General features: G+C 62.6%; 53 protein-coding genes and 1 pseudogene (2 of these 54 only partly in view). 20 read left to right on the top strand and 34 right to left on the bottom strand.

Features of this window, described 5'->3' with window-relative positions; genetic code table 11:
• From NKI66_RS26135 to NKI66_RS26120, 4 genes are all read left to right on the top strand, one after another.
• On the top strand, positions 1 to 1,857 hold the 3' portion of the coding sequence (locus NKI66_RS26135) for an ABCB family ABC transporter ATP-binding protein/permease (protein WP_023813732.1). 24 nt of this gene lie to the left of the window's left edge; 1,857 of the gene's 1,881 nt are visible here — the last part of the coding sequence; the start codon falls outside the window, past its left edge; it ends in the stop codon at positions 1,855 to 1,857.
• Between the two features lie 121 nt (positions 1,858 to 1,978).
• Positions 1,979 to 2,326 carry an antibiotic biosynthesis monooxygenase family protein gene (locus NKI66_RS26130; RefSeq protein WP_023813733.1) on the top strand — a complete coding sequence of 116 codons (348 nt, stop codon included), beginning with the start codon at positions 1,979 to 1,981 and terminating at the stop codon, positions 2,324 to 2,326.
• Positions 2,327 to 2,609: 283 nt separating this feature from the next.
• On the top strand, positions 2,610 to 3,308 hold the full coding sequence (locus NKI66_RS26125; RefSeq protein WP_352442157.1) for a phosphatidylserine decarboxylase: 699 nt from the start codon (positions 2,610 to 2,612) through the stop codon (positions 3,306 to 3,308).
• A 3-nt stretch (positions 3,309 to 3,311) separates the two neighbouring features.
• Positions 3,312 to 4,130 (top strand): CDP-alcohol phosphatidyltransferase family protein, encoded by an 819-nt coding sequence (locus NKI66_RS26120; RefSeq protein ID WP_013532542.1) that lies wholly within the window; start codon positions 3,312 to 3,314, stop codon positions 4,128 to 4,130.
• Positions 4,131 to 4,157: 27 nt separating this feature from the next.
• Here the strand turns inward: NKI66_RS26120 and NKI66_RS26115 are convergent, their stop codons facing one another.
• Complete coding sequence (locus NKI66_RS26115; RefSeq protein ID WP_352753447.1) at positions 4,158 to 6,380, bottom strand: AMP-binding protein; 2,223 nt, start codon at positions 6,378 to 6,380, stop codon at positions 4,158 to 4,160.
• Between the two features lie 124 nt (positions 6,381 to 6,504).
• Entirely contained in the window at positions 6,505 to 6,912 is a 408-nt protein-coding gene (locus NKI66_RS26110; RefSeq protein ID WP_352550567.1) for a tautomerase family protein, read from the bottom strand.
• A gap of 113 nt (positions 6,913 to 7,025) precedes the next feature.
• On the opposite strand from NKI66_RS26110, the gene NKI66_RS26105 reads away from it, so the two are divergent.
• Positions 7,026 to 7,883, top strand: a complete 858-nt coding sequence (locus tag NKI66_RS26105) for a LysR substrate-binding domain-containing protein (protein WP_352442160.1) — start codon at positions 7,026 to 7,028, stop codon at positions 7,881 to 7,883.
• Positions 7,884 to 8,012: 129 nt separating this feature from the next.
• Here the strand turns inward: NKI66_RS26105 and NKI66_RS26100 are convergent, their stop codons facing one another.
• From NKI66_RS26100 to NKI66_RS26090, 3 genes are all read right to left on the bottom strand, one after another.
• Positions 8,013 to 8,939, bottom strand: a complete 927-nt coding sequence (locus tag NKI66_RS26100; RefSeq protein WP_352753444.1) for a DMT family transporter — start codon at positions 8,937 to 8,939, stop codon at positions 8,013 to 8,015.
• A 60-nt stretch (positions 8,940 to 8,999) separates the two neighbouring features.
• Positions 9,000 to 9,887 carry a DMT family transporter gene (locus NKI66_RS26095; RefSeq protein WP_128303058.1) on the bottom strand — a complete coding sequence of 296 codons (888 nt, stop codon included), beginning with the start codon at positions 9,885 to 9,887 and terminating at the stop codon, positions 9,000 to 9,002.
• A gap of 179 nt (positions 9,888 to 10,066) precedes the next feature.
• Positions 10,067 to 11,584, bottom strand: a complete 1,518-nt coding sequence (locus tag NKI66_RS26090; RefSeq protein ID WP_352753443.1) for a S10 family peptidase — start codon at positions 11,582 to 11,584, stop codon at positions 10,067 to 10,069.
• Positions 11,585 to 11,737: 153 nt separating this feature from the next.
• Between NKI66_RS26090 and NKI66_RS26085 the strand changes: the two genes are divergently transcribed.
• On the top strand, positions 11,738 to 12,439 hold the full coding sequence (locus NKI66_RS26085; protein WP_352753442.1) for a helix-turn-helix transcriptional regulator: 702 nt from the start codon (positions 11,738 to 11,740) through the stop codon (positions 12,437 to 12,439).
• 21 nt (positions 12,440 to 12,460) lie between these two features.
• Here NKI66_RS26085 and NKI66_RS26080 read toward each other — a convergent pair whose 3' ends face one another.
• Positions 12,461 to 13,555: a polyamine ABC transporter substrate-binding protein gene (locus NKI66_RS26080; protein WP_352550560.1), complete on the bottom strand. Its 1,095-nt coding sequence runs from the start codon at positions 13,553 to 13,555 to the stop codon at positions 12,461 to 12,463.
• Between the two features lie 44 nt (positions 13,556 to 13,599).
• Entirely contained in the window at positions 13,600 to 14,706 is a 1,107-nt protein-coding gene (gene aguA, locus NKI66_RS26075) for an agmatine deiminase (RefSeq protein WP_352753440.1), read from the bottom strand.
• Positions 14,707 to 14,908: 202 nt separating this feature from the next.
• Here aguA and NKI66_RS26070 point away from each other — a divergent pair, with 202 nt between their 5' ends.
• Positions 14,909 to 15,415 (top strand): OsmC family protein, encoded by a 507-nt coding sequence (locus NKI66_RS26070; RefSeq protein ID WP_352753438.1) that lies wholly within the window; start codon positions 14,909 to 14,911, stop codon positions 15,413 to 15,415.
• Between the two features lie 3 nt (positions 15,416 to 15,418).
• Here NKI66_RS26070 and NKI66_RS26065 read toward each other — a convergent pair whose 3' ends face one another.
• The 16 genes and pseudogenes from NKI66_RS26065 to rpsF all read right to left on the bottom strand — a co-directional run bounded on the left by NKI66_RS26065 (position 15,419) and on the right by rpsF (position 30,017).
• Entirely contained in the window at positions 15,419 to 15,640 is a 222-nt protein-coding gene (locus NKI66_RS26065; protein ID WP_013532531.1) for a hypothetical protein, read from the bottom strand.
• Positions 15,641 to 15,807: 167 nt separating this feature from the next.
• A complete protein-coding gene (locus NKI66_RS26060; RefSeq protein WP_128303064.1) occupies positions 15,808 to 16,437 on the bottom strand; it encodes a hypothetical protein in 630 nt (209 codons plus the stop codon).
• Positions 16,438 to 16,572: 135 nt separating this feature from the next.
• Positions 16,573 to 17,313 (bottom strand): SDR family NAD(P)-dependent oxidoreductase, encoded by a 741-nt coding sequence (locus NKI66_RS26055; RefSeq protein WP_352442166.1) that lies wholly within the window; start codon positions 17,311 to 17,313, stop codon positions 16,573 to 16,575.
• 44 nt (positions 17,314 to 17,357) lie between these two features.
• Positions 17,358 to 18,827 (bottom strand): amidophosphoribosyltransferase, encoded by a 1,470-nt coding sequence (purF, locus tag NKI66_RS26050; protein ID WP_013532528.1) that lies wholly within the window; start codon positions 18,825 to 18,827, stop codon positions 17,358 to 17,360.
• A gap of 104 nt (positions 18,828 to 18,931) precedes the next feature.
• The gene (locus tag NKI66_RS26045) at positions 18,932 to 19,591 is read right to left on the bottom strand and encodes a CvpA family protein (RefSeq protein WP_352442167.1); all 660 of its coding nucleotides are present in this window, start codon (positions 19,589 to 19,591) and stop codon (positions 18,932 to 18,934) included.
• Positions 19,592 to 19,654: 63 nt separating this feature from the next.
• The gene (gene radA, locus NKI66_RS26040; RefSeq protein ID WP_023813748.1) at positions 19,655 to 21,058 is read right to left on the bottom strand and encodes a DNA repair protein RadA; all 1,404 of its coding nucleotides are present in this window, start codon (positions 21,056 to 21,058) and stop codon (positions 19,655 to 19,657) included.
• Positions 21,059 to 21,289: 231 nt separating this feature from the next.
• Positions 21,290 to 22,780 (bottom strand): replicative DNA helicase, encoded by a 1,491-nt coding sequence (locus NKI66_RS26035; protein ID WP_127261333.1) that lies wholly within the window; start codon positions 22,778 to 22,780, stop codon positions 21,290 to 21,292.
• 226 nt (positions 22,781 to 23,006) lie between these two features.
• Positions 23,007 to 24,236, bottom strand: a pseudogene (locus tag NKI66_RS26030) (RNA polymerase sigma factor).
• Positions 24,233 to 24,598 (bottom strand): YciI family protein, encoded by a 366-nt coding sequence (locus NKI66_RS26025; protein ID WP_128303068.1) that lies wholly within the window; start codon positions 24,596 to 24,598, stop codon positions 24,233 to 24,235. The pseudogene NKI66_RS26030 and the gene NKI66_RS26025 overlap by 4 nt, the downstream one beginning before the upstream one ends.
• Before the next feature lie 40 nt (positions 24,599 to 24,638).
• Positions 24,639 to 25,352, bottom strand: a complete 714-nt coding sequence (locus NKI66_RS26020; protein WP_352722765.1) for a DUF1428 domain-containing protein — start codon at positions 25,350 to 25,352, stop codon at positions 24,639 to 24,641.
• 140 nt (positions 25,353 to 25,492) lie between these two features.
• A complete protein-coding gene (locus tag NKI66_RS26015; protein ID WP_023813754.1) occupies positions 25,493 to 26,464 on the bottom strand; it encodes a small ribosomal subunit Rsm22 family protein in 972 nt (323 codons plus the stop codon).
• A gap of 1 nt (position 26,465) precedes the next feature.
• Complete coding sequence (locus NKI66_RS26010) at positions 26,466 to 26,789, bottom strand: YnfA family protein (RefSeq protein WP_023813755.1); 324 nt, start codon at positions 26,787 to 26,789, stop codon at positions 26,466 to 26,468.
• A 67-nt stretch (positions 26,790 to 26,856) separates the two neighbouring features.
• Positions 26,857 to 28,161: a cyclopropane fatty acid synthase gene (locus NKI66_RS26005; protein ID WP_023813756.1), complete on the bottom strand. Its 1,305-nt coding sequence runs from the start codon at positions 28,159 to 28,161 to the stop codon at positions 26,857 to 26,859.
• Positions 28,162 to 28,462: 301 nt separating this feature from the next.
• Positions 28,463 to 29,047, bottom strand: coding sequence for a 50S ribosomal protein L9 (gene rplI, locus NKI66_RS26000; RefSeq protein WP_127289263.1), 585 nt, complete (start codon positions 29,045 to 29,047; stop codon positions 28,463 to 28,465).
• A gap of 221 nt (positions 29,048 to 29,268) precedes the next feature.
• Positions 29,269 to 29,517 carry a 30S ribosomal protein S18 gene (rpsR, locus tag NKI66_RS25995; RefSeq protein WP_006203718.1) on the bottom strand — a complete coding sequence of 83 codons (249 nt, stop codon included), beginning with the start codon at positions 29,515 to 29,517 and terminating at the stop codon, positions 29,269 to 29,271.
• Complete coding sequence (rpsF, locus tag NKI66_RS25990; RefSeq protein WP_013532520.1) at positions 29,517 to 30,017, bottom strand: 30S ribosomal protein S6; 501 nt, start codon at positions 30,015 to 30,017, stop codon at positions 29,517 to 29,519. The genes rpsR and rpsF overlap by 1 nt, the downstream gene beginning before the upstream one ends.
• Positions 30,018 to 30,470: 453 nt before the next feature.
• Here rpsF and NKI66_RS25985 point away from each other — a divergent pair, with 453 nt between their 5' ends.
• Positions 30,471 to 32,129: a pilus assembly protein TadG-related protein gene (locus tag NKI66_RS25985; protein WP_352442173.1), complete on the top strand. Its 1,659-nt coding sequence runs from the start codon at positions 30,471 to 30,473 to the stop codon at positions 32,127 to 32,129.
• An 8-nt stretch (positions 32,130 to 32,137) separates the two neighbouring features.
• Here NKI66_RS25985 and NKI66_RS25980 read toward each other — a convergent pair whose 3' ends face one another.
• Entirely contained in the window at positions 32,138 to 34,069 is a 1,932-nt protein-coding gene (locus tag NKI66_RS25980) for an LTA synthase family protein (protein WP_352442174.1), read from the bottom strand.
• A 276-nt stretch (positions 34,070 to 34,345) separates the two neighbouring features.
• Between NKI66_RS25980 and fabD the strand changes: the two genes are divergently transcribed.
• The 5 genes from fabD to fabF all read left to right on the top strand — a co-directional run bounded on the left by fabD (position 34,346) and on the right by fabF (position 38,094).
• Positions 34,346 to 35,287 carry an ACP S-malonyltransferase gene (gene fabD, locus NKI66_RS25975; protein ID WP_352631896.1) on the top strand — a complete coding sequence of 314 codons (942 nt, stop codon included), beginning with the start codon at positions 34,346 to 34,348 and terminating at the stop codon, positions 35,285 to 35,287.
• Between the two features lie 60 nt (positions 35,288 to 35,347).
• A complete protein-coding gene (gene relB / locus NKI66_RS25970) occupies positions 35,348 to 35,572 on the top strand; it encodes a type II toxin-antitoxin system RelB family antitoxin (protein WP_352631894.1) in 225 nt (74 codons plus the stop codon).
• A 40-nt stretch (positions 35,573 to 35,612) separates the two neighbouring features.
• Complete coding sequence (gene fabG, locus NKI66_RS25965) at positions 35,613 to 36,350, top strand: 3-oxoacyl-[acyl-carrier-protein] reductase (RefSeq protein WP_023813762.1); 738 nt, start codon at positions 35,613 to 35,615, stop codon at positions 36,348 to 36,350.
• Positions 36,351 to 36,560: 210 nt separating this feature from the next.
• Complete coding sequence (locus tag NKI66_RS25960; RefSeq protein ID WP_006203723.1) at positions 36,561 to 36,797, top strand: acyl carrier protein; 237 nt, start codon at positions 36,561 to 36,563, stop codon at positions 36,795 to 36,797.
• A gap of 34 nt (positions 36,798 to 36,831) precedes the next feature.
• The gene (fabF, locus tag NKI66_RS25955; RefSeq protein WP_352609745.1) at positions 36,832 to 38,094 is read left to right on the top strand and encodes a beta-ketoacyl-ACP synthase II; all 1,263 of its coding nucleotides are present in this window, start codon (positions 36,832 to 36,834) and stop codon (positions 38,092 to 38,094) included.
• On the opposite strand, the gene NKI66_RS25950 is transcribed toward fabF, so the two are convergent.
• Positions 38,082 to 38,354, bottom strand: coding sequence for a hypothetical protein (locus NKI66_RS25950; RefSeq protein WP_352442176.1), 273 nt, complete (start codon positions 38,352 to 38,354; stop codon positions 38,082 to 38,084). The genes fabF and NKI66_RS25950 overlap by 13 nt on opposite strands.
• Here NKI66_RS25950 and mltG point away from each other — a divergent pair.
• From mltG to gmk, 3 genes are all read left to right on the top strand, one after another.
• Positions 38,353 to 39,405, top strand: a complete 1,053-nt coding sequence (gene mltG / locus NKI66_RS25945) for an endolytic transglycosylase MltG (RefSeq protein WP_352442177.1) — start codon at positions 38,353 to 38,355, stop codon at positions 39,403 to 39,405. The genes NKI66_RS25950 and mltG overlap by 2 nt on opposite strands.
• Before the next feature lie 157 nt (positions 39,406 to 39,562).
• Positions 39,563 to 40,453, top strand: a complete 891-nt coding sequence (locus NKI66_RS25940) for a YicC/YloC family endoribonuclease (protein WP_352442178.1) — start codon at positions 39,563 to 39,565, stop codon at positions 40,451 to 40,453.
• A gap of 3 nt (positions 40,454 to 40,456) precedes the next feature.
• Positions 40,457 to 41,113, top strand: coding sequence for a guanylate kinase (gene gmk, locus NKI66_RS25935; RefSeq protein ID WP_013532512.1), 657 nt, complete (start codon positions 40,457 to 40,459; stop codon positions 41,111 to 41,113).
• 50 nt (positions 41,114 to 41,163) lie between these two features.
• Here gmk and rsmA read toward each other — a convergent pair whose 3' ends face one another.
• The 7 genes from rsmA to NKI66_RS25900 all read right to left on the bottom strand — a co-directional run bounded on the left by rsmA (position 41,164) and on the right by NKI66_RS25900 (position 49,095).
• Positions 41,164 to 42,003, bottom strand: coding sequence for a 16S rRNA (adenine(1518)-N(6)/adenine(1519)-N(6))-dimethyltransferase RsmA (gene rsmA / locus NKI66_RS25930; RefSeq protein WP_352609739.1), 840 nt, complete (start codon positions 42,001 to 42,003; stop codon positions 41,164 to 41,166).
• A gap of 10 nt (positions 42,004 to 42,013) precedes the next feature.
• Positions 42,014 to 43,030, bottom strand: coding sequence for a 4-hydroxythreonine-4-phosphate dehydrogenase PdxA (gene pdxA, locus NKI66_RS25925; RefSeq protein WP_502895161.1), 1,017 nt, complete (start codon positions 43,028 to 43,030; stop codon positions 42,014 to 42,016).
• Positions 43,031 to 43,043: 13 nt separating this feature from the next.
• Positions 43,044 to 43,973, bottom strand: coding sequence for a peptidylprolyl isomerase (locus NKI66_RS25920; protein WP_023813768.1), 930 nt, complete (start codon positions 43,971 to 43,973; stop codon positions 43,044 to 43,046).
• Between the two features lie 99 nt (positions 43,974 to 44,072).
• Positions 44,073 to 46,511: an LPS-assembly protein LptD gene (locus NKI66_RS25915; protein ID WP_023813769.1), complete on the bottom strand. Its 2,439-nt coding sequence runs from the start codon at positions 46,509 to 46,511 to the stop codon at positions 44,073 to 44,075.
• Positions 46,511 to 47,596 carry an LPS export ABC transporter permease LptG gene (lptG, locus tag NKI66_RS25910; protein WP_031213741.1) on the bottom strand — a complete coding sequence of 362 codons (1,086 nt, stop codon included), beginning with the start codon at positions 47,594 to 47,596 and terminating at the stop codon, positions 46,511 to 46,513. Before lptG ends, NKI66_RS25915 begins: the two co-directional genes overlap by 1 nt.
• Positions 47,593 to 48,795 carry an LPS export ABC transporter permease LptF gene (gene lptF / locus NKI66_RS25905; RefSeq protein WP_023813771.1) on the bottom strand — a complete coding sequence of 401 codons (1,203 nt, stop codon included), beginning with the start codon at positions 48,793 to 48,795 and terminating at the stop codon, positions 47,593 to 47,595. The genes lptG and lptF overlap by 4 nt, the downstream gene beginning before the upstream one ends.
• A 111-nt stretch (positions 48,796 to 48,906) precedes the next feature.
• Positions 48,907 to 49,095, bottom strand: a complete 189-nt coding sequence (locus tag NKI66_RS25900; RefSeq protein WP_127289235.1) for a hypothetical protein — start codon at positions 49,093 to 49,095, stop codon at positions 48,907 to 48,909.
• 51 nt (positions 49,096 to 49,146) lie between these two features.
• On the opposite strand from NKI66_RS25900, the gene NKI66_RS25895 reads away from it, so the two are divergent.
• Both NKI66_RS25895 and NKI66_RS25890 read left to right on the top strand, forming a co-directional pair.
• Positions 49,147 to 50,658 carry a leucyl aminopeptidase gene (locus NKI66_RS25895; RefSeq protein ID WP_127289425.1) on the top strand — a complete coding sequence of 504 codons (1,512 nt, stop codon included), beginning with the start codon at positions 49,147 to 49,149 and terminating at the stop codon, positions 50,656 to 50,658.
• A 28-nt stretch (positions 50,659 to 50,686) separates the two neighbouring features.
• On the top strand, positions 50,687 to 51,136 hold the full coding sequence (locus tag NKI66_RS25890) for a DNA polymerase III subunit chi (protein ID WP_352631889.1): 450 nt from the start codon (positions 50,687 to 50,689) through the stop codon (positions 51,134 to 51,136).
• A 91-nt stretch (positions 51,137 to 51,227) separates the two neighbouring features.
• Here NKI66_RS25890 and NKI66_RS25885 read toward each other — a convergent pair whose 3' ends face one another.
• Both NKI66_RS25885 and NKI66_RS25880 read right to left on the bottom strand, forming a co-directional pair.
• Entirely contained in the window at positions 51,228 to 51,746 is a 519-nt protein-coding gene (locus tag NKI66_RS25885; RefSeq protein ID WP_031213743.1) for a DUF995 domain-containing protein, read from the bottom strand.
• A 174-nt stretch (positions 51,747 to 51,920) separates the two neighbouring features.
• Positions 51,921 to 52,844 carry a glycoside hydrolase family 26 protein gene (locus NKI66_RS25880; protein ID WP_128305696.1) on the bottom strand — a complete coding sequence of 308 codons (924 nt, stop codon included), beginning with the start codon at positions 52,842 to 52,844 and terminating at the stop codon, positions 51,921 to 51,923.
• 625 nt (positions 52,845 to 53,469) lie between these two features.
• Here NKI66_RS25880 and NKI66_RS25875 point away from each other — a divergent pair.
• Both NKI66_RS25875 and NKI66_RS25870 read left to right on the top strand, forming a co-directional pair.
• On the top strand, positions 53,470 to 55,356 hold the full coding sequence (locus NKI66_RS25875) for a glycosyltransferase family 2 protein (RefSeq protein ID WP_352722763.1): 1,887 nt from the start codon (positions 53,470 to 53,472) through the stop codon (positions 55,354 to 55,356).
• 227 nt (positions 55,357 to 55,583) lie between these two features.
• On the top strand, positions 55,584 to 56,503 hold the beginning of the coding sequence (locus NKI66_RS25870) for a sulfatase-like hydrolase/transferase (protein ID WP_352722762.1). 1,522 nt of this gene lie beyond the right edge of the window; only the first 920 of its 2,442 coding nucleotides appear in the window; its start codon is at positions 55,584 to 55,586; the stop codon falls past the right edge of the window.

Here is a 56,503-nt window from a genome sequence, read left to right as displayed (position 1 = left end):
TCCTCGACCTTCAAGACGCTGCTCAATTTGTGGCCCTATATGTGGCCGGCGGATCGCGCCGATCTGAGAGCCCGGGTCACATGGGCGACGCTTCTGTTGGTCGTCGCCAAGCTGACGCTGGTCGCCGGTCCCTATTTTTTCAAATGGGCGACCGACGCGCTGGCCGGCGACGCCAAATCGGTGCCGCCGCTGCCGAGTTTTCTGCTGGCGCCGGTCATGCTGGTCGTTGCCTACAATGTCGTGCGCCTGGTGCAACTTGGCTTCAATCAATTGCGCGACGCCTTGTTTGCCCGTGTCGGCCAATACGCGGTGCGCCAGCTCGCCTTCCGCACCTTCGTCCACATGCACCAACTGTCGCTGCGCTTCCATCTCGAGCGCCGCACCGGCGGCCTGTCGCGCATCATCGAGCGCGGCACCAAGGGTATCGAGACGATCGTGCGCTTCATCATGCTCAACACGGCGCCGACCATCCTCGAATTCGCGCTGACCACCGGCATCTTCGCCTACACCTATGGCTGGAAATACGTAGTCGTCGTCGCGGTCACCGTCTGGGTCTATGTCTGGTTCACGGTCCGCGCCAGCGACTGGCGCATCTCGATCCGCCGCGACATGAACGACAGCGACACCGATGCCAACACCAAGGCAATCGACTCGTTGCTCAATTACGAGACGGTGAAATATTTCAACAATGAGGGCATGGAAGCCGAGCGCTTCGACCGCTCGATGGCACGCTACGAGGTCGCAGCGACCCGGATCTGGACCTCGCTCGGCTGGCTGAACTTCGGCCAAGGCATCATCTTTGGCCTCGGCACCGTCATCGTCATGTGCATGTCGGCGCTGGAAGTGCAGGCCGGCACGCAGACGGTCGGCGACTTCGTCTTCATCAATGCCATGCTGATGCAGCTGTCGGTGCCGCTCAATTTCATCGGCTTCATCTACCGCGAAATCCGCCAGGGGCTGACCGACATCGAGCAGATGTTCGACCTTCTGGATGTGCCGCAGGAGATCGTCGACAAGCCGGACGCGAAGCCACTTACTGTCAGCGCCGGCAAGGTCGAGTTCCGCGACGTGCATTTTTCCTATGACCCCAACCGCAAGATCCTGAAGGGCATCAGCTTCGAGGTGCCGGCCGGCAAGACCGTGGCCATTGTCGGGCCCTCGGGCGCCGGCAAGTCGACCATCTCGCGGCTTCTGTTCCGCTTCTACGACGTCCAGTCCGGCCAGGTGCTGATCGACGGCCAGGATATCAGGGACGTGACGCAGGAGAGCCTGCGCGGAGCGATCGGCATGGTGCCGCAGGACACCGTACTGTTCAACGACACCATCGCCTACAACATCCGCTATGGCCGCATCGGCGCCAGCGAGGAGGATATGCAGAAGGCCGCCGAACTCGCCCAGATCGGCCCGTTCATCGAGCGATTGCCTGACGGTTACAAGTCGATGGTCGGCGAACGCGGGCTAAAACTTTCGGGCGGCGAGAAGCAGCGCGTGGCGATCGCCCGCACCATCCTGAAGGCGCCGCCGATCCTGATGCTCGACGAAGCGACCTCGGCGCTCGACAGCCACACCGAACAGGAAATCCAGGCCGCGCTCGATCTGGTCAGCCGTGGCCGCACCACCATCGTCATCGCCCACCGCCTGTCGACGGTGATTACCGCTGATGAGATCATCGTGCTGCAGGACGGCCAGATCGCCGAGCGCGGCACCCATGCCGAGCTGATGCGCAAGCATGGCCTCTACGCCTCGATGTGGGACCGCCAGCGCGAGGCGACCGAGGCCGAGGAGCGCCTACGCATCGCCCGCGAGGGCGACGAGCTTGGCGTTGTCGTTCGTCGACGAACGTCGGAGGTGAATTGACACCGTTTCCTTCTCCAACGAGGGGAAAAGAGAAAATTTCCGCTTGACCTCAACTTAAGTTGAGATCGTAGGCCGTTCTTGGAGCCCGCCAACTAGCGTGTTTAAAAAACGGAGCAATCGAATGAGCGAGACAAATCAGACTGTTGACGGGGGCAGCGTGTTCAGGGTGGACAAATTCGTCGTCCCGGCCGCCGCTCGCAAGGAGATACTCGCCAAGGTCCGGACGACGCATGAATTGCTGCGCCTGCAACAAGGCTTTGTGCAGGATTTCCTGCTCGAGCAATTCTCAGGCCCAGGCGAATTCAACCTCGTCACCATCGTCGAATGGGAGAGCCAGGCGGCCGTCGACAACGTCGTGCCGATCGTCAAAGCCGCGCACGAGCGCATCGCCTTCAACCCGCAGGAGACGATCGCCCGGCTCGGCGTTCGCGCCGACATCGCCAACTATCAGAGGGTTCCCGGGCTGTAGCAAGGCTGCTACCGCCAGCCGATGCCAGGTGCCGGCGCTTCGACGCTGAGCACCTGGCCGGTGCGGGCTTCAGAAGCCTTCGGATTTGGGATCATGGACGGGCAACCTTTTCCGGCGCCTTGAACCGTCGGTGTCCCGAATTCTGCCGACAACGACACCGACCTAGCAAGCGGATCGCGACCCCTGCCGGCGCACCCAATACGGCCTTCCCTATTGTTGCGTTGCGGCGAGGGGGGCTTTCGGCTATTGAGGCCGGACTTGAAACGGAGCCTGTTTATTACCGATGAGCCTTGTCGATACGGTCAAGAACGCGTTCGTACCGATCCATCGCGAGGGCTATCCCTTCATCGCAGCCTTTGGCGCGGCGACGCTTTTCCTCGGTTATTTCTCCTCGATCCTGTTCTGGATCGGTCTGATACTGACGGCCTGGTGCGTCTATTTCTTTCGCGATCCCGAGCGCGTCACGCCGGTAGATGACCGCCTGGTGGTCAGCCCCGCCGACGGCATCATCTCGGCGGTCGGACCCGCCGTGCCGCCGCGCGAACTCGGCCTCGGCAATGTCGAGATGACCCGCATCTCGGTGTTCATGAACGTCTTCTCCTGCCACGTGAACCGCGCCCCGGTGCGCGGCCGTATTGCGAAAATCGAACATCGGCCGGGCAAATTCCTCAATGCCGAACTGGACAAGGCCAGCACCGAGAACGAGCGCAACGGCCTGGTCATCGAGAGCCCCAATGGCACGGTCGCGGCCGTCCAGATCGCCGGCCTGGTGGCGCGCCGCATCGTCTGCTGGGCCGAGGCCGGCGGCTCGATCGGCACTGGCGAGCGTTTTGGCCTGATCCGCTTCGGCTCGCGTGTCGATGTGTTCCTGCCCCTGACCGCGACGCCGCGCGTTGCAGTCGGCCAGACGGCGGTTGGCGGCGAAACCGTGCTGGCCGAATTCGGCGGTGTTGCCGGCACGCCTCTTGTTCGGGTTTCCTGACCGGTGGGCACGCAATACAAAAAGTTCGAGGCCCATGCCAGCGGCGGTCCGCGCATCCGCGAAATCCCGATGCGCATGGTGCTGCCCAATCTGGTCACCGTGCTCGCCATTTGCGCCGGCCTGTCCGGCATCCGCTTCGGCTTCGAAGGCCGCTTCGAGCCGGCGGTGGTGATGGTGCTGCTTGCAGCCTTCCTCGACGGCATTGACGGCCGCTTGGCGCGGATGCTGAAGGCGACATCCAAATTCGGCGCTCAGATGGATTCGCTGGCCGACATCGTCAATTTCGGCGTGGCGCCGGCTCTGGTGCTCTATGCCTTCCTGCTCGACCGCGCCGGTTCGCCGGGCTGGATCGCGGCACTGCTGTTCGCCATCGCCTGCGGGCTGCGCCTCGCCCGTTTCAACGTGCTCGATGACGAGAAGGCCGATCGCCCCATATGGCAGTCCGAATATTTCGTCGGCGTGCCGGCGCCGGCTGGCGCCGTGCTGGTGATGCTGCCGCTTTATCTCTATTTCCTGCGCACAGGTCTGGAGCCCAGTCGTCCAGCAGCCTTCGTCGCCACCGGCTTCACCATCCTGGTCGCTTTCCTGCTGGTCAGCCGGCTGCCTGTCTATTCCGGCAAGAGCCTGAAAATCCCGGGCGACAGGGTGTTGCCGATCATCCTGGGTGTCGTGCTCTACGTACTCCTGCTGATGACCTACCCCTGGTACACGCTGACCGCTTCGGTTGCCGGCTACCTGATCTTCCTACCGTTCAGCGTGCGCGCCTATTCGAAGCGCGCCAAGCTGGAGGGCGAGAAGGTGCCGCCTTCGGATATAGGTTAGAAGGTCGGCGGAAGTGCTTGATCTGACTCAGGCCGCGACGCCGAGCCCCAGCCTGTCGATCGCCAGTTTCCTCGTCGACACATAATCAGTCTTGCCGGAACCCAGCACCGGGATTTCCTCCACCTTGACGATGTCGTTGGGCACCATCAGTTCGGCGGCACCGGCCTGTTTGCCGAACCTGCGCAAGTCGTCGGGGTTGGCGTCGTCGGCGGTGGTGACCAGCACGATGCGCTCGCCGCGCCTCTTGTCAGGCACGGCCACAGCCGCGTGGTGCTCTTCCGGCCACAGCGACTGCACCAGCATCTCCACCGCACCCAGCGACACCATCTCGCCGGCGATCTTGGCGAAGCGCTTGGCGCGTCCGCGAATGGTGATGAAGCCTTCGCGGTCGACGGCAACGATGTCGCCGGTGTCGTGCCAGCCGGTCAGCGGCTGCAGCTCGCCGGGGCGGTCCGACGTCATGTAGCCCATCATCAGATTCGGTCCGTCGAGCCACAATTGGCCGGCGTCGGAGATGCCCTCGACCGGCTCCAGCTTCATGCGCATGCCCGGCAGCAGCCGGCCGACCGTGCCATCGCGGCCATGGATTGCCGTGTTGACGGCAACCACCGGTGCCGCCTCGGTCAGCCCGAACCCTTCGATGATCTCGGCCTGGAAGCGCTCGCGATAGACGCGGCGGGTTTCCGGCTTCACCGCCTCGGCGCCGGCGACGACGAAGCGCAGGCTGGAAAAATCGCCGTCCTTGGCGGTGCGCGCATAGTTGGCGAGGAATGTGTCGGTGCCGAACATGATGGTCGGTTTTACCTTGCGCGCAACCTCGGGGATGATCTTGTAGTGCAGCGGCGAGGGGTAGAGGAACAGCTTTACCCCGGTGACCAGCGGTAGGATGGTGCCGCCCGTTAGGCCGAAGGAGTGGAACACCGGCAGCACGTTGAGCAGGATGTCGGCAGGCGAGATGGTGATCCGCGCCTCGGCCTGCATGGCGTTGGCGTAAAGGTTCTTGTGCGACAGCACGACCGCCTTCGGCGTGCCTTCCGAGCCCGAGGTAAACAGGATCACGGCCGGCTTGGCCGCATCCTGCCGCTGCAGTGGCCAGCGCCACAGCAAGGCGGCGGCAAGCTTGTCCAGCGCGGTGACGCTGGCCCGCACATCCTCGAGCCAGAGAAGCCTGGCGCCGCCCTTTTCGATCGCCGCGACGATATCGGCAAGGTCGGCCTTCTCGACGAACGCGCGGGACGAAATCACGGTCCTTATCACCGCCGTGCGCACGGCCGCGGTGACGCTCGCCGGCCCGGCCGTATAGTTGATCATCGCCGCCACCCGGCCGGCCGACAGAAGGCCGGTGAGCGACAGCACGACGCCATTGGCGTTGGGCAGCATCACACCGACCGCTTCGCCCGGCGCCGTGACGGCCTCGAAGCGCCTGCCCAGGACGCGGGCGCCGATGAACATCTTGCGGTAGCTCAACGCACCCGAGATGACGTCTTCTATGATCGTGTGCGAAGCGCCGACGCGGTCGGCGGCATCGCGCATGGCCAGGAAAAGGCCACGATCGAGGTTGGTGCCGAAGAGCCGCGCCTCGGCGACACGGTCGAACAGCGCGTTGGTGTTCGAGGCCTGCTCGGGGTTGCGCGCCACCAGTTCGGCGATGGTCATCGGCTCCAGCACGCTGATCGACAGCTGCGGAAACCAGTGTCGTGGCGCCTTGTCCGCGGGCGTCAGCGACACCGGCAGGCTGCGCGCGCCGCCGACGAAGATCGGCACGATTTTGGCATCGGCCTGCATGGCGATGCGGGTGACGGCACGAAACAACCGAAACGTCTTGACGTCGGGCTCGACCGCATCCGGCAGATAGACGGCGAGCCGGCCCTTGCCTTTGAGCACGCGCACCAGCCGGCGGCTGACGAAGACATGTTCGGCGTTGAAGGCGATGGTACGGCCAAGCTCGCGCCAAGGTTCGAGCCACGGCGAGCGCGCCGAGACCTCATCGAGAATATGCAGCGTGTCTTCCGGCAGCAGCGACAGCATCAGCGCCGGCTCGAAGCGCGATTGATGCGAGATGACGTAGATGACTGGAGCCTGCGCCTTGCGGGCGACCCGGATGCGGCTGTCTCCGATCCGGTAGGCGAGCTTGAACGGCACATAGAGCAGCGCCTGGGTGAAGCGCAGGCCGAGGCGGAATTTTTCCGCCACGCCGATCAGCAGCCAGGCCAGAACAAGACCCGCAAGCAGCGCCAGTGTCAGGATCATGCCGCGTCTCTCCCAACGTTTTTTAGCATCTCGGCTCTTTGCGGCCGTGTCGGCCAGAACCTAGACGATGTGGGAGCAAGGTCAATGCGGAGCTTTTGCTTCCCTTGGTGCGGGAAGCTGCTTCTCACGCCGCCTGCAGCCGTCCACTGATGAAACGAAATTCCTGCGTCTTGCCGCCATAGCCATAAGCGGCTGCCGGCACTTCATGCACGAAGGCGTAGCTCTCCTCATGCACGCCGCCCAGCAGACGGCCGAAGGCTGCGAAGATCGCCTTCAGATAGGCCTCCAGTTCAAGCTTGGTATTGGTGCCGTCGACCACCTTGATATCAAGCCAGAACGTGTTGGTGCCGTGCTCGGCCAGCGACTTGCCGCTGGCGAACCAGTGCTGCGGATCGACGTAGGACACGGCAACTGCCGTGATCGTCGGGTCCTTGCGCAGCTGCGTCGCGGTGATTTCGGTGGCCTCCTTTGCGATGCGAGCGGAAAGAGCCGCGTCAGGTTTGCCGGTGACGCTGATGTTGATGATGGGCATTTTTCTTCTCCTTGGCTTGAGCGGCGTCCGATCGCCGTTGAAACAACCATGCCACCATCTTTCGATCAAAAAAATCGAATTGTTTTTAACTGAAGATTCGATAAGATCGAAGTATGGAAACGCTGGATCCCGATCTGCTCCGAACCTTCCTAGCTTTCGTCGACAGCGGCTCACTGGCCAAGGCGGCTGCAAGCGTCGCACGTTCGCCCTCGGCGGTGACCGCCCAGATGCAGCGGCTGGAGGAAATCGTCGGCGAGCCGCTGCTGGCGCCGCAAGGGCGAGGGCGCGGCTTGACCCCTGCAGGCGAAGACCTCGTCGGCCATGCTAGGCGGATCCTTGCCGCCCATCGCGAGGCATGGCTGGCGCTTAAGGGCGCCCGCGCTGCCGGACGCGTCGCCATCGGCACGACACAGGATTTCGCCGACAGCGGCCTGCCGGATCTGCTGCGTGCCTTCGCCGGCAGCCATCGGCGCGTCAGGATCGAACTGCGGGTCGGCCGCTCCGCCGAACTGGCGCAGGCGCTGCAGTCTGGCGGCCTCGATCTGGCGATCGTCATGCGCCAGGCGGCAGCGCCGGACGAAGTCGGTGTGCTGCGCGAGCCGATGATATGGCTATGCTCACAAAAGGGGCTGGCCACGCGGCAGGAGGAACTGCCGCTGGCGCTGCTCGACCCATATTGCGGTTTTCGCGAAGCAGCACTTGCCGCACTCGATGCTGCCGGCCGCCGCTATCATATTGCTGCCGGCAGCGCCAGCCTGGCCGGCCTGCGCACGGCGGTGAACGCCGGTGTCGCGCTGACGCTGCGAACGGCCCGCTTTGCCCATTCCGGCATTGTCGAGGCACCGCGCGAGCTTGGCCTGCCACAGGTTCCAATGGCTGAGTTCGCCATCCGGCTGCGCGCTGGCGCCGATGGTCCGGCGGGCGATCTGGCGGCCCTGCTCGGCGGTAACCTTGCCCTGTCGGGCGGTTGAATGAAGAAAAAGCCGACCTTACGGTCGGCTTGGAGTAGGACGGGCCGAGGGGTTTGGGGGGACTTGGGGATGGCCCGTCGCAGCAATAATGCCTGACCCGGATGATGGTTCCGTGACCGCGTCACTTTTTTAAGAAATATTTGATGCCACGCGTTGCGGGCTGGCCAAGCGTTGCGAGCGGGCCATCAGCCAATCCCGCCCCGCATGGGCAAACACCGCACACAACACGATGACGCCGCCGATCATGCTGGCGGCTGGGGCAATCTCGCCCAGGAACAGGAAGGCAAACAGGATCGCGAACGGCACTTCGGCCGAGCCGAGCAGCCCGGATTCGGCCGGCGGGATGAGCCGCGCGCCCTCCGTCCACAGGATCGAGGAGAGTGCGAAGGACGCGCCGAAAGTGGCGAGCAGAACGGCGTCCCTTGGCGAAACCGCCAGCGGATCGGCGACGAACCAGCCGAGCACGAACAACAGGAAAGCCGAAACCGCACCGGCCCACACCACGGGCGTGTCGCGGAAGGCGCGCACCATGATCATGTAGAGGCCGCTGCCGATGGTCATCAGCAGTGCCAGTCCGTCGCCGAACAGATTGCCGGTGCCGAAGCCGGACCAGACCATGATCGCCACGCCGCACAGTGACACGGCGGCGGCGACCATCGTCTGCAACCGGAAGGGTTCGCGCGTCAGAACCCAGGCCAGCAGCGCGGTGACGAAAGGTGCTGTGGCATAGATGACGGCGACATTGGCAACGAAGGTGAACTTGAATGCCGATATGAAAGCGATGCTGGCGAGAGCCCCTTCCACCGCCAGCAGCCAGCCGCGCCAGCCAAGCCGCAGGCTATCACGCCCGCCGGAGCGGTGGCGCCGCCACAGCACATAGAGGCTGACCAGGATCGAGCCGACGAAGCCGCGCCAGCAGATGATGGTCAGCGGGTCGGCATGGATCGACTTGGTCAGAACGCCGGTCAGGCCAAACACAGCCGCCGAGGACGACACCAGGATGATGCCGAGCGTACGCTCCGCGGCGGTGTCGATGGTAGCTGCAATCTCAGTCATGCGGCCAGCCTACGCCGCTTGGTCCTGACATCGTAATGTCAGCAATGATGGTGATCCACATCATAGGCGTTTGCGAAAATGCTCGGTGCCGACGATCAGCAGGCCGGCGGCGACGATCAGGGCGGCACCCAGGAAGACTTCGCGGCGCGGCACGTCGCCCCAGATCGCAAAGCCGAGCGCGAACGCCCACAACAGCGAGGTGTATTCCAGCGGTGCCAGCACCGAGGCCGGTGTGCGCTTCATGCCCTCGAAGAGAAGATACTGCGCCAGGCCGCCGAGTGCGCCGACGCTGGCAAGGAGCAGCAACTGGGCCCCGTCCGGTGTCCGCCACCACAACAACGCCGGTACCGCCGAAAACAGCAGGAAATAGAAATTGTTGAGCAGGAGTTGGATCATCGAGCGCTCGGCAAGGGCGGTTTTGCGCAAGAGTACGATGGCGATGCCCCACAAGAAGGCGGCCGCCAGCACCAGCAGCACCGGCACGGACAGGCCGAGATGAGTCGGATCGCAAGCGATGAACACGCCGGCAAAGCCGATCAGCACCGCCAGCCAGCGGAGCATCGGCACTTTTTCGCCGAGCAGGAACACCGAAAGCACGGTGACAATGATTGGGGCCGCGTAATAGACGGTGGTCAGTTCGGCGAGCTGCAGGCTGCGCGCCGCGTTGTAGTAGCAGAGCCACGCAGCAAGCGTGAAGGCACTGCGCACCAGCATCGGCCGCACGATCGGCGAGCGCATCGTGTCAGCAAACAACTGTCGTCCGCCGATCGCCGCGCACGCACCCAGAATGGTGATGCTGCGGAAGAACATGATCTGCCAGACGCTCATGCCGACGACCAACAGCTTGATCGAAGCATCCTGTGTCGAAAACAGCAGATAGGCCGCACCGGTCAGCAGGATGCCTGCAAGAACCCGCTCGCGTGTTTCGAGAATGGCGATATCGGCCATAAGGCGCGTGGGACCAAAAATTGCCGGAGCGGCAGAAATGCTGTGAGGAGCGACACAAGGGAACTGTGAATTCAGCTCCCTTGGCAGCAAGCTATACGGGCGAAAACCGCTGCGGCGCTACGCCAGCCCGGTGCTTATGTTGGGGCAGGGGTCCATGGCGAGTTGCACTGTCGCCAAGCCTATTGCGTCGCCTGGTAAAGCTCCGAAGCGGCCTCTTTCAGGGCGCGCCGACCATCGGATCGGAAATACATCATGTGCCCGCCCTCGACGACATCGAGACGGATAGGCTTGGCATTGGCGAGCGACGGGATCTGGTTCACCAGGTAGCGCGAGGCGAGGTAAGGCGTGACCAGGTCGGTGTAGCCGTTGACGATCACGACGCCGAGCGAGGGGTTCAGCGAGCGTGCTCGCTGCAGATCGTCCATTACCCCGGCATAGCCTTGCCGTGACGCGCTGGTCCCGTAGTCCCAATTATGGCTGATTTCGCCATTGAGCAGCCGATAGCTGACATCGGTGCGGAAATGCAGTTCGTCGCTGATATAGCCGACGAACGCCGACGTCAGCGCCGGCACGCTGCGGTCGAGCACCGGATCCGGGCCGGCGATGCGAGCGCTCTCGGGCGCGATGTCGGCCGTGCCGATCGTGGCGTCATAGGGGCTGAGCACCTTGCCGCTGGCGCGGGCGAACTCCCTTGCGAACAGGCCGGTGGGAATGCGGGCGGAGTTCCGCTGCACCAGGTCGAGCGGCAGGCCGGTGATGTCAGCCACGCGTTGACTGGCCAGCCGCCTGCCTTGCTCCAGTCCGCTGGTGAGCGCCGTAAGGTAATCGCCCATCGCATAATGTTCGACTTCGGCCAGCTTCTCCCGCAATGCATCGCCGCTGACGCCTTCGGTGCGTAGCCGCACCGCCGCCAGTGAAGGCAGTTCGAGCGCCCAATGCAGCGGCTCGAATTCATCCGGCTGCACCAGCGTGAACTCCAGCGCCGGCGAGATCAGCACGATGCCGTTCGGACTGATGCCGATATCTTCCTGCAATGTCCTGGCGAGCAGCGCCGCGCGGAACCCGCCATAGCTTTCGCCGGCAAGGAACAGAGGCGACCCGGTGCGGCCGTTCTGCGAGAGATAGAGCCGGATGAAGGCGCCAATCGAGCTGGCATCCTGGTTGACACCCCAGAAATCGCGCGTGTCCTGCCCCGGTGCCTCGCGGCTATAGCCGGTTCCCACCGGATCGACGAAGACGAGATCGGTCATGTCGAGCCAGCTGTCCGGATTGTCGATCAGTCTTTGCGGTGACGACAGGAATTCCCCGTCTGCTCCCGTCGCGATTATCCGTGGACCGAGAGCGCCGATATGCAGATAGGCGGACGCTGCTCCAGGGCCGCCGTTGAACACGAAGGTGATCGGCCGCTGCGGGTCTTTGGCCCCGCTTGCCGGCGGCTCCAGCGTGTAGGCGACATAGAAGATCTCCGCCGTGACGTCGCCCTTGCCGGAAAGCAGCGACAGTGTCGCCGCCTTTGCCTGGTAATCCAGCTTGCTTCCGGCCAGCATGATCGAATGGTTGGTTGTCTGTGGCGGCGGCAGCAGGGACAGAACGCCGCCCGAGGGCGCCGGCCGCTCCGCCGTTTCAGCCAGGACGGGCTGCGCCAGGACGGCAAGCATCGGCAGGATAAGGCAGATCAGTTTCAGCTTGACCGGCATGATGGCTCCGCGACAACGACTCCCGCATAGGTATGGCCGAGAGGTTCGAAGTCAAAGGAAATGGCTGTTTTGAACTTGTAACGGCTTGCGCTACTGTGAGCCGGAATGCAGTCGAACGTTTCCCTCGATCAGTTTGGACGCTGGAGCGGCGGTGTGGCCGCTGCGGCCGTTGCCGCGACTCCCGAAGAATTGTCGGCTCGCTTCACGGCAGCGGCGAGCGAGTTGCTTGGCTCCGACCGCGCCTATGTCGGCTTTTACCGTCGCGATATCACGTCCCTGACCATCGACGATGCCGGCCCCGATCGCTGGAACCGCGACTACGATGCACGACTGTATCGCCAGGATCCCTTCTTCCAGAGGTTCGCCAGCACAAGGCAGGATTTCCTGTTGCCGCTGTCGGCACTCCGCAATGGCGACTTCCAGCGCACCCCCTACTATCGCGAATTCTTCGGCCCTTCCGACAGTTTCGACGAGATCACCGGCGTGTTCAATCTCGACGGGCTGACCGCTGGCTATGTCACTTTTCTCAGGCGAAACGGGGCAGAACCGTTTGGCGAGCAGGATCTGGCAACGGCTTGCGCGGCAAGCAGCGCGACAAGGCTCATTTTGGGAAGATTGCTTCATCTGTGCCGCTTCCGGCACAAGGGCGCCGCAATCGGTGACGCTCGCTCGCGGCTGAGCAGGCGCGAGGCCGAGATTGCGCGGCACCTGGTCGATGGTGGCAACGCCAAGACCATCTCGCGAAGTCTCGCCGTCTCGCCCGGCACCGTCCGCAACCACATCAAGCAGATCTACCGCAAGCTCGGCGTGCACTCCCAGGTCGAGCTGCTGGCGACCCTCCGCGACGTCGCTTGAGCCTGACGGCTCCCGCCGGCTCTATTGCCCCGTCACGATGCGCGTCCACATGCGGTTTTGCGATCGCAGCCACTTTGGGTCGTTGTTGTCGACCACGAACAGCTTGGCCTTTACGGCATCAGCCGGAAAGACGCCGGGATCGCTGGCTATGGCCTTGTCCATCAGCGGCAGGGACTCCGGTATCGCATTGGCGTAGGAGACATAGCTGGAATTGGCCGCGGCGATATCGGGCCGCAGATTGAAGTCGATCCAGGCCTGGGCGTTGTCGGGATGCGGCGCATCTTTCGGCACCGCCATCGTATCGAAGTTGATGAGCGTGCCTTCCCTGGGAATGGAATAGGCGATCTCCAGCTTCTTCACGGATTCCGCCGCACGAGTCCTTGCCTGGAGGATGTCCCCCGACCAGCCCAACACCACGCAGATGTCGCCGTTGGCGAGGTCGTTGATGTATTTGGACGAATGGAAATAGCGGATGTAGGGCCGCACCTTGCCCATCAGGTCCTCGACCCTGGCGAGGTCGTCGGGACTGGTCGATTTGGGGTCGATGTGAAGATAGTTCATCGCCATCGGGATGACTTCCGCCGGCGCATCGATCATGGCCACGCCGCAATCGGACAGCTTCTTGACCATTTCGAGGTCGAAGACCATGGCGAAGGAATCCGTCGGCGCGTCCGGCAGCCGCTGCTTCACCGCGGCGACGTTGTAGCCAATGCCGTCGGTGACCGCCATATAGGGCACGGCATGCAGGTTCCGCGGGTCGGCGCCAGCGATCAGCGCCAGGGCCTGCGGATCGATCTTCGAATGGTTGGCAAGCTTCGATTTGTCGAGTTCCAGGAACGCCCCCGCCTTCACCTGGTTCTTCAGGAACGGATAGGCTGAGGGGTAGACCACGTCATATCCCGAGCCGCCGGTGAGCAGCTTGGTTTCAAGCACCTCGTTGCCGTCATAGACATCGTAGCGAACCTTGATGCCCGTCTCCTTCTCGAATTTCTCGGCCGTGTCCTGCGCGATGTAGTCGGACCAGTTGTAGACGTTGACGATCTTTTCCTCGTCAGCCGAAGCCGCATTTGCGCAGATGCCGCAGGCAAGCAGGGTTGAGAAGATCAGAGCGCGCATAAATGTCCTCCGTTTTCGCTATCTGTTTTGGGCATGCCCTTCCCTCAACGCCGTTGCGGGGCATAGACTGGCAAGGTGATGCAGGCGACATTGCCGCCACCCAGCAGGATCTCGCGTGAGTTTTCGATGCCGACTATCTTGTGGTCGGGAAACAGCTCGGCCAGCGTCTGCTTGGCCCTCACATCGAGATCGCAGCCGAACTGCGGTACCACCACGACGCTGTTGCCCGGATAGTAGTTGATGTAGCTCGCCGCGATCCGGTTTCCGGCCGGTCGCGCCCAGGTCGAATCCAGCCGGTCCACGCTGTCGCTTTCTTCCGGCGTCATCTCGATCGGCAAGGGGTGGGGCAGCCGATGAACTTTCAGCGCGCGGCCACGCGCATCGCGGGCCGAACGCAGCACCTCTTCGGCTTCTCGCACAATCTCGTATTGTGGGTCCTCCCGGTTGTCGGTCCAGCTCAGCACGACCACGCCGGGGCGCACGAAGCAGCAGACGTCGTCGACATGGCCGTCGGTCTCGTCGAAAGCGAGGCCGCGTGGCAGCCAGATGACGGTATCGACACCGAGATAGTCGCCGAGCTGGCGTTCCACTTCGGCCTTGCCGAGATGGGCGTTGCGATTTCGGTTGAGGAGGCATTGCTCCGTCGTGATGAGGGTGCCCTGGCCGTCGCACTGCAATCCGCCGCCCTCGGCGATCAGCGGCGCCCGGTAGCGATCCATGTTCTCGATTTCGAGCACTTTCTGCGCCGCCAGGTCGTCCAGGTCCCATGGCGAATAGAGGCCGCCGTCGAAACCGCCATAGGCGTTGAAGATCCAATCGACGCCACGCACGTCGCCTTGATCGTTGACGACGAAATTGGGGCCGCTGTCGCGCAGCCAGGAATCGTTGGTGGACATCTCCACGATGCGCACATGGCCTGGCAATCGCGCTCGGGCATTCTGCCACTGGCGAGCAGAGGCCGCCACCGTCACCGGCTCGCTTTGCGCGATCGCCGCGGCGACATCCGCGAACAGCTTTTGCGCGGGCTTGGCGCCGAGGCGCCAGGTGTCCGGTCGCTCCGGCCAGATCATCCAGCAGCCTGATTTGGGTTCGAATTCGCCGGGCGCGCGAAACCCATCCTGTTTCGGCCTTGTCGAGAGGGTACGGGGCATCTTGGGACCGCCGGGAAATGGAGTGATGACTTGCCCGGATCAGACGTTTTGGGACCTTGTCCGTCAATGTCCCATTTGGGATATCGGTGTCGGCGGCTGTCTCCTGTTGCGGAACGGCATTGCCTTCCCACGGTGATCGGCGCAAATCTCGACCGGACGGCGTATGCCGGTGACGCAAGCAGTCGACGAAAGGGGAAAGCGGATGGATGCGATCGAACTGAAGGCCATGCAGGCGCCGCTGAAGCAGGCCTATCGTGACGATGCTTCGCAGGCCCTGATCACGCTTCGCGCCAAGGGCTCGATCGACGACCAGTCGGTTGCCTGCAAGGTGGAGACGGGCAGGGCGCTCGCCATCGCCGGACTGCATCCGGCAACAGGCGGCTCAGGGCTTGAGCTCTGCTCGGGCGACATGCTGCTGGAGGCCTTGGTGGCTTGCGCCGGGGTGACGCTGAAGGCGGTGGCGACGGCGCTCGAGTTCAAGCTCGGCGCCGCCACGGTGGAAGCCGAAGGCGATCTCGATTTTCGCGGCACGCTCGGTGTCGCCAAGGATGCGCCGGTCGGCTTTCGCGCCATCCGGCTCAATTTCAACCTCGACACCGATGAGCCGCAGGAGCGGATAGACTCGCTGCTGAAGCTGACCGAGCGTTATTGCGTGGTATTCCAGACCATCAGCCAGAAGCCGGAGCTGACGGTGAGCGCGCGCCGCTGACGCTTACTGCGCTGACGGTTCTTCGGCGTCGCCCTCGTCAGTGAAGGGCGAGGCGCTCGGCACGCATTGCACCGACCAGCCGGCCGGTGTCGGCTGCTTCTGATATTCGGTGATGGCGGCGGTGCACTGTTCGCGTTTGTCGAAGGTGCTGGGCAGCACGACCATGCCGCCTTGCGGGCCGGCGATTACCAGATACCAGACCAACGCTGCTGCGGTCGTAGCCATGGGGATTTCCTCATTCTGCCAGTGGGCGCTTGTTGTGGGAGTCGCTGTGATCCTTACCAACTCCACGGAAATGACGAAAGCATGACGGCGGCGCAGCCTTCCATCGTCACATCACAGCCGCGTGATGTGACGGGGGTTTCGCAGCCCGATTTCGAAGCGAAATCGGCTCAGTTGGTGGCAAAACAATAGAACAAGCCGTCGCCCCCGGTGCCCTTGAGCGCCTCCTGGCTGCAGCCGCCGCGCGAAGCGTGCGAGGAATTCCAGGATTTGGCCGCTGCCGAATCGTCGAGGCCGGCGCGGTCATGATGGCCCATCATAGCGGCGCCTTCCGCCCCGCTCATCGTCCAGTCGCCGCAGGTCTGGTCGGCGATCTTGGTGCCGTCGGGCTTGGAGCCGGTCAGCACGTCGTGGCGGTTGGGCGTGTCGCCGCGGCCGTTGACCGCTTCGCCTTTCTCGTTGAGCGCTGTCTGCTTGGTGATGCCGTTGGCATCGCTGTGCAACGAGGCGACATCGTCGGCGATCTTGATGCCCTTTGCGTTTACCCATGGCCCCTTGCCGATGCGGTCGCGGGCGTCGGTGTCGCTGGTCGACAGATAGGCGGCCCAACTTTTGCCGGTGACGCCAGCGGCTTCCGCCAGCGACGCGCAATGCGCGTCGGCGCCTTTGAGGCCGCCGAGGTCGGCACCCTTGCCGGAACCGACACTGGTAACGAAGAAGCTCATCTTGGCATCTTGCGAGTAAGCGGCGCCCGCGGCTGCGATCAGGGTGGCGGCGGTGGCGAGAAGCAGTCTACGCATGTCGGTCCTCCGGTTGGTCTTCGACGGGTTACATCAGAAGAAACGTTGCCGGAGGCCTGTTTAATCCCTACGCATGTCGCCTAAAAGTGTGCAGCGGTTTTTGGGAAACCGACATGCGTCAAAAAGGCTCTAGTTTTATTCCGGCTGGCGATAGGCGACGAAGCGATTGTGCTTGGCTTGGAAGATCAATCCGGTCTCTTTCAGCTCCGGGCTGGCCAGCGGCACGATGCGTTTGGCGATCTCGGCGGGGTGCGGCAACGTCTCGGGATCCTCGCCCGGCACTGCCTGGGCACGCATGGCGGTGCGGGTGGCGCCGGGGTCGGCGGCGTTGACCCGGAGCGGCAGGCTCTGCGTCTCATGCGCCCAGGAGCGCATCATCGTCTCCACCGCGGCCTTGGACGCCGCGTAGGGCGCCCAGAAGGCACGCGCCGAGTGCGCTGCGTTGGAAGATAGGATGATCGCTCGTCCAGCATCGGAGAGCCGCAGCAGAGGGTCGACCGAGCGGATCAGCCGCCAGGTCGAGGTGACGTTGATGGTCATCACCTTCTCGAAGGTTTTTGCTTCGACATGACCGATCGGCGAAATGACGCCGAGAACGCCGGCATTGGCGACGAGAATGTCGAGCTTGCCCCAGCGTTCGTGGATGGCGCCGCCCAGGCGGTCGATGCCGGCCATGTCGGCGAGGTCGAGCGGCACCAGTGTCGCCTGGCCGCCGGCCGTCTTGATCTGGTCGTCGAGCTCTTCCAGTCCGCCGACAGTGCGCGCCACCGCAATGACATGCGCGCCGGCGGCAGCCAATTCCTTGGCCATGAAATAGCCGATACCGCGCGAGGCGCCGGTGACGACCGCAACGCGGCCGGTAAGGTCGAGGGTCATGCGATGGATTCCGGGAATTTGACTAACGCTGATGACGGTCCGGCCTACGTCCCGCTCGTCGCCAGCAGCGACAGCGTGCGCACATTGTCGTGGCCTTCGAAGTCGAGCAGGCGGGTTGGATACTGGCCGGTGAAGCAGGCATCGCAGAATTGCGGCTGGTCGTTGTCGCGGCTGGCTTCGCCGACGGCGCGGTAGAGCCCGTCAATGGTGAGGAAGCCGAGCGAATCGACGCGAATGAACTCGGCCATCTCCTCGATTGACATGCGCGATGCCAGGAGCTTCGATTTCTCCGGCGTGTCGACACCGTAGAAGCAGGAGGCGCGTGTCGGCGGTGAGGCGATGCGCATATGCACCTCCTTGGCGCCGGCGTCGCGCACCATCTGCACGATCTTCTGGCTGGTGGTGCCGCGCACGATACTGTCGTCGACCAGCACCACGCGCTTGCCCTCGATCATGCGGCGGTTGGCATTGTGCTTCAGCTTGACGCCCATGTGGCGGATCGAATCGCCCGGCTGGATAAAGGTGCGGCCGACATAATGATTGCGGATGATGCCGAGCTCGAAGGGAATGCCTGCGGCCTGGCTGAAGCCGATCGCCGCCGGCGTGCCCGAATCCGGCACCGGCACGACGATGTCCGCCTCGACCGGGCTTTCAACCGCCAGCTCGGCGCCGATGCGCTTGCGCACCTCATAGACGTTACGGCCTTCGACCGAGGAATCCGGCCGCGCGAAATAGACATATTCGAAGATGCAGAAGCGGGTCTTCTGCGGTTCGAAGGGGAACAGGCTTTCAATACCCTTGGACGTGACGACGACCATCTCGCCGGGCTTCAGGTCGCGAACGAAACGAGCGCCGATGATGTCGAGCGCGCAGGTTTCGGAGGCCAGGATCCAGGCGCCGTCGAGATCGCCGAGCACCAGCGGCCGGATGCCGAGCGGATCGCGGCAGCCGATCATCTTCTTGGCCGTCATCGCCACCAGCGAGAAGGCGCCCTCGACCTGCCGCACCGCATCGATGAAACGCGAGTTCAAATCGCGCTCCTTGCTGGTGGCGACAAGGTGCAAAAGCGTCTCGGTATCGGAGGTGGAGGAGAAGATCGCGCCTTGCTTCTGCAGCGCGCGCTGCACGGTCATGGCGTTGGTCAGATTGCCGTTGTGGGCGACGGCGAAGCCGCCATCGGCCAATTCTGCGAAAAAGGGCTGGATGTTGCGCATGCCGGCGCCGCCAGTCGTGGCGTAGCGGGTATGGCCAATGGCGCGGTTGCCTTGCAGGCTGTCGATGACGCGCTGCTTGGTGAAGGTGTCGCCGATCAGGCCGACATGGCGTTCGACATGGAACTGGCTGCCGTCATAAGAAACGATGCCTGCCGCTTCCTGGCCACGATGCTGCAGCGCATGCAGGCCCAGTGTGACGATGGCTGCCGCGTCCTGCCGGCCGAAAATGCCGAACACACCGCATTCGTCGTGGAAATGGTCGTCGGCCTCGGCGGAAAGCACGTCGTCTGCGTCTGCCATCTTAAGCTCCGCTAAAATCGCCATATAATGCGGGTTCGCGCCGAAAGCAACGCGGGCCGTGCGGTCGTTCACACCATCGTCAGATCCTGACGTCGTTTTCGGCGTCAGTTTGCCGGTGCCGTCGGTGCCGGAGCGTTGTTGGCCGGTGGTGTTGCGTCATTGTCGTCAGGCGCCGGCGTGTTGGCATCGTCGCCGCCCGCCGGAGCATCCGCCGCCGGTGCGTCCGGAGCAGCTGGTGTCTCGGCGGCCGGCTGATTCGGATTGAGCTTCTTGAGGATCGCGTTTTCCGGATCCTCGGGCAGCAGGCTTTCGAGCTTGGCGCCGATCTGTTCGAGCAGCGGCCGCGACTTGGCCTCCGTGACCCAGGCTGGTGCCTTGGCACCGGCCAGCCAGTTGAAGAACAGCAGGGCGACGGCAACGACCAGGATGCCGCGCGCGGCGCCGTAAAGGAAACCGAGCGTACGATCGAGTGCGCCGATCCTGGAATCGATGATCCAGTCGGCTAGCTTCATGGTGATGACCGAGACGACGATCAACGCGATGATGAAAACCACGCCGGCGGCCGCCGCCATGGCGACCTTTTCATTCTCGATGTAGGGCGCGAGGTAAGGCACAACCGGCTTGTAGAAGAAGAACGCCGCCGCTGCCGCCGCTGCCCAGGAGACGACGGACAGGACTTCGCGCGAGAAGCCGCGAACCATGGCGAGCATCGCCGAGACCAGAGTGAAGCCGACGAGAATTCCGTCAAGCAGCGTAATCGGCATGTCTTTCGCCCCACTCCATGAGCCGCATTATAGCGCGGAGCATCGGGTTCTGGGTCCGATGCTCTAATCTTCTTCGTCCACGCGGCTTCGGCGTGAGCCGGCTATGCGTGCCACGAGGTCGGCAAGCTCGGTCGGCTGGAAAGAACCGGCCCCGATCCCCCCGGCCAGTTCCCCGCTGCCCGAGGGCAGAACCGCGCTTCCAAAACCCAGCTTTTCGGCTTCCTTGAGGCGCTGTTGCGCATGCGCAACCGGCCTCACGGCGCCCGAAAGGCTGATTTCGCCGAAATAGACGCAATCGGCGGGAAGGGCAAGACCGGTGAGCGAGGAAACCAGGGCGGCCGCCACTGCCAGATCGGCCGCGGGCTCCGAAATCCGGTAGCCTCCGGCGACATTGAGATAGACATCGTGAGTGCCGAAGCGCACGCCGCAATGGGCTTCGAGAACCGCCAGGATCATCGACAGCCGGGCGCCGTCCCAGCCGACGACGGCGCGGCGCGGCGTGCCGAGCGAGGAGGGTGCGACCAGTGCCTGGATCTCGACCAGCACCGGCCTTGTCCCCTCCATGCCGGCGAAAACCGCCGCCCCCGGCGATTTGGCATGGCGTTCGCCAAGGAAAAGCTCGGACGGATTGGCGACCTCGCGCAGGCCCTTGTCCGACATTTCGAAGACGCCGATCTCGTCGGTCGGTCCAAAACGGTTCTTCACCGTGCGCAGGATGCGATAGTGATGGCCGCCTTCGCCTTCGAAGTAGAGCACGGCGTCGACCATGTGCTCGACGACGCGCGGCCCGGCGATCTGGCCTTCCTTGGTGACATGGCCGACCAGCACGATCGCCGCCCCTGTGGATTTCGCATAACGGATCATCGCCTGGGCGGCGGCGCGCACCTGTGTGACGGTCCCAGGCGCCGAATCGGCAAGGTCGGTCCACAGCGTCTGGATCGAATCCAGGATGACGAGATCAGGCCGCTTGCCGTCGGCGATCGTCGCCAGGATGTCCTCGACATTGGTCTCGGCGGCAAGTTCCACCGGAGAAGAGGCGACGCCAAGCCGCTGCGCCCGCAGCCTGATCTGCGCGACCGCCTCTTCGCCGGAAACATAGACGATGCGATGGCCTTTTGATGCCAGCGCCGCGGCCGCCTGGGTGAGCAGCGTCGACTTGCCGATGCCGGGGTCGCCGCCGACCAGCAACGCCGAGCCGCGCACGAAACCGCCGCCGGTGGCGCGGTCGAGTTCGCCAATGCCCGAGATGATGCGCGGCGCGTCCTCGATATCGCCGGACAGCGTGGTCAGCACCACCGCGCGGCCCTTGCGGGCATTGCGCGTGTTGGCTGGTCCCGAGCCGATGCCGCCGGACGTGCCTTCCTCGACCAGCGTGTTCCACTCGCCACAGGCATCGCATTTGCCGGCCCAGCGCTGATGCACCGATCCGCAACTCTGGCAGATGAATTGGACGCGTGACTTTGCCATTACGTCGCCGCAGGCTGAAAATTGGGAAAGCGGGGCGTTCCTTCACACCCCCCTCTGTCCTGCCGGACATCTCCCCCGCAAGGGGGGAGATTGGCAGTTTTGACTACAGCACCATCTCTGCCACGTCGGCGATTGGCGAAATCGGTAACGACATCCAATCTCCCCCCTTGCGGGGGAGATGTCCGGCAGGACAGAGGGGGGTGTGACAGAGCGCGACGGTAGGTCAAAAAGCTACTCGAACCTTTCCGGCAGATGATGCTCCTCGGCGAGGTCGGAGAAGCGGGTGAACTCGCCCTGGAAGGCAAGGCTGACGGTGCCGGTCGGGCCATGGCGCTGCTTGGCGATGATCACTTCGGCCTTGCCCTGGACCTCGATCATCTTCGTTTCCCAGGCGAGGTGCTCGGGCGTGCCTTTCTCCGGTTCCTTGTTCTTGATGTAATATTCCTCGCGGTACACGAACAGCACGACGTCGGCGTCCTGCTCGATCGAGCCCGATTCGCGCAGATCGGACAGCTGCGGATGCTTGTCGTCGCGGCTTTCGACCTGACGCGAGAGCTGTGAGAGGGCGATGATCGGCACGCCCAACTCTTTGCCGAGTGCCTTCAGTCCGGTGGTGATCTCGGTGATTTCCTGGACGCGGTTCTGCGACGCCTTGGCGGACGAACCCTGCATCAGCTGGATATAGTCGATGACCATCAGGTCCAGCCCGCGCTGCCGCTTGAGGCGGCGGGCGCGCGCCGCGAGCTGGGCGATCGAGATACCACCCGTCTGGTCGATGTAGAGCGGGCGCTTGTGGTTCTCCTGCGTGTAGGCGACAAGCTTGCCGAAATCGGCTTCCGTCAAATCGCCGCGCCGGATTTTCGAAGATGGTATCTCGGTCTGCTCGGAGATGATGCGGGTGGCCAGCTGCTCCGACGACATTTCGAGCGAGAAGAAGCCGACGACGCCGCCATTGGCCGCCTTGACCGAACCGTCGGCCTGCTGGGCAGGCTCATAGGCGGCCGCGATGTTGTAGGCGATGTTGGTGGCCAGCGACGTCTTGCCCATGCCTGGGCGGCCGGCGATGATGATCAAATCGGATGGCTGCAGGCCGCCCATGCGGTGGTCGAGATCGCGCAGGCCGGTGGCAATGCCGGATAGGTGACCGTCGCGCATGTAAGCCGCACTGGCCATGTCGACGGCGTTCTTCAACGCATCGGAAAAACTCTCGAAGCCGCCATCGTAGCGGCCGTTTTCGGCCAGCTCGAACAGGCGGCGTTCGGCGTCCTCGATCTGTTCGCCGGGCGCCATGTCGACCGGCGCGTCATAGGCGATGTTGACCATGTCCTCGCCGACGGTGATCAGCGCGCGGCGCGTCGCAAGGTCATAGATGGCGCGGCCATAGTCGGTGGCGTTGACGACGGTAACGGCCTCCACCGCCAGCCGCACGACATATTGCGCCATCGTCATGTCGCCGACTTTCTCGTCGGCCGGCAGGAAGGTTTTTAGCGTTATCGGCGTCGCGACCTTGCCCATGCGGATGAACTCGGACGCCACCTCAAAGATCTTGCGGTGCAGCGGCTCGTAGAAATGGCTGGCCTTGAGGAAGTCCGAGACGCGGTAGAAGGCATCGTTGTTGACCAGGATCGCGCCGAGCAGCGCCTGCTCGGCCTCGATGTTGTTTGGCGCTTCACGATAAAGCGGTGTTTCCGCGACGCCGAATTTTCGCGCTGCTTCTGCCATGATGTCCCCGATTTCGATCCCGGCTTCTCGATATCAGAACGTGACAAGTCCATGCTGACTTATCTGCACCAGTGCCTGTCCAATCAGCTTTGATACCCGCGATTCACAGCCGAGTTTTTTCGGTGGAAAGAATCACAATTGACTCGAATCGAAAGAACGATTGTAGCGCATCTACAGGGAGAACAAAACGGGAAAACAAGAATGGTGCCCTGTGCAGCCATCCCGCTCAAAGCTGACCGAGTCGCCCCTCGATGAACCGGCGTTCCGCCGGTTGCCGGGTCAACTCGATCGCCCGCCGGTAGGAGGTCCTTGCCGCTTCGGTCAAGCCAAGCCTGCGCTGCATTTCTGCTCGCGCCGCGTGCGCCAGATGGTAGCCGTCCAGCCCGCCTTATCCCATGGCCGCCTCGATTGCCGCCAGTCTGGCCTGCGGGCCGTCGCGCATGCCTATGGCCGCGGCGCGGTTGAGTGCCACGACCGGCGAGGGGTCGACGCGGCCGAGCACATCGTAAAGCGCGACGATTTGTACCCAGTCGGTCTCCGCCGTGCCTGCCGCCTCGGCGTGGACGGAAGCAATGGCCGCCTGCAGGATGTAAGGTCCGATGCGGCGCGAGGCGATCGCCCGACCGATCAGGCCGTCGGCCTCGGCGATCAGCGAACGGTCCCACAGCGTGCGGTCCTGATCCTCTAGCAGGACAAGGTCGCCGCTGGCGTCGACCCGCGTCGCGCGCCGCGCCTCGTGCAGCAGCATCAGGGCCAGCAGCCCTTGCGCCTCCGGCTGGTCGAGCAGTTCGACCATCAGCCGGCCGAGCCGGATCGCCTCGGCGCACAGATCGGCCCGCGTCAGGTTCGGCCCCTCGGTTGCCGCGTAACCCTCATTGAAGATCAGGTAGATCACCTGCAGCGCACTCTCGAGACGCGCCGGCAGGTCGTCGCGGTCCGGCACTTCGTAAGGGATGGCCTCGTCGAGGATCTTCGCCTTGGCCCGCACGATGCGTTGCGCAATGGTCGGTGCCGGCGTCAGATAGGCGCGGGCGGTCTCTTCGGTGGTCAAACCACCCACTTCGCGCAGGGTCAGGGCGATGCGTGCATCCGGCGCCAGCGCCGGATGGCAGCAGACGAAGATGAGCCGCAATTCATCGTCCTGGATGTCTTCCGGCATGGCCGGCTCCGGTGTCGGCTCGGCCAGAGCCGTGAGCTCGGGCAGAGCCCCGGCCAGCCGCGCTTCCCGGCGCCAGCGGTCGATGGTCCTGAAGCGGCCGGCCGAGACCAGCCAGGAATAGGGATTGGCCGGCACACCCTGGCGCGGCCATTGTTCGGCGGCAGCAGTGAAGGCCTCATGCAAGGCCTCCTCCGCCGCGTCGAAACCGCCGAGCAGGCGGATCAAGGTCGCCAGCACGCGCCGCGCCTCGGTGCGGTAGGCCGCCTCCAGGGCGTCGCGCGGGCCGGCGGTGCTCACAGGACCGGCGGCGGCTGGCTGAAGTCGACGACCGGACGGACTTCGATAAAGCCGATCGTTGCCAGCGGATGGCCGCTCGCCACCCGCACCGCTTCATTGAGATCACGGGCTTCGATGACGATGATGCCGCCCAGGATTTCCTTGGTCTCCATGAACGGGCCGTCGACCGAAGACATCTTGCCGTCGCGGACCTGCACGGTCATCGCCTCTTCCGGCAACACCAGGGCCTCGGCGGTTACGAAGTGGCCGCTGGCCCTGAGCACCTCGTCATATCCGGCGCATTCGGCCAGCACGGCGTTGGCTTGCGGGCTGCCGCCGAACAGCGTCTTGGGGTGGTAGTAGATGAGACAGGCATAACGCATGGTGGGTTTCCTTTTCCAGGATTGTCTAGGGTTCTTGGGATCAGGCGTCGAGGATCGGTGCGAAGCCGCCGTGGACCCGGCGCTGGTTGTCGTAGGGCATGGTGTCGGCATACATGCGCGGATCGGCAATCACCTTCTTCCAGGCGTCGTCACGCACCTGCTTCGACGGCCATTCGACCCAGGCATAGACGACAACCTCATCGCCCGTCGCTTTCACGGCGCTGCGGTAATCGGTGATCTCGCCGTCGGGAACATCGTCGCCCCACGCCTCGACGACGCGGGTTGCGCCATGTTCCTTGATCACCGCGGCCTGCTTCGCCGCCACGGCAAGGTAGGCTTGCTTGTTGGCGGCCGGCACCGGCACCAGCGAGCCATCGATATAGCCGGTCTTGCCGGTCGTGTTCAGGTCGATGAACGGCGTGAAACCGCCGATGATCATGCGCTTGCCGTCAAAGGGCATGGACGCGCCGATCTCCGCCATGCGCGGGTCGCTCATCATCGTCTGATAGGCAGCGTCCGCCGCCGCCTTGTCCGCGTATTCGTGCCACGAAAAGGTGATGACCTCATCCGGCTTTGCCTTCACGGCTCCCTTGAAGTCGGTGATCTTGCCGCCGGGCACGTCGTCGCCCCATCCCTCGACCATCCGGGTGGTGCCGAACTCCTTCAGCACCGATGCCGCCTTGGCGACATGCTTGCGATAGGCTTCCTTGTTGGCGGCGGGCACCGCGGCGACAAATCCTGCGATATAGCTCATTGCGTCTCTCCTGTTGGCTGATGCCGTTTGACACTCTTGGCGTCTCGAAAGATCCGAGAACGCCAATGGTCGAACGGCACGGCCTGGATTCGACATCGCTCCGAATTTTTCTTCGGAGCGGTTCGAAACGCCACTGCCGCCTATTCGGAACCCAGCCTGTCGCCCCAGTCCAGCCGCCGGGCGAGCTTGAAGTCGGCGCCGTCGCGCTTGGTGAACAAGCGCTCGGCGGCGGTACCGTCGTCCTGGCAAAGCTTGAGCAGAACCTTGCCGGAGCCGGATTTCGGCGGCGCAAGAACCCGCGCCTGGTGCGAAGTGGGCCGTTCTCGGGAAGCCGCGACATAGATGAACTTCTCGTCTTCCCACGGCACGTCGGCATCCTTGGCCAGCCGATGCAGGCGCGAGCGGGCGACGCGGCGGGAAAAATGGCACCAGTCGGGCTGGATCAGCGGGCAGGGCGCCTGATGCGCGCAAGGCGCTAGCACATGCGCGCCCGCCTCGATCAACTGCCGGCGCACGGCAAGGATGCGCTGCCAGCCGGCAGGGGTGCCCGGCTCGACCACAAGCAGCGTGTCGGCGGTGAGTTGCCAGAGGCGGTCGATGAGCTTCGGCAGTGATGCGGGAGCGATTTCATCGAGCACATAGGCGCAAGTGACCAGATCGGCCGACTTGAGGTCGGCAAGGTCGATGGTGGCATCACCCGCCAGCCACCTCGTCTGGGCGGCAATCGCACCGGCGGCAAGTGTCTCGCCGACCTTGCGTACCGCCGCACTGGCTTCGAACAACACAGCCTGTTCGAGATCGGGCCACAGCTCAGTCGTGGCCCAAAGCGCAGTACCAGGACCTGCGCCGACATCGAGCAGGCTCTTGGGTTGGAAGGCGGGCTTGGCATCGCTCAGCGCATCGAGACTGGTGCGGATCGCGGCATAGGTCGCCGGCAGCCGCGTCGCCAGATAGGCTTTCACCGCCAGATCCTCGGCCATGTGCAGACGGCCGTCGCGCAATTCGGCACGATAACGGTCGGACAGCGTTTTTGCCGCTTGTTTGAGTACAGCCAGCGGAACGTTTTCGAGCAAGCGCTCGACACCTTGGCGAAGGGATGCCGGCAACTCCATCTCACGCGCCCCGCGGGACGAGAAGGATCACGGAAGCGCCGGCAATGCAGAGCGCCGCGCCGGCAAAATCCCAGCGGTCGGGGCGCACGTCCTCCACCAGCCACAGCCAGCCAAGCGATGCCGCAATGTAGATGCCGCCATAGGCGGCGTAGGCGCGACCGGCGGCTGACGTGTCGACCAGCGCCAGCAGGAGGCCGAACAGGGCAAGCGAGCCGAGGCCGGGAAGAAGCCAAAGCGGCGACTTATCCAGCCGCCACCAGGCCCAGAACGAAAAGCAGCCGGCGATCTCGGCCAGAGCGGCGGCGGCATAGAGGACGTAGGTCATGAAAAAGGTCCCGCGACGGTCACGGGACCTTTTTCAGTGCAGGCGCCGGCAATGGCAAGCGGCAATGCTATTCCTGGTCCGCAACCTTGCGGCGACGAGCCGGCTTGGCGGTCGGACTCTTTTTGACGGGAGCCGTTTCACGATGCCCCATATCGCGCATCTCGAGCGCCTTTTCGCATTTGGCCATGTAGTCGCGCGACATCGGCAGCGTATCGTTCTTCTTGGTGATCTGGATCTGGAAGATGACCAGGTCCTGCCAGCGGAAGGCGGCTTCCGAGGCCGCCAGATAGAATTCCCACATGCGGCAGAAGCGCTCGTCATAGATCGCCTTGGCCTTGTCGCGGTTGGCAGCGAAGCGCTCGCCCCAGTGCTTCAGCGTATCGGCATAGTGGAGCCGCAGGATCTCGACGTCGGTGACGACCAGGCCCGACTTTTCGATCGCCGGCATGACTTCCGAGAGCGAAGGGATATAGCCGCCCGGGAAGATGTATTTGCGGATGAATGCGCTGGTCGCCCACGGCACGCCGGAACGACCGATCGTGTGCAACAGCATCACGCCATCGGGCTTGAGCAGCGTCGCGCTCTTGTCGAAGAACGTACGGTAGTGGTTGACGCCGACATGCTCGAACATGCCGACCGAGACGATGCGATCGAAACGCTCGTTGAGTTCGCGGTAGTCCTTGAGCTCGAAATGCACGCGGCTTTCCAGCCCTTGCGCGTGCGCCCGGTCGGTGGCGACGCCATGCTGCTCGGTCGACAGCGTCACGCCCTGCACGTCGACGTCGAACGCTTTGGCGAGGTAGAGGCCAAGCCCGCCCCAGCCGGAGCCGATGTCGAGCACCGTCTGGCCGGCTTTCAGCCGGAGCTTGGCGGCGATGTGGCGCTTCTTGGCGGCCTGCGCTTCGTCCAGCGTCATGTCCGGCTGCTCGAAATAGGCGCAGGAATACTGCATGTCCTGGTCAAGGAAGAGCCGGTAGAGGTCGCCCGACAAATCGTAGTGGCGCTGCACGTTGCGGCGCGAGCGCGAGGCGGTGTTGATCTGCTGCAGGCGGCGGAAGGCGTGGCGCAGCCCTTCGATGGCCTTCGACCAGGTGGCGTCGATGCCGCCGCTGCCCATATTCTGGAAGGCGATGCGCATCACGCCCAGCACGCCGCCTTCGAGGATGTCGAGTTCGCCGTCCATGTAGGACTCTGGCACTGCCAGCATCGGATCGAAGGTGATGGCGCGCTCGGCATGCGCCGTCTTGATATGCATGTGCACCGGTTCGCCGCTGCCGTCGCCGAAAATCACAGCCGAGCCCTTGGGGCCGGTCACCTTGAGATTGCCGGTGCGCACCAGGCGGTCGAGAACGCGCTTCAACAGAATATTCATGACCAAATGTCCCCTCTCGGCCAGACAGGCTGCCTTGGCGCGTGACCGCGAAAATCGGTATCGATTTCGCCGGGGGTCTTGCGCCGAACCAAAGTTGCACAGCGTGCTTTGCGCGGCCAAAGGACGCGCTACGCCATAGTCTGCAACAATATATAGGGGTTCGAAAAGTTCCATTTGGCACAAAAATGCCCGGGCGAGAGACCCGGGCATTGGTCCAGCATGGCTGGATGACGGCAAAGTGATCGGAGCTTGGCTTTAAGTCGTGATCAGCCCATGGCTCCAATCGTCTTGCGAAGTGTGATCAGGCGTTGTCTTCGCCGCCCTCGAACTCGGTGTTCGGATCGAAGAAGTTCTCCGGCCGGGCGTTGTCGTTGATGTCGTCGCCATAGATGGCTTCGGCAGTGGTCAGTGTCTCGCCCTTGGCCTGGCGCTCGGCTTCGTCGGCCGTGCGGGCGATGTTGAGCGTGACGGTGACCTCGACTTCCGGATGCAGCGCGATCGCCACATTGGTGACACCGATGGTCTTGATCGGCTGGTTGAGCAGGATCTGGTTGCGGTTGATCGAGAAACCTTCCGCCGTCAGCAGATCGGCGATGTCGCGGGTCGAAACGGAACCGTAAAGCTGCCCGGTTTCGCCGGCGGAGCGGACGGCGATGAAGCTCTTGCCGTCGAGCTTTTCGGCGATCTGGGCCGCTTCCGACTTGCGCTCGAGGTTACGGGCTTCGAGTTGGGCGCGCTGGCCTTCGAACTTCTTCTTGTTGGCTTCGTTGGCGCGCAGCGCCTTGCCCTGCGGCAGCAGGAAGTTACGGGCAAAGCCGTCCTTGACCTTGACGGTGTCGCCCATCTGGCCGAGGCGGGAAACGCGTTCGAGAAGAATGACGTCCATGGTTTTGTTCCTTCGGTTGGGCGCCAATCAATCGATGAGATCGACGCCGAATGTCTCTGGAACAGGTCAGGAAGCTTGAGCGCCCGGGGGCGCTGGTGTCGCTGTCCTGCCTGTCGCGGCAGTTAGAGGTTTTTGACCTCAACCCGGGATTTGATGTCCAACCCTGCGGCGCCCGTCGCCGTGGGAGAGGAGCGGGCGGCGAGCCGCCCGCATTGACGCTATTAGCGAACCACGTAGGGCAGCAGGCCGAGGAAGCGGGCGCGCTTGATTGCCTTGGCGAGTTCGCGCTGCTTCTTCTGGCTGACGGCGGTGATGCGCGACGGCACGATCTTGCCGCGCTCGGAAATGTAGCGCTGCAGGAGACGCACGTCCTTGTAGTCGATCTTGGGCGCGTTGGCGCCTGAGAACGGGCAGGTCTTGCGGCGGCGATGGAACGGGCGCCGGGTCGGGATCTGATTGATGTCGACCATTATTCTGCACCCCCTTCAAAGCCTTCGCGCGGACGGCGCGGACCACGATCGGCACCGGCGTCGCCGAACGAGCGCGGCGGACGATCGCCACGGTCGCCGCGATCACGGTCGCCGAACGAGCGCGGGCCACGATCGCCACGGTCGCGGTCGCCGAAGCCGCCGCGTTCCGAGCGCTCTTCGCGCTTCTGCATCATGGCCGACGGGCCTTCCTCATGCGCCTCGACCTTGATGGTCAGGAAGCGCAGCACGTCTTCGGACAGGCCCATCTGGCGCTCCATCTCGTTGAGCGCGGCCGCTGGGCAATTCAGGTCCATCAGCGTGTAGTAAGCCTTCCGGTTCTTGTTGACCCGGTAGGTGAGGGACTTCAGTCCCCAATTCTCGACCCGGCCGACGGACCCGCCATTCGCGGAGATGACACCCTTGTACTGTTCGACAAGAGCATCGACCTGCTGCTGCGAGAGGTCCTGCCGGGCAAGAAACACATGTTCGTAAAGAGCCATTATGTCTTATGCCTTTCTTCGTTTCTCTCCCGGTTCCCGGCGGCAAAAGCCTCTGCAACTTCTCTGACCCGCAAACCCTCGAAGGGGCAGGGGGAAGAAAGGAGCATAACGAGACGGTCGAGAGCGGAGACACGGGAGGCGGAAGCACTTCCGGCTTCACACGAAGGTTCTAAAAAACCTCCGGCCCTCCGTTCAGCCCCCAGCAAGGACCGGCAGATTGCGGGCGTCTATATAGCAATCCGACCGTAAAGCAAGGGCAAGCGGCATTCCCGTGTGTCCCACGTGACGATCGGGGAGCAGCAACGGCGGAAGTTGTGGTTTCCGGGAACCACGTCTTAACCACACTAGAAGGTTGTGTGGAGTTGAAGCCCAGCCGTCAACGGTCGATTCATCATGGAAGGCGCAAAAGCCCGGACGACCGCACAAAAGCGGCAAGCATTTCCGGGGGTAAGGATGCTTCTCGACAAATTCTGGCGCTCGAAGAGCGGCAATTTCACGCTTGTGCTGGCACTGGGTTTGCCGGTCATCCTGACAGCAGTCGCTTTCGCAACCGATGTCTCGACCCTTATGCGGGCCAAGAGCAATTTGCAGAACGCTCTCGATTCGGCAAACCTTGCTTCCTCGCACCTTGGCGATCTCGACATCACCCGCAATGACGCTTTCAACCGCTATTTCCAAGCCAACATCGTCGGTCATGGCGAGCTCGGCAATGCGCAGGCGACGTTGACTGTCGACAAGGGCGTCAACTTCGTCAAGACAAAGGCGGTTGCCTCGGCGGACGTCAATCTCAACTTCGCCTTCCTGTTCGGCGACAGCAAGCGCATCGTCGTCGATGCCTCGGCGGTCGAATCGAACAACCAGCTCGAAGTCGTGCTGGTGCTGGACAACACCGGCTCGATGGCCGGCGCGCGCATGACGGCGTTGAGGACGGCGACAAAATCGTTGCTCGACACGCTCGAAGCGGCGAAATCGCCGACGCGCAAGATCCGCGCCTCGCTGGTTCCTTTCGTAACCGCTGTCAACGTCAATGGCGACGGCTTCGATCCGTCCTGGATCGACATGGACGGCAAGTCCTCGACCAACGGCGTCAATTTTCCCGTCATCGACGGCAAGCGACCGAACCACATGGCGCTTTTCAAACAGCTCAAGAAGACCGGATGGACCGATGCCGGATGGAATGGCACCGGATGGAAGGGTTGTGTCGAGGCGCGGCCAGGCGCTTACAATATCTCCGACACGCCACCCGACACGGCCAAGCCCGACACGCTGTTCGTGCCGTACTTTGCGCCGGACGATCCCGAAGACGCCCAAAAGCCGTCTGGCGCCTATGGCAATTCGGACAAATACTACAACAACTCCTACCTCAACGATGTCAGCGACAAAACCAGGCTTGCCCAGTCGGGCATCAACATTCTGGGCATCGATCTCAGCAACCTGCTCGGCAACCTCATCGACCTTTTGTCACCCGATGACAGGGCTGCCAGGGAAAAGATCGCCAAATATGTTGCGCCCGCCAAGGAACTCATCACCGAGACCGGCTCTCCCATCACTATCGGCCCGAACCGTGCGTGTCCGACCCCGGTGGTCGCCCTGACCGACGATTTCGACAAGCTGCGCAAGGCAGCCAGTCAGATGACCGAGTGGAACGGTTCGGGCACCAATGTCTCCGAGGGCCTGTCATGGGGTATGCGGGTGCTGTCGCCCGCCGCGCCCTACACCGATGGAGCGCCGTGGAAGACGCCCGGCATCAGCAAGATCGTGCTGTTGCTCACCGACGGTGAGAACGTCGTCTATGGCGCCAGCCAACAGCCGACGAAGTCTGACTACACATCATATGGCTATCTGGCCGGCGGTCGTTTCGGATCGGATAACCAGACGACGGCGGCACGCAACGTCGATGGCTGGACCAAAAGCGTCTGCACCCAATTGAAGGACCAGGGCGTGCAGATCTACACCATGGTGCTGCAGTCCGACACCGCAGCCAACCGTGCGCTTTACAGCGCCTGCGCCTCTGATCCGAGCGGCTATTATGCAGTCAACGATCCGACCAAATTGCCGGACGTCTTCCAGCAGATTGCCAACAAGTTCTCAAAGCTGCAATTGACGAACTAAAGGCGGTCTCAACTCGTATGGGCGGCGACAATCTTGTCGACCGTTTCGGGGAAGAAGTCGGGTGCCGCGTGGCGTTTGCCGAACATCATATCGTACTGCAGCAGGCGGAAATCGCGGATCGCCGGATCGATCTCCTTTTGTCGCGCCCAATCGGGCGTGGCTTCGCCAGCCGGCGTCAGCAGAAGATTGCGGTCGACGACACGGTAGCGTTCGCTCATCTCGCCCAGGAAGCCGGTGTAGTAGGGATGGCTGATCCCGGCCGTTTTCAGGATATGATAGGGCAGGAAGGCTGGGCTGACGGCACCCATGTGCTCAGCCGGTCCGGTGCGGTTCGACCAGATGACCAGCGGCGTCTCGTGGTGTTCGAGGGCGGCCTCGGGCGACGCTTCCTTGCGCGGCGCGACATTGTCCTTGAGGAAGCCGGTTTCGACGTAGACCGGCCCCAGCGGCGGCAGATGATCGCCGAAGAAGGCGATCACGGTGGGACGGGAGCGTTTCTTCGCCCATTCGACCAGGCGTTCAAGGCCGCGATCCGCATCGGCTGAACCCTCGGCATAGCTAAGCAGCGATTCGCGCGCCCATTGGCTGATCGGCGCCTTCACCGTATGCGTCGGATTGTAATAGCGGTTCGGCTCGTAAGGACCGTGGTTTTGCAGGCTGACGGCAAAGAAGAACACTGGCTCGTCGCTGGCGTCGGCCTCGCTGATGATCTCGTCGGTCATCGCCGCGTCCGATGCCAGCGGCCCGCGCTTTTGCATGGGCGGCAGCGTCTCTTCCGACTTGAAGTCGTTGAAGCCGAAATCGGCGTAGACCGCGCCACGGTTCCAGAACCAGTTGGTGCCGGGATGGATGGCGCGCGCCCGGTAACCCTGGCTCTTGAGGAAGGTTGCCAGCGAAGGCGTCGGCGTGCGCACATATTGCTGATAGGGGATGCTGCCGGCCGGCAGGAAGGCGTTGGAAAAGCCGGTCAGGGCCTCGAACTCGATGTTGGCGGTCATGCCGCCGAATTCCGGCGAGAACATCGAGCCCGAGCGCAGCGCCCGCACGTTGGGGATCGGATCGGGCGTGATGGTGACGCCGGGCAGCTTGGTCGGATCCCAGAAGGATTCGCTCATGACGATGATGATGTCGGGCTTCTCGGCCGGCACCGAGGCGGTTACATCAGGTCTGCCGATCGCCGCGATCGCTTTGTCGGTATAGCCTGGCGGCGCCGAGACATGCGCCATCGGCACATTGAGGGCGAAGGCCAGCGCAAAACCGTTGGAGGCATAGTTTTCCTTCTGGTCCCACATGATCGGGATGATCTGCAGCCGGTCCCTGGTCCAGGAGAAGGTGGCGTAGTCCATGATCGAAACGAAGAAGGCGAGCAGCGGCACGGCCAGCGTCAGCCGGGCAAGGCGGCCCTTGCGGCTGAGCGCGGGAACCTTGCGGCGCCACAGCCGCCAGCCGTAGACGAGCAGTGACAGGCCGGCGACGATGCCGACGACCATGGCGAGCGCGGTCATCGGCCGGTCGCGCACCAAAAGCGGCAGCAGCGCGAAGATCTGGCGGGCATAGAGGAAATCGGTGGGATAGAGCGGATCGCCGAGATAATGCGACTTCTGGTGGCCGACGAAGGCAAGGGATAGCGTCAGCGGCGCGACGATCATCAGGCTCTGATGGCTGCGGCCGAGCACCGCATCGAGGCCGATCAGGATCAGCGCGAAGACGACGATGGTGGTCCAGCCGGGCTTCAGCGGCTGCAGGAAGAAGGAGACGGTGCCAGCAAAATCGCCGCGCACGATCAGTTCGATCGCAAACACCAGGACGGCCGCGATCGCCAGGCTGACAAGCCCATAGCGCACGACCGGCCATCTCCTGCCCGGCAGATAGCCGGTGGAGGGGTCGTCTTCCAGGAACTGTGGCGCGGGCTTGCCGGCGCGTTTGTAACTCTTTGCCACTTAAACTTCCCCACCCAGCGACAAACACGTCACTCGATTGTCATGGAATTGTCACGCAAAGCTAGCGCCTGTGGCCAAAATAAGAAGAGCCAGCAAACGAATCGTGAGCGGTTTTCATCAGGAGTGATCGCCAAAAAGCCTTTCGGAACAGGCACTCGGCGGATGAGGCGGCCGTCGGGCAGGGTCGAACCGGGCTTGACTTGGCGCCCCGCCATGCCTCACAGGCAAGAAAAACCCGTCTTCAGGCAAGCAAAACCAGCCCTTGGGAGCCCTCGCATGGCCGTCGCATTCACCTTTCCCGGACAAGGCAGCCAGGCGGTCGGCATGGGCAAGGATCTCGCCGACGCCTTCCCCGAAGCGCGCAGGGTCTTCCAGGAAGTCGACGACGCACTTGGTGAGAACTTGTCGAAGCTGATCTGGGAAGGGCCGGAAGAGGCGTTGACGCTGACCGCAAACGCGCAGCCGGCACTGATGGCGGTGTCCCTGGCCGTGGTCCGGGCGCTGGAATCGCGCGGCTTCTCGCTGAAAGGCAAGGTCACCTATGTCGCCGGTCATTCGCTGGGCGAATATTCGGCGTTGGCCGCTGCTGGCTTCGTTTCGGTTGCCGATGCCGCCCGGTTGCTGCGCATACGCGGCAATGCCATGCAGGCGGCGGTGCCGGCCGGCGAGGGCGCCATGGCGGCGATCATCGGATTGGAACAGGCCGATGTCGAAGCAGCCTGCACCGAGGCATCCAAAGGGTCGGTCTGTCAGATCGCCAACGACAATGGCGGCGGTCAGCTGGTTATTTCCGGAACCAAGGCTGCGGTCGAACTGGCGGCGAAACTGTGCACGGAAAAGGGCGCCAAGCGAGCGCTGATGCTGCAGGTTTCCGCGCCTTTCCACTCCGCGCTGATGGCGCCCGCGGCCGACGTCATGCGGGAAGCCCTGGCCGGCGTGACAAAGAATTCGCCGGTGGTTCCCGTCCTATCCAATGTCACGGTTAGCCCGACCAGCGATCCGGACGAGATCGCCCGCCGCCTGGTCGAACAGATAACCGGCCGCGTGCGTTGGCGCGAGACGGTGGAGTGGTTCGGCGCGAACGGCATCACCACGCTTTACGAAATCGGCGCCGGCAAGGTGCTTTCAGGATTGGCGCGGCGCATCAACCGCGACATTGCCACCGCGTCGGTCGGCTCCGCGGCTGAGGTCGAGGCAGTGCTGGTGGCGCTTCGTTGAGCTGCGCAACTTGAATTCACCGGCGCATGACCACATACATGCATCGCAACGAGGTGCGGCATGCCCACATCGATCCGTCTTTCTTCTGAAGTCGAGCGACGGTTGGATTCGCTTTCGGCCGAAACCGGTCGCAGCAAGGCTTACTATCTGCGCGAATTCATTGAGCGGGGCCTTGAGGATGTAGAGGATTACTACCTTGCCGCCGAGGTGCTCGGGCGGATCAGGAGCGGCGAAGAAGGCATTCTGAGAGCCGAAGACTTCTGGAACGGCGACGTCTACAGATAGCCAATTCGCGGGCTGTCCGATTTGAAAGAGGATTAAACACATGTTCGAATTGACTGGCCGCAAGGCGCTCGTCACCGGCGCATCGGGAGGCATCGGTGAGGCGATCGCCAGGATGCTGCATGCGCAGGGCGCGATCGTCGGCCTGCATGGCACCCGCGTCGAGAAACTGGAAGCGCTGGCTAGCGAGCTTGGCGACCGGGTCAAGCTGTTCCCGGCCAACCTGTCGAACCGTGACGAGGTCAAGGCGCTCGGCCAGAAAGCCGAGGCCGATCTCGAAGGCGTCGACATCCTGGTCAACAATGCCGGCATCACCAAGGACGGGCTGTTCGTGCGCATGTCGGATGCCGACTGGGACACCGTGCTCGAAGTCAACCTGACCGCCGTGTTCAGGCTGACCCGCGAACTCACCCATCCGATGATGCGCCGCCGCCATGGCCGCATCATCAACATCACCTCGGTGGTCGGCGTCACCGGCAATCCCGGCCAGACCAATTATTGCGCCTCAAAGGCCGGCATGATCGGCTTTTCCAAATCGCTGGCACAGGAGATCGCCACCCGCAACATCACCGTCAACTGCGTCGCCCCGGGCTTCATCGAATCGGCGATGACCGACAAGCTCAACGACAAGCAGAAAGAGGCGATCATGGCGGCGATCCCCACGCGGCGCATGGGCACCAGCGTTGAAGTCGCGTCCGCCGTCGCTTATCTCGCCTCCAACGAAGCCGCCTACGTCACCGGCCAGACCATCCACGTGAATGGCGGCATGGCGATGATCTAACGAGGTTCGGCAGCAACGCCGGCGGGTTGTGAAAAGAGACCATTTCGGCTTGGACCTCAGCTATTTTTCGTGTAATGCGGCCCGCAACCCGGCGGTTCGGGCAAAAACCGGTCCGTAGTCGTTGCGTTTCCGGCAGGACCATCTTTCAGCTTGATTAGCGGCATTCTGCCCGCTAACGAAGACAGACAAACAAAAGACGAGGATGCCCAAATGAGTGACACCGCAGAGCGCGTCAAGAAGATCGTCATCGAGCACCTTGGCGTCGATGCCGACAAAGTGACGGAGCAGGCGAGCTTCATCGATGATCTGGGCGCCGACAGCCTCGACACGGTCGAACTCGTCATGGCGTTCGAAGAAGAATTCGGCGTCGAGATTCCCGACGATGCGGCTGAGACCATCCTGACCGTTGGCGATGCCGTGAAGTACATCGACAAGGCTTCGGCCTGACGCTTTCCGCAGTCATCACCGGGGAGGACCTGCGATGAGGCGTGTCGTCGTCACGGGCCTTGGGTTGCTGTCGCCGTTCGGCATGGGCTTCGAGCACAGCTGGAAGGAACTTCTGACCGGCCGCAGCGCTGCCAAGCGCATCACTGAGTTCGAGGTGGAGGATCTTGCCTGCAAGATCGCCCACGTCATTCCGCGTGGTGACGGCAGCAATGCCACCTTCAATCCGGAGGCCGTGCTCGAGCCGAAGGAACTGCGCAAGATCGGCGACTTCATCCTGTATGGGATTGCCGCCGCCGACGAGGCGCTGAAGGATTCCGGCTGGGAACCCAAGACGCATGAAGAGCGGTGTGCCACCGGCGTCCTGATCGGCTCCGGCATCGGCGGCATCGAGGGCATCGCCGAGAACGCGACGATCCTCAAGGAGCGCGGCCCGCGCCGCATCAGCCCTTTCTTCATCCCGGGCCAGATCATCAATCTCGTCTCCGGGCAGGTTTCGATCCGGCACGGGCTGAAAGGCCCGAACCATGCCGTCGTCACGGCCTGTTCGACCGGCGCGCACGCTATTGGCGATGCTGCCCGGTTGATCATGTGGGGCGATGCCGACGTGATGGTCGCCGGTGGCGCCGAAGCGCCGGTGACGCGGCTGTCGATCGCCGGCTTTGCCGCATGCCGGGCACTGTCGACGGAACGCAATGATTCGCCGCAAATGGCGTCGCGACCCTATGATCGGGACCGCGACGGCTTCGTCATGGGCGAGGGCGCCGGCGTTGTCGTGCTCGAGGAGCTCGAACATGCCAGGGCGCGCGGCGCCAAGATCTATGCCGAGGTGACGGGTTATGGTCTCACCGGCGATGCGCATCACATCACCGCGCCCGCCGAGGATGGCGATGGCGCCTTCCGTTGCATGACGGCGGCACTGAACCGGGCCAAGTTGACGCCGGCCGATGTCGACTACATCAACGCGCACGGCACCTCGACCATGGCCGACACGATTGAGCTCGGTGCCGTCGAGCGGCTTGTCGGCAATGCCGCATCGAAGATTTCGATGTCGTCAACCAAGTCGTCGATCGGCCATCTGCTTGGAGCGGCGGGTGCCGCCGAAGCGATCTTCTCTATCCTTGCCATCAGAGACAATGTCGCGCCGCCGACCATCAATCTCGATAACCCGGAACGCGAAACCGCGATCGATCTGGTGCCGAACAAGCCGCGTGCCCGCCAGATCGACGTGGCGCTGTCCAATTCCTTCGGCTTTGGCGGGACCAACGCGTCGCTGGTCTTCCAGCGCTACAATGGCTGATCGTCCGGCTGCCGGGCGGCGCTTTGGCGTGCCGTCAATTTTGCCATATTCGCCCCTACTCTGCCGCTGGGGATTCGTTGGGCGATCAAACGGTAGGGCGAAATGAACACAAATCCGGCAGGCAACGGAGAATTCGGGCAACGGCCGCCGACATCCGGCCCGATCGTGCCGAAAACGGCCAGCGAGGCGTTGCGGCCAGAGGCTGGCACGCCACCGCCGAAGCGCTCGCGTGCGTCACGCAGCCAGGTCGTCGTGTTCATGAACTTCGTCATCTCCTCGGTGATGCTGGTGGTTCTGGCGGCCGGCGTCGCGGTCTATTTCGGCAAGCAGGAATTCACCGAACCCGGACCTTCGGCTAATGGCGACACCTTCCTGGTCAAGCCGAACACCGGCGTCCAGGATATCGCCGACCAGCTCGAACGCCGCGGACTGATCAGCGACGCCCGGGTATTCCGTCTTGGCGTGCGGGCCTTCGGCAATGATTCCGCGCTGAAAGCCGGCGAGTACGAGATCAAGCCCAGGGCTTCCATGCGCGATATCATGGAGCTTTTGAAGAGCGGCAAGTCGGTGATGTATTCGCTGACCATTCCTGAGGGACTGACGGTCGACCAGGCATTGCAGCGCATCGCCGAGGAGACTGCGTTGAGCGGCGACATGCCGGCAACCACGCCGCCGGAGGGCAGCCTCGCCACCGACACGCTGCGCTTCACGCGCGGCGCGACACGCCAGCAGATGGTCGACAAGCTGCTGGCGGATCAGAAGAAGCTGGTCGACGATGTCTGGGAGCGGCGCGCGCCTGACCTGCCGCTGGCCAACGTCGAGGAGTTCGTCACGCTGGCCTCGATCGTCGAGAAGGAGACGGGCAAGGGTGACGAGCGTTCGCGAGTTGCCGCCGTCTTCCTGAACCGGCTTGCCAAGGGCATGCGCCTGCAATCCGATCCAACCATCATCTATGGGCTGTTCGGCGGCAAGGGAAAGCCGGCGGACCGGCCGATCTACCAGTCGGACATCCAGAAACAGACTCCCTACAACACCTATGTGATCAATGGCTTGCCGCCGACGCCGATTGCCAATCCGGGTCGTGCAGCGCTGGAGGCGGTGGCCAATCCGTCGAAAACCGCCGACCTCTATTTCGTTGCCGACGGCACCGGCGGGCACGTCTTTGCCGCGACGCTGGACGAGCACAACGAGAATGTCGCCCGCTATCGCGCGTTGCTGAAGAAGCAGGCCGATGATGCCGCCAAAGCCGCCAAGACGACTGGCACCGGCGACAGCGATGCCAGCGGCGGTGACGCGGGCGCTGCCCAGTAAATGAAGAAAGGCGTTGCCCGACAGGCAACGCCCTGACATTTGGAAGAGCGCCGCGCGTCCGATTTCGACGCGCCTGCGGCGCAGTCTTTTTTCAAGCCGCACTCGCTCCTGTCCGGAAAGCCGGTTCAGGGCGATGTGCCAGGGACGTGTGGGCGATATGAATTTGCAGAGCATGACCGGTTTTGCACGTGCCGTCGCCGAGCACGAAGGCACTTCGATCGCCTGGGAGGTCAAGTCCGTCAACGGCAAGAGCGTCGAGGTACGGCTGCGGCTGCCGCAAGGCTTCGAACGGTTGGAACCTGCTGTCCGGCAGATACTTCAGAAACGTTTTGCACGCGGCAATTTCCAGGCGACGCTGACCATCGGCCGTGCCGTTGGCGCGCAGGCGCAGCCGGTCGTCAACGAAGCCTTCCTGAAGGACCTTGCTGGGCTCGCCAAACGGCTGCAGGAGCAATTCGGCGTTGCTGCGGCGACGTCAGATGGATTGCTTTCGCTGCGCGGCGTGCTCGACATTCCTGAAACCGTCGAAACCGAGGAGGCGAGGGCCGCGCTCGATGCCGCGATCATGGTCGCGCTCGAAGTGGCCTTGAACGGGCTCGAACAGGCACGTCAGGGCGAAGGAGCCGCGCTGGCTTTGCTGTTGTCGGGTCATATCGACACGATCGAGGTGCTGACGCTGCGAGCCGAGGCGGATCCATCCCGCGAGACGACGGTGATTCGCGAACGCATCGCCGAGCAGGTCAGGCTGCTGATGGACGCTTCCGCCAATCTGGATGCCACCCGACTGCACATGGAGGCGGCGTTCCTGGCCACCAAAGCCGATATTCGCGAAGAGATCGACCGGCTGAAAACGCATGTCGCGTCCGGCCGGGCTCTGCTGCTGGGCGGCGGTGCGGTCGGTCGCAAGCTCGATTTTCTGGCACAGGAATTTAACCGCGAATCGAATACGCTGTGTTCCAAATCGAATGCCGCAGCCGTCACCGCGATCGGCCTGGACCTGAAGGCGGTGGTCGACCAATTTCGTGAACAGATCCAGAATCTGGAGTAGCCGATGGTTGCCAAGGATTTGGGGTCCCGCATTCGCCGCCGGGGCCTGATGCTCGTCCTGTCGTCGCCATCCGGCGCCGGCAAGTCGACGATCGCGCGCAATCTTCTGGAAAGCGATTCCAGCCTCGAACTGTCGGTCTCGGTCACCACCAGGCCGCGCCGCGGAAGCGAGATCGAAGGCGTCCACTATCATTTTCGGACGATGCGCGAATTCGAGCGGCTTCGTGATTCCGACGCACTGCTGGAGTGGGCCGAGGTGCATGGCAATTGCTATGCGACGCCGCGCGAACCGGCCGAACTGGCGCTGTCCGAGGGGCGCGACATGCTGTTCGACATCGACTGGCAAGGTGCCCAGCAGCTCAAGGAGAAGATGCGCGCCGACATTGTCTCGATCTTCATCCTGCCGCCATCGATGAAGGAGTTGAAGGCGCGGCTGAAACGTCGCGCTGAAGACCAGGAGGCGGTGATCGAGACGCGGCTGAAAAACGCCCGCAACGAGATCGAGCACTGGAAGGAATATGATTTCGTCATCGTCAATGACGACCTTGACCGCGCCTTCGCCGAAGTGCGCGGTATCGTCGTCGCCGAGCGGCTAAGACGCGACCGCCGGCCAGGCCTGTTCGATTTCGTCTCTGGACTGTTGGACGAGAAGACGGGCTGAGGCGGTGAAGCGCCAATCTCCCCCACGAGGGGTGGGAGATCGGCAGCTTCTTACACCGCATTGGTCAGCCGCACGAACTCCTCGACGCTCAGCGTTTCGGCGCGGCGTGTCGGATCGATGCCGGCGCGTTCGAGCAGGGCCTCGCCGCCGAGGTTCTTCACGCTTTGCCGCAGCATTTTGCGACGTTGGCCGAACGCGGCTTCGGTGACGCGGCCGAGTTTTTTTACCTCGGCGGACAGAGGGGTCGGGCGCGGCACCAGATGCACCACCGAGGAGGTGACCTTTGGCGGCGGCGTGAATGCCTGTGGCGGTACGTCGAAGGCGATCCTCGCCTCCGTCCGCCAGCCGGCAAGAACCCCTAGCCGGCCATAGCTGTCGCTGCCGGCGGGCGCGACGATGCGCTCGGCCACTTCGCGCTGGAACATCAAAGTCATCGAGGTGTAGAAAGGCGGCCAGTCGCTGACCGTCAGCCAGCGCACCAGCAGCTCCGTGCCGATGTTGTAGGGCAGGTTGGCCACGATCTTGACCGGACCGCCGTTCCCGGTCGCTCGGCTGGCAAGGCCTGCGAAATCCGTCTTCAGCGCATCGCCGGAAACAACCTCCAGCCGGCCGGGATAGTGGTCGGACACTTCGGCAAGAGCAGCCAGGCAACGTTCGTCGCGCTCTATGGCGACCACATGGCGCGCTCCGTTGTTGAGCAAGGCGCGGGTCAGCCCGCCGGGACCAGGACCGACCTCGATTACTGTTGCATCGGACAAGTCGCCGGCGGTGCGCGCGATCTTGCCGGTGAGGTTGAGGTCGAGCAGAAAATTCTGGCCGAGCGCCTTCTTCGCCTGCAACCCATGACGCTCGATCACCTCGCGTAGCGGCGGCAGCCCGTCGATGCTCATGCCCGAGGTCTCATACGGCGATTGCCTTCGTGTTCGTGTCGGCCAGCCGCCGGGCAAGCTTCAGCGCGGCTATCAAGCTGTCGGGCCGCGCCACACCCTTGCCGGCGATGTCGAAGGCCGTGCCGTGGTCGGGCGAGGTGCGGATGAAGGGCAGGCCGAGCGTGACATTGACCGCCTCGTCGAAAGCCAGCGCCTTGGCCGGGATCAGCGCCTGGTCGTGATACATGCAAAGGGCCGCGTCGTAGCCCGCCCGCGCCCGGACATGGAACAACGTGTCGGCCGGCAAAGGGCCGAAAGCGTCGATTCCTTCGGCACGCAGGATGTCGACCGCCGGGCGCACGATCAGCTCGTCCTCGAGGCCCATGGCGCCGCCTTCGCCGGCATGTGGGTTGAGCCCGGCAATCGCCAGCCTCGGCTTGGCGATGCCGAAGCGGCCGGTAAGGTCGGCGGCGGTGATGCGCGCGGTGGCGACGATCAGTTCGGTGGTCAGTGCCTTCGGCACCTCGGCCAGCGCGATGTGGATGGTGACGGGAACGGTGCGCAGGTCGGGTCCTGCCAGCATCATCACAGGCATCGCCTCGACGCCGCTGTGCCGGGCTGCCAGATGCGCCAGATATTCGGTGTGGCCGGGAAAGCGAAAGCCCGCATCGTAGAGCGGCTTCTTGGCGATGGGGCAGGTGACCACGGCCGAGGCTTCGCCGGCAAGGCAATCGGCGACGGCGCGGTCGATGGCCTCGATGGTGGCGGCCGCATTGGCCGGATCCGGCCGGCCGGGGCTGTCGATGCAGCCGGCGGCTAGCGGAACGATCGGCAAGGCGCGGGCAAAGACCTGCGCCGCTTGCGCTGATGTCGTTTCGACGACCGGCAGCGAAATGCCGAGCAGGCGCGCCCGGGAGGCGATCAGCGCCGGATCGGCGAGCAGGTAGAAGGGGGGCAGGGCGGCAGCTTCGCGCGCCATAAAGGCGGCGATGGCGATCTCCGGCCCAATGCCGGACGGATCGCCGGCGCTCAACGCGAGCGCACTCACTGTGTTGCCCACGTCAGCGCTTGACGATGCGGGCTTTTGCCTTCAGCTCGTCGACATATTTCTTGCTGAGCGCGTCGGCATCCTTGTCGCCGCCGGAGCCTTCGGCCTGAAACGCCATCTGGGCGACCTTGTCGTCGGACACTTCGCGCGACGAGCAGATGCCGATGAATTCGACGCCGCGCTCGGTTTCGCGCGTGGCGGTGGCACCGCCGACTTTGGTAGCCTTGATCTGCTCGGCCCAGTCCGGCGGCAGCTGCGGCGCGAGCACCCGGCCCAGATCGCGAACGGTGACGTCGATCAAGCCCTTGGCGAATTCGCGCGTCGTGTTGCAGCCGTTGAAGCGGGCGCGCATGGCGTCGGCCTCGCGCTTGCGTTTGCCCAGCGTCGCGCTGCGTTCAGCCGCCGGCACCACGAAGATGACCTGCTGCAGCATGTATTCGGTGGCGCTCGGTTTGGCGCCGCCTTTTTCGAGCATCTTCCTCACGAGATCCTGCTCGCTGACGGCACCTGTGCCGTCGCCGGAACGGTAGCGTGCGCTCAAAGCCTGGTTCCAGGCCATCTGGGCGCGGATGAATTCCTTGAAGTGGCTCTTGGTGACACCTGACTTCTCCATGACGCCGTCAAGCTGGCTGAGCTGCATCTTGTTGCTCGAGGCAAAGCGCTGATACGCCGCCTCGACCTGTGCGTCGCTGATGCGGATGCCAAGCCGCTTGGCCTCGGCCATACGCAGCGTCTGGTCGATCATTTCCTGGCCGGCATCGCCCTTCTTGCGCTGCAGCTTCAGGAAGGCGGCGCGATGGGCGATGTCGCCGCTGGTGACCGGAATGTCGTTGACGACGTATTTGATCTCGCTGGCGAAAGCCGGCGGCGTCATTGCAGTGATCGACACGGACGTCGCCGCCACGAGCAACGCGAAACCTGCTGAAAAGAGGTATTTCCTCATCGTTGGTATCCCAATTCTATCCCGGTCCCGCCCAATTTCATCTTTCCAGGTGCGCGAAATCCGTGCCAGCCCTATGCGGCGAAACGATGTCGCCGATTGTTACTGGATCGTGTCGACGCCACTGGTCGACGAGCCGAAATCGCCGAGGGTGCGGAACGACAGATTGAAGCCGATGGTCTGCGACACCTCCCTGGTGTTCAGATCGCGCGACTGCGAGTAGGTCATCAGATAAGTGAAGCAGGAATCGTTGTAGGCGAAGCCGACACCGTCCTTGACCAGCAGGCTTTGCTGCAGGTCGTAGGTTCCTGTGCCGAAGACGCGCCAGTTTTCGGCCAGATGCGTGGATGCACCAAGTGTGACTTCGTGGCGGTCTTCCGTGAAACCGTACAGCGGCTGGGCCTGGATGAAGGCGTATTTGGCGCTCAGCGACACAGGCAGGCCGGAATAGGCGGCCTTCACCTCGGCACGGCGGACCTCGAAACTCTGTTCGTCGAAACGGCCGCTGACCGAGGCCGCGAAGCCGTTGGGGCTGTTGATGCCGAACAGGCCGACATAGTCGGACTTGGTCGTGTCGAGGCCGGAATTGGCGCCGACATTGACCAGATCCGGCGCGGCAAAGGAGTTCTCGCCGCCGATCTGATAGGATTGGCCGAAAATCGCATTGGTGCCCCAGCCATTATTGTACGAGCCGGAATAGCGGAAGCCGACATTGGCGCGCGAACCGCCTTCGACGCGGTCGTAACCGGAGAACTTGTCGCGCTCGAACAAGGTGGTCGCGTCGAAGACCATGCTTTGGGCGTCTTCGTTGGGCACTGAGAGGCCGCCGACATATTGCTCGTTCGGACGCATGAAGACCTGCGCCATTGGCTCGATGACATGGCTGGACCCGCTGGCCATGGAAAACAGCACCGGCCAACGCATCTCGAGGCCCGCGGTTGCCATGTAACGGGCAAATGACGAGCGCATATCGTCCTGCTCGCCCAAATGCGTTGCCATTCGGTCGATGGCGTCTAGCGAAGCCGACGATGCGTTGAGGTAGTCCACATCGCCCTGCAGCGCGAGCAACGGCGTTAGCACCAGTCCGTCATCTGTGACGAAACTCCGCTTCCACTCGGCCTCGGCGGTGAGACGGCCCGATTCGCCTTCGATGCCGCGGACGCGCTGCGTCGGAGTGAGGGCATTGTAGGGCTGGACGAAGGTCTCATCGACATCGTCGCGGCGGATGACACGCGCGTTGACATTGAGGGACAGCTGGCCGCCGGCCACCGAGGCATCAGGAATATAGGCGTAATCGAGCGACGGCAGCACCCACGGCTGTTGTCCACTTCGCGCAGAGATATTGTCGTCAGGCGTATCTTCCTGCACATCGAAATGCATGGCGCGCACGTCGAAATAATTGCGGCCGTTGAGACCCGTCAAGTAGACTGACGACTGGTGAACGCTGCTATTGTACTTGTCGATGCCGTAGGTGTTCGAGAAGTTCTTGTCGGTCTGCAGCAGCACGTCCCAGCCGAAGTTCCAGCGTGAGTTGATGGCGAACTGCCCCTGGGTACCCATCATGCCGCGGAATTTGTTGGGATCGCCGGCGCTGCCCGAATTGACGTTGTGGCCAGAGCTGGATGGGAAGGCAGTGGTGTCGAGGAAGGCGTCGGGATTCTGCTGGTGTATCCCGGCGATCTTCAAGCTGTACTCGCCATTGTCGAAGCGCTGACGCCACTCGGCCTCACCGAGGAAACCCTGCCTGGTATAGCCGGTGCCGGTGACGGTCAGGTCGTAGGTCGGCGCCAATGCGAGATAATAGGGGACTTTCACGCCGACGCCGAGATCGCTCTTGTAGATGATGCTCGGGATCAGGAAGCCGCTCTTGCGCTTCACCGTCGGGTCGGCAATTTCGAATGCAGGCAGATAGGCAAGCGGAAAACCGAAGAATTCGAAATTCGCATTCTCGAAGCGAACCGTCTTCTTCTCACCGTTCCAGATGATCTTCTTGGCCTTGACGCGCCAGGTCGGCGCTTTGTCCGGCTTATCCTCGCACGGCTCGCAGGCGGTGTAGACGCCATTGTGGAAAGTGGTCAGCACGCCGCCCATGCGTTCTGCGCTTTCGGCGGCGAAATAGGCCTTGTCGATGGTCTCGACCCGCAACGCGTTGACGAAGCCGTCGGCGAAGTCATCGGTGATGTCGATATGTTGCGAATTGATCTTGGTGCCGTCGCTGTTGATGACTTCGACGTTGCCGCTCGCGACCATCCGCTTGGTGTTGCGGTTGTATTCGACCCGCTGGGCGACAAGGCGATTGCCACCATAGTCGATCTGCACACCGCCGACGGCGGTCACGGTCTGGTTGTCGTTGTTGTAGACCAGCGTATCGGCCGCCAGCAGCATTTGCGAGCCGGCCGGAACCGATGTCGCCATGTCGCCGACGTCCTGCGCAAGCGCCGGTGCCGGAACGGCGTAGGCAAGCACGCACGCCAAGGCGGTCGCCGCATAGAGGCGCGCCAAACCGGCCTGCCTGTTGCTGGGCAAAAACGCCTCCCTCACTAGCCGTCTTCCTTGTATAGCAGGAAAGTCACCCCGAAGAACATAGCCACCATGACCGGTACCCAGGCGGCTACGACAGTCGGCACGAATCCCGCCACGCCGAATGCCTTCACCAGCACCGAAACGACATAAAGCAGAAAGCCAGCGATGATGCCACCCAGAATCATCGTCGCCGACTGTCCCATCCTGGCAAATCGCATTGAAACCGTTGCCGCGATCAGCGTCATGGCGACGAGAAGGAACGGCAACGCCACGAGCGAATCAAACTGCATGGCAAAGGCATTTGCCTTGAGGCCAAAGGAGCGGGCAACCTCGACCTTTCCGGGCAGGTCGTAGAACGGGATGGTTTCGGGGCGAGCCAGCCGCTCTTGCACGAATTCGGGCTTCAGATTGGTCGGTACGCGATCGGTTGCCGATGCCTGGATCGTGCCGTTCTGGAACGTCTTGACGTCCTGCAATTCCCAATAGCCGTCGCGCAGGAAGGCACGGGCGGCGTCCTTGCGCTCGACGATGTTGCCTTGCGGGTCGAGAATGAAAAATACGACATCGGCCATTTCCAGGCCCTGGTTCAGGATGGCCCGCGCACCGATGATGGTGTCGCCCGAACTGGTTTTCTGACGGATCCAGGGCGCGGCATCGGCCGAGACCGTATTCGATTTGCCCGAACGCAGCTGGGTTTCGATCTGCTCGGACCAGGAGAATGCGTGCGCGGCGAGTGGATTGATGACGCCAACCGACAGGACGCCGAACAGCAAGGCTCCGATACAGCAGGGCAAGAGGAACTGCCAGGCGGAAACACCGGCGGAACGCGCGATGACCAGCTCGTAGCGCCGGTTCAGCGACACCAGCGTCGCCATCGCCGAGAAGAGACCGACGAACGGCACCGTCTGCAGCATGATCATCGGCATACGGAGGCCTGAAATGGCTACCGCCGTGCCGTAGGTGAAGCCGGGCAGGCCGGTGGTGCGTCCGGACAGCTCGGTGAAATCGATCAGGAACACCAGCGCCAGGAGGCCGATGAAGAACCAGATGGTGATCGTCACATAGCGGAAAAAGAAATAGCGGCCCAGTGTCCAGCCCATCAGCCGACCCCTTGGCCTGATGCGCCGCGCCTGGACAAACGCAATTTGAAAGCATTCCAGCTGTCAGCGATGCGCGTGGCGAAGTTTGTCATCCAGTCCGCCCAGGTCACGGGCAGTTCCAGTGTCCGGTTGGAGACGATGAACCAGATCGCCACCGCGGAAGCCACGATCGGCACGCCATAGACCATATACGCATATTGCGGGACCTCATCCGCCTTGCTGGCGGCAAAAAAGCCCAGCCAACGCACGAACAGCGATATCGTGATCGCCGTGATCAGCGGATTGACGCGCGCCTCGCGGTGCGAGCGCGCATCGCCGGCGACTGCAAGCGCGATCAGCGCGAAAACCATGGAATAGGTCCATTCCGAGAACCGTTGGTTGACCTCGGCCCGGTATTCGTAGGGGTTCTGCTGATAATACTTGTCGTTGGCACCCGGGTTGAGCAGGTACTGCGTCGTCTGGTCCTTGGGCAGGAGCGTCACCGCCGAAGCCGCCGCCATGAAGGCCGACATGTCGAAGGCATAGGAGGTGAAGCGGATGACGGAGAGATCGCCGGTCAGCGTTTTGCGATGGATGACGCCGTCATTCATCATCAGCACCTTTTCACCGCCGCGTTCGACGATGCTGCCGGTCTTGGCGTAGTAGACGAGGTTGACGCCTTCTTCGCGCGAATCGGCGACGAAAATGCCACCCAGCCGATTGTTCGGAAGGCGCTCGCCGATCTGCAGGAACAACCCGTCGTCAATCTTGCGGAAGGTGCCTTCCTGGATGATCAGCGACAACAGATCCGCGCGCGACGACGCCACCAGGGCCCGGTTCTTCTGCCGTGCGTAAGGGTCGATGCCGTTGTCGACGGCAAAGGAAAAAACGGCGGCGGCGAGCGCCAGCAACATGATCGGCCGCACGATCGTCCAGCGCGAGGCCCCCGCGGCGTTGACGACGGCGAGTTCGGAATCCGAATTCATGACACTGAGTGTCTGTGCGACCGCTACCACCAGGGCAAAAGGCACCACGATCGGGATGATGGACGGAAGGATGAGGGCGGCGACTTCGAAGAAGGTCAGCGCCGACTGGCCGCTGTCGGTGACCAGATCGATCTTTGCCAGCACCTGCGTCGTCCATACGATCGCCAGCGTCCACACAAGAGCGGCCATGAAGACCACGAAAGCGCGGCGCATGATGTAGCGTTCAACGACCTTCATGAAGGCTTTTCTCGATTTTTTCGAACGGCATCATGCCACCGAACAAGGTAGCTGTCCGGCAGCGCCTGCACAACTGGCTCATCAGATGGTCTATCCGGGTTCTGTCCCACATCACGCCCCCCGGCTGGGCGGAGTGTCGGCGGGAATGGATAAGAAAGGGCGAACATCGATGGTTAACAACAGGTTGCGGCAAAAAGCGGGGCCGTGCCGCGACGAATCGTCATCGATTCCATAGGTCATATGGGATGCCAATTCGGCAAAGTCTTGCCAAATGCCGGAAAACGACCAAATGTCGCGCATCGTTTCGAACCGCTTCCCCAAAAGTCGCGCATTCCCTGAAAGCAGGACATGATGAATCAAAGACCGTCGATCGCCTTCGCCAAATTTTCCGGGTCCCAGAGCGCGGTGAACAAGAAGGGCACGGTCTTCGTGCTCGCGGCGGATGAGGGCGGCCTGAGCGACGTCGCCAAGGCCGGTGATCCCGGCAAGACACTGGAGCGGGCCTTTCCCGTGGCTGAGTTCACGGGCAAGTTCGCCAGCACGGTGGAAGTTCTGGCGCCGCAGGGAGCATCGCTCGACAGACTGGTGGCGATAGGCGCCGGCAAGGTATCGGGACTGGACGAATATGCGTGGTTGAAGCTTGGCGGCACCGTTGCCGCGTCGCTGCGCAAGGCGACCGAAGTGGCGGTGGTCCTCGATGTGGCCGGCGCCTCGCCGAGCGCGAAAGACGCGGCAAGCCTTGCCGCGGGCATTCTCCTGCGCAGCTATTCCTTCGACAAGTACAAGACCAGGAAGGACAAGGACGACGGCAAGGCAGAGCCGAAGAAGCCGGTCAAGGTGACCATCCACACCGCCGATCCGGCCGCTGCGAAGAAGGCCTTCGCCGATGCCGAGGCGGTGATAGACGGCGTCCTACTGGCGCGCGACCTCGTCAACGAACCGGCAAACGTGCTTGGGCCGGTCGAGTTCGCTGCCCGCGCCAAGGAACTCGAGGCACTAGGCGTCAAGGTCGAGATATTGGCTGAGAAGGAAATGAAGAAGCTCGGCATGGGCTCGCTGCTCGGTGTCGCGCAAGGATCGCCGCGCGGCGCCCGCATGGCGATCATGCAGTGGAACGGCGGCAAGCCGAAGGACAGCCCGATCGCCTTCGTCGGCAAGGGCGTCACTTTCGACACTGGCGGCAATTCCATAAAGCCGGCCTCGGGCATGGAGGATATGAAGGGCGACATGGGCGGTGCCGCCGCCGTTACCGGCCTGATGCATGCGCTGGCGGCCCGCAAGGCGAAAGCCAATGTCGTCGGTATCATCGGACTGGTCGAAAATGCCGTCGACGGTCATGCCCAGCGCCCCGGTGATATCGTCACTTCGATGTCGGGCCAGACCATCGAGGTGCTCAATACCGACGCCGAGGGCCGCCTCGTGCTGGCCGATGCGTTGTGGTACTGCAACGACCGCTTCCAGCCGAAATTCATGGTCAATCTGGCGACGCTGACCGGCGCCATCATGGTGGCGCTCGGTCAACATTATGCCGGCCTCTTTTCCAACAATGACGAACTGGCCGAAAAGTTGGCGGCGGCGGGGCAGGCGACGCAGGAACGGCTGTGGCGCATGCCGCTGGGGGCCGAATACGACAAGCTGATCGATTCCAAGAACGCCGACATGAAGAACATCGGCGGCCGTTTTGGCGGCGCCACCATCGCGGCGCAGTTTCTGCAGCGCTTCGTCAAGGACACGCCATGGGCCCATCTCGACATTGCCGGCACGGCGATGGGGGCGCCGTCGAACGAGATCAACCAGTCCTGGGGTTCCGGTTTCGGCGTCAGGCTGCTCGACCGGCTGGTGCGCGACAATTATGAGCAGTGAACGGGTTCAATCACTATAGGCTGAAGCGATGGCCGACGTCCTGTTCTACCACCTGACCGAATCGACGCTGGAGGATGCGCTGCCAGGCCTCCTGGAGCGCAGCGTCGACCGTGGCTGGCGCGCCGTGGTGCAGACAGGCACCGAGGAACGCCGCGATGCGCTCGACCAGCATCTTTGGACCTTCCGGGACGATTCGTTCCTGGCGCACGCGACCGATCGTGAGGCTCATCCCGGCGAACAGCCGATTCTGTTGACCACCGGAGACAGCAATCCCAACGACGCAAAGATAAGGTTCCTGGTCGACGGCGCGGTGCCGCCTGACCTTGGCGGCTACGAGCGCGCCGTGTTCCTGTTCGATGGCCACGATGCCGCCCAGCTCGAGGCGGCGCGAGGGCACTGGAAGGTGATGAAGAGCGCTGGCCACGCCGTCACCTATTGGCAACAGACGCCAGATCGCCGCTGGGAGCGCAAGGCTTAAGGCAGGTCGCCTGAACGTGACTGAGGCAGGTCGCTGACCGTTCAGTCGACCCGCTTTTGGACCAGTGCCCTGTCCCGGATGAAAGTCTCTACTACTTTGCCTTGATCCGGCTCTGTTTGCGGCTGACGTAGTCGCCGTGTTTCAATTTCATGAACGCGTCCGCAAGGTTGCGGTGCGAACTCCTGAATACGTACCATTCTCCATCTGGAACCCGGCGCTGGTAGAGAATCCTGCCTGCCTGGCGATGTTCGAAACAGGAAAGAGCGTTGGAGTCGCCTCCGGCTCCGTGCCATTTTGCGCGGAAGCACAGCTTGCCTCCTCCGGGAATGAACCAGATGCCGTCACCGTAGCCCAGCTTGCGCGCCTTGTCCGAGGTCCAGGCACTGAACTGACGGCGCTGGACGGCAAAATATCCGGCACCCTCCCGACCCCAGAGCCACGAGCGGTTCTGGTACATCTGGTAGATGCCTTTGTCCGGCACCACCTCTGCCCGCATGGCCTGTTCGGCGATTTTCGTCGCCGTCTTGGCTGTTGCGGGAATCTGGAAAGCAAACAGACCAATGGAACAGGCAAGTGCCGTTCCGATACAATTGCCCAGTACTCGTTTCACAACCCCTACCCCTACTGTTACGCCACGCCCAGTTTATGAGAACGCTTGAGATGATTTCAGGTGAATCCTGAAATCTGAATCCGCCACTAAATCAAAGAGATGGAGCATGATGCCTGGACAGATGGTGCCCCGTTTGTCCGAAAAGCCGCTTTCTCACTTTTTCAGTATCATGCTCTAGGGCAAGACATGCTGGGTCACCCTCCAGTCGGGCAGACCATAGCCGCCCAGCCACGGCCACACTTCCTTCTGGTTGAAGTAGACGACCGAAGTCAGAGCCGGGAACTCCGCGTAGGATTTGCGGGAATCTTCCTGCCATTTCGAGACATAGTCCTGCTTTCCGACATAGCCGAGTTCCGCAACGACGATCGGCTTGTTGAACACCGCAACGCGGTCATAGCCGGGCTTCAGCAGTTCAGCGAAGGTGCGGTCACGACCGGTCTCGTCACCGTCTTTTTTCTGCAGACCGAACACCGACAGGCCGATGACGTCGACATAGTCGTCGCCGGGGTAGTATTTTTCCAAACCCTCTTCGCCTTTGGGCGACCACATGTACTTGGCGGCGGGGGCAGCCTTGCGGCAGATGTCGACTTCGCGCTTGTAAGCGGAGATCCAGTCCTTGGGAGCCCAGTTGGCCCAGGTGAAGCGGCCGTTCTTGTCTTCCATTTCCTGAGCCCAGCGAATGGTCACCGGGCTCTTCATCTGTCCCACCAGGCCGCAGATTGCCTGCATGTTGGCATCATATTTGCCGCTCAAAATGCCGTCGCGCAATTCGGGCGGGGTGATGCGCCAGTCCTTGGACCATGTCCACGGCTCAATCGTGATCAGAAGCGAACGGCCGCGCTGCAGCGCATAAGCGTCGGCAAGCGGCAGCGTCGACAGATCGACGTCTTCCCAGGGCAGGAACAGCTCTTCGATGCTGGCGCTCTTGTCGGTGCTGAAGTCCCCGTAGGGATCATAGGAACCGAACGCCGACGCAGCGCTGCTCGTCTGAACGGGGTCGGTCGCGGTTACGGAGCCGGCCCCTCCTGCAGTAGGGAAGGCGGCGCTTCCGCCCAATACCAGCGCGATTGCAAGTGCCTTTGCCGCGGAGTGTGTCATCATAGATTCTCCCATGGCCTCGACTTCTCGCGGAAGTTAAGGCTTCGCCCGTGCGCATCGATGCCTGATCGATACGGCTACCCAAAAAACCTGTCGGCTCCATTGGCGGAATCTGCGGGATTTCGGAGCGATCATTGGCGGTTGTGCGAACCTTCGCACGAAGCCCACCCAAAATTACTTCTCAAGGCGCCAACACAGAAGGAGCCGTCGAGAGAGTTTCGCCGCGATACTCACAAATTCGCGTCAATATTCCGATATATCATCCCGGTCTAATTTAAGAGCCGGGCGGACCAAAGAGTCAAGCGCAATTAATGGTTGCTTAACCATGATGTTCGCAACATGGTTAACGCTGCCTTGGGCGCTTCTTCCTGCGGACAGCCTCGGCCCCTTCGACGGATTCTCCGACGCTGAAACTTTTGCCGGCTGTGATTGCAGTGCTGGTCGGGGGAGGCGTCCACGGAATTACCCTCCCGATTCAAGATGTTAAGTTAACCAATTCGCAAGAAGTATAGTTAACCAACACTTAATTTAGTTGACTCTAAGACACCCAAGTGGATTCTAAGGGCGGGTTTTCAAGGCGCGTCTGCCGTCGTTCGGCTGATGCTCGGGTGGCGGCGGTACGTGTATGAGTGTTTCCGCGGACGTGGGGATCATCAGCGGCAAGACCATGCCGAAACGGGGGCGTGGGGCGGCTCCGGGGAAGGCGGCGGAGAAGCCTCCTTTTCTGGTGCCGGTGCTGTCGGCCACCCAGCGGCGGATCTGGAGGCTGGGACTTGCCTGCTGGTCGGTAACGTTCGGATTTTTCTGGTTCTGGTGGCTGCAGCCCGGGCACATCGAACATGTCATTCCATACATGCTGGCGACATTGACGCTCGTATGGCTGACGTTCATGCCGATGTATTTTCTCTTGAACGTGCATGCGATGAAAAAGCCGTCCAGTCTTCACACGATCCCGGAACGTTCGCGGGTCGCGATGGTGGTGACCAAGGCTCCGTCCGAACCGTTTTCGGTGGTTGCGCGAACGCTCGAAGCGATGCTGGCGCAGGACTGTCCGCATGATACCTGGCTGGCCGACGAGGACCCGTCAGAGGAAACGATTGCCTGGTGCGATGCCCATAACGTCATGATTTCGACGCGGCGCGGGCGGGAAGATTATCACCGCAAGGTGTGGCCCCGCCGGACGCGCTGCAAAGAGGGAAACCTGGCGTTCTTCTACGACCACTATGGTTATGAGCGCTACCACTTCGTCGCTCAGATGGATGCGGACCACGTCCCGACACCAACCTATCTCAGGGAAATCCTGGTCGCCTTTGCCGACCCGGCGGTTGGCTATGTATCGGCGCCGAGCATATGCGACAACAATGCCGCTGAAAGCTGGTCGGCACGCGGCCGACTGTTCCCGGAAGGGATGTTCCACGGACCCTTGCAGTCCGGCCATACGGGCGACGGAACGCCGCTCTGCATCGGCTCGCACTATGCCGTGAGAACCGCAGCGCTCAAGCAGGTCGGCGGCCTTGGCCCGGAACTGGCCGAAGATCACTCGACGTCCATGCTGTTCATTGCGGCTGGTTGGCGCGGTGTGCATGCCATAGACGCCATTGCCCATGGCGATGGCCCGCAGACCTTTGCCGATCTTGTCACGCAGGAGTTCCAGTGGTCGCGGAGCCTGATGACGATCATGCTCGAATACTCGCCCATATACCTTTCCAAGCTATCGCCACGGCTGAAATTCCAGTTCCTGTTTCGCCAGCTCTGGTATCCGCTTTTCGCCGTGTTTTCGCTTGTCATGTACGTCATGCCTATGTACGCGCTTCTGACGGGGAAGAGCTTCGCCAATGTGACATATGTTGATTTCCTTTTATACTATGCTCCGAACTCTATTTCCCTGATTATGCTGGTGATGTTGCTGAAGGCATTCGACCTGTCGCGCCCGCTCACTGCCAGGACGATCAGTTGGGAGGGAATGTTGTTCTCATTCTTCGCGCGTTGGCCGTGGGTGCTGGCGGGCACGCTGTCGTCGATCCGTGATTATGTGACCAAGTCGTTCGTGGATTTTCGTGTTACCCCCAAGGGCAGTGGCCCGAAAAATCTGCTGCCTGCCCGCGTCATCGTTCCGTATGTGGCACTTGCAATCGGAGCTTCGCTGCCGGTCCTTCTGGTGGACCGCGCGTCGGATGCCACCGGCTTCTACTGGTTCGCTGCCTTCAATGCGTTCGTCTACGGGTTGCTTGTGGTCGTAATCATCACCAGGCACCTGGCGGAGAACAGAATTTCGTTGCGGCGCAACGTCGCGAAACTCGCCTTGCAGGCCTCGCTCGCTGGCGTTGCGCTCTTCGTCCCGGGCGCTGCGTTTTATGACCGCGGCCTGGAAGGCATATATGGGCTCCAGCAGGGAGCAGGCGGTGTGCGCATCGTCAGCGTGGCCTACCCGGTTTCCGGAGCCGGGCGTGGTGGGAGCGGAACCCGCACATTCCATCTTGACCCCGCCTGGGATCGGCCAATCGTCAGATAGTCTGGAAGAGCCTGGCGCCCGCCAACTCAGGAATTGCCATGACAAAACACCCAAGGCACGGGGATTTCTCGACCCCAGGGGTGGAAGCGGTGGCTAATTCGAGATCTGTCGGTTCGCCGGGCGAGTGAACCTGGCACTTGGAAAATGGCAGCGGCTTTGAGATTGCAACGTAGCATCAGGCCCTTTGCTCTTTCGGTTGTCATCGCGGTTATGCACGGAACGGTCAGATGGAATTGAAGACACAGCCCGGTTCACAAGGTTCCAAGCGCTTCCTCCGCGCAGGCCTGCTGATCGCTTGCACCGGGTTTTTCTCCTGGGTGCTTCTGGGTGTCTACCGCGGCTTCATCATCGATCCCCAATCGACGCTCCAGGGTCGCTTGGCCTCTATCCCCAGCGGGATAGCGTCAAGCTACCACGATCTGATTTTCATTTCGTCGCTGACGGCAGCAGCCCTGCTCCTGCTTTTCCTGGCAAAGGCCAGCCGCCTCTTCGGCGTCGTCGTGGTCATCACTTTCTATCTCGCCATCCTGATTTCGCTATGTTGGGGGTTTGCCAACATCAATCTCGTCAAAATGCTGAGCGAGCCGTTTACTTTCCAGTGGTTGATCTATGGCGACTTCCTGCAGAATGCCGACGCCAAGAACGCCATAGGTGACGCGCTCAACCCAAGGGATTTCGCATTCTCGTCGTTGTCCATAGTTCTGGCGCTGGTCTTGGGTTATGCGACAGCAGGGCTGTGCGTGCGGCTGGCGGGAACTGCTCGAGCGGTATTGCTGGGGACGCTTTTCCTGTGCGTCGGTGCTGGACTGGTCGGCACCGGGTACCATGTTCGGGCGACGGCCTTGCCAGAGGCAAAGGTTGCCAACCCTATCGTGTACTTTGTTGAATCGGCTCTGTTCAGTCCGACCCCCGTCGTTTTCGCCGTGAATACCGGGGTGGACGTTGACGTCGCCAGCGTTGGGGAACGTCCGGCGGAGACGTCCAGCTTCAAGGTGCAATCACCAAATCCGATAAAGAACGTGCTGGTTTTCATGATGGAATCGGTGCCATCCCGATACGTCGAGACGTTTGGTGGAAAGTATACTGTTACACCAAACATAAAGAGCTACTCAAGTGACTCGATACGCTTCGACAATATATATGCGCA

Source organism: Mesorhizobium sp. M0518, from assembly GCF_040321125.1.
In the GTDB taxonomy this organism is placed as follows: Bacteria; Pseudomonadota; Alphaproteobacteria; order Rhizobiales; family Rhizobiaceae; genus Mesorhizobium.
The sequence above is the reverse complement of the archived record's forward strand: the minus strand, read 5'-3'. Positions and strand labels throughout refer to the sequence as shown.

Excerpts from the sequence above, each read along its gene's own strand:
- NKI66_RS26090 (WP_352753443.1), bottom strand. The coding sequence starts at position 11,584 with ATGCCGGTCAAGCTGAAACTGATCTGCCTTATCCTGCCGATGCTTGCC.
- NKI66_RS25920 (WP_023813768.1), bottom strand. The coding sequence starts at position 43,973 with ATGAGGAAATACCTCTTTTCAGCAGGTTTCGCGTTGCTCGTGGCGGCG.
- NKI66_RS26045 (WP_352442167.1), bottom strand. The coding sequence starts at position 19,591 with ATGCCGATTACGCTGCTTGACGGAATTCTCGTCGGCTTCACTCTGGTC.
- NKI66_RS26130 (WP_023813733.1), top strand. The coding sequence starts at position 1,979 with ATGAGCGAGACAAATCAGACTGTTGACGGGGGCAGCGTGTTCAGGGTG.
- NKI66_RS25890 (WP_352631889.1), top strand. The coding sequence starts at position 50,687 with ATGGCCGACGTCCTGTTCTACCACCTGACCGAATCGACGCTGGAGGAT.
- NKI66_RS26010 (WP_023813755.1), bottom strand. The coding sequence starts at position 26,789 with ATGACCTACGTCCTCTATGCCGCCGCCGCTCTGGCCGAGATCGCCGGC.
- NKI66_RS26020 (WP_352722765.1), bottom strand. The coding sequence starts at position 25,352 with ATGAGCTATATCGCAGGATTTGTCGCCGCGGTGCCCGCCGCCAACAAG.
- purF (WP_013532528.1), bottom strand. The coding sequence starts at position 18,827 with ATGGCAGACGCAGACGACGTGCTTTCCGCCGAGGCCGACGACCATTTC.
- NKI66_RS26060 (WP_128303064.1), bottom strand. The coding sequence starts at position 16,437 with ATGCGTAGACTGCTTCTCGCCACCGCCGCCACCCTGATCGCAGCCGCG.
- rpsF (WP_013532520.1), bottom strand. The coding sequence starts at position 30,017 with ATGGCTCTTTACGAACATGTGTTTCTTGCCCGGCAGGACCTCTCGCAG.
- NKI66_RS26110 (WP_352550567.1), bottom strand. The coding sequence starts at position 6,912 with ATGCCCATCATCAACATCAGCGTCACCGGCAAACCTGACGCGGCTCTT.
- NKI66_RS25900 (WP_127289235.1), bottom strand. The coding sequence starts at position 49,095 with ATGCGCGACATTTGGTCGTTTTCCGGCATTTGGCAAGACTTTGCCGAA.
- rpsR (WP_006203718.1), bottom strand. The coding sequence starts at position 29,517 with ATGGTCGACATCAATCAGATCCCGACCCGGCGCCCGTTCCATCGCCGC.
- NKI66_RS25895 (WP_127289425.1), top strand. The coding sequence starts at position 49,147 with ATGAATCAAAGACCGTCGATCGCCTTCGCCAAATTTTCCGGGTCCCAG.
- fabF (WP_352609745.1), top strand. The coding sequence starts at position 36,832 with ATGAGGCGTGTCGTCGTCACGGGCCTTGGGTTGCTGTCGCCGTTCGGC.
- NKI66_RS25880 (WP_128305696.1), bottom strand. The coding sequence starts at position 52,844 with ATGACACACTCCGCGGCAAAGGCACTTGCAATCGCGCTGGTATTGGGC.
- NKI66_RS26115 (WP_352753447.1), bottom strand. The coding sequence starts at position 6,380 with ATGATCCTGACACTGGCGCTGCTTGCGGGTCTTGTTCTGGCCTGGCTG.
- radA (WP_023813748.1), bottom strand. The coding sequence starts at position 21,058 with ATGGCAAAGTCACGCGTCCAATTCATCTGCCAGAGTTGCGGATCGGTG.
- NKI66_RS25960 (WP_006203723.1), top strand. The coding sequence starts at position 36,561 with ATGAGTGACACCGCAGAGCGCGTCAAGAAGATCGTCATCGAGCACCTT.
- NKI66_RS26125 (WP_352442157.1), top strand. The coding sequence starts at position 2,610 with ATGAGCCTTGTCGATACGGTCAAGAACGCGTTCGTACCGATCCATCGC.
- NKI66_RS25875 (WP_352722763.1), top strand. The coding sequence starts at position 53,470 with ATGAGTGTTTCCGCGGACGTGGGGATCATCAGCGGCAAGACCATGCCG.
- NKI66_RS26055 (WP_352442166.1), bottom strand. The coding sequence starts at position 17,313 with ATGACCCTCGACCTTACCGGCCGCGTTGCGGTCGTCACCGGCGCCTCG.
- NKI66_RS26100 (WP_352753444.1), bottom strand. The coding sequence starts at position 8,939 with ATGACTGAGATTGCAGCTACCATCGACACCGCCGCGGAGCGTACGCTC.
- NKI66_RS26095 (WP_128303058.1), bottom strand. The coding sequence starts at position 9,887 with ATGGCCGATATCGCCATTCTCGAAACACGCGAGCGGGTTCTTGCAGGC.
- NKI66_RS26065 (WP_013532531.1), bottom strand. The coding sequence starts at position 15,640 with ATGGCTACGACCGCAGCAGCGTTGGTCTGGTATCTGGTAATCGCCGGC.
- mltG (WP_352442177.1), top strand. The coding sequence starts at position 38,353 with ATGAACTTCGTCATCTCCTCGGTGATGCTGGTGGTTCTGGCGGCCGGC.
- NKI66_RS26005 (WP_023813756.1), bottom strand. The coding sequence starts at position 28,161 with ATGAATATTCTGTTGAAGCGCGTTCTCGACCGCCTGGTGCGCACCGGC.
- NKI66_RS26070 (WP_352753438.1), top strand. The coding sequence starts at position 14,909 with ATGGATGCGATCGAACTGAAGGCCATGCAGGCGCCGCTGAAGCAGGCC.
- relB (WP_352631894.1), top strand. The coding sequence starts at position 35,348 with ATGCCCACATCGATCCGTCTTTCTTCTGAAGTCGAGCGACGGTTGGAT.
- rsmA (WP_352609739.1), bottom strand. The coding sequence starts at position 42,003 with ATGAGCATCGACGGGCTGCCGCCGCTACGCGAGGTGATCGAGCGTCAT.
- NKI66_RS26025 (WP_128303068.1), bottom strand. The coding sequence starts at position 24,598 with ATGCGTTATGCCTGTCTCATCTACTACCACCCCAAGACGCTGTTCGGC.
- NKI66_RS25950 (WP_352442176.1), bottom strand. The coding sequence starts at position 38,354 with ATGAACACGACGACCTGGCTGCGTGACGCACGCGAGCGCTTCGGCGGT.
- fabG (WP_023813762.1), top strand. The coding sequence starts at position 35,613 with ATGTTCGAATTGACTGGCCGCAAGGCGCTCGTCACCGGCGCATCGGGA.
- NKI66_RS25985 (WP_352442173.1), top strand. The coding sequence starts at position 30,471 with ATGCTTCTCGACAAATTCTGGCGCTCGAAGAGCGGCAATTTCACGCTT.
- rplI (WP_127289263.1), bottom strand. The coding sequence starts at position 29,047 with ATGGACGTCATTCTTCTCGAACGCGTTTCCCGCCTCGGCCAGATGGGC.
- NKI66_RS26015 (WP_023813754.1), bottom strand. The coding sequence starts at position 26,464 with ATGGAGTTGCCGGCATCCCTTCGCCAAGGTGTCGAGCGCTTGCTCGAA.
- NKI66_RS26105 (WP_352442160.1), top strand. The coding sequence starts at position 7,026 with ATGGAAACGCTGGATCCCGATCTGCTCCGAACCTTCCTAGCTTTCGTC.
- aguA (WP_352753440.1), bottom strand. The coding sequence starts at position 14,706 with ATGCCCCGTACCCTCTCGACAAGGCCGAAACAGGATGGGTTTCGCGCG.
- NKI66_RS26035 (WP_127261333.1), bottom strand. The coding sequence starts at position 22,780 with ATGGCAGAAGCAGCGCGAAAATTCGGCGTCGCGGAAACACCGCTTTAT.
- lptF (WP_023813771.1), bottom strand. The coding sequence starts at position 48,795 with ATGAAGGTCGTTGAACGCTACATCATGCGCCGCGCTTTCGTGGTCTTC.
- fabD (WP_352631896.1), top strand. The coding sequence starts at position 34,346 with ATGGCCGTCGCATTCACCTTTCCCGGACAAGGCAGCCAGGCGGTCGGC.
- gmk (WP_013532512.1), top strand. The coding sequence starts at position 40,457 with ATGGTTGCCAAGGATTTGGGGTCCCGCATTCGCCGCCGGGGCCTGATG.
- NKI66_RS26080 (WP_352550560.1), bottom strand. The coding sequence starts at position 13,555 with ATGCGCGCTCTGATCTTCTCAACCCTGCTTGCCTGCGGCATCTGCGCA.
- NKI66_RS25940 (WP_352442178.1), top strand. The coding sequence starts at position 39,563 with ATGAATTTGCAGAGCATGACCGGTTTTGCACGTGCCGTCGCCGAGCAC.